Source organism: Nocardioides sp. Soil796 (genome assembly GCF_001429525.1).
Taxonomy (GTDB): domain Bacteria; phylum Actinomycetota; class Actinomycetes; order Propionibacteriales; family Nocardioidaceae; genus Nocardioides.
Genome location: NZ_LMSQ01000001.1, coordinates 1 through 57,446, shown reverse-complemented (window position 1 = coordinate 57,446; position 57,446 = coordinate 1). Strand labels below are relative to the sequence as shown.

The 57,446-nt window shown below is 69.7% G+C and carries 42 protein-coding genes and 1 riboswitch; of the genes, 21 read left to right on the top strand and 21 right to left on the bottom strand.

Going from position 1 to position 57,446, the window contains the following annotated elements; genetic code table 11:
• Positions 1–195 precede the first annotated feature (195 nt).
• From ASH02_RS00205 to lipB, 3 genes are all read right to left on the bottom strand, one after another.
• Positions 196–1,173, bottom strand: coding sequence for an ABC transporter permease (locus ASH02_RS00205; RefSeq protein WP_057294095.1), 978 nt, complete (start codon positions 1,171–1,173; stop codon positions 196–198).
• Entirely contained in the window at positions 1,170–2,147 is a 978-nt protein-coding gene (locus ASH02_RS00200) for an ABC transporter ATP-binding protein (protein ID WP_082563592.1), read from the bottom strand. The genes ASH02_RS00205 and ASH02_RS00200 overlap by 4 nt, the downstream gene beginning before the upstream one ends.
• Before the next feature lie 138 nt (positions 2,148–2,285).
• Positions 2,286–3,002, bottom strand: a complete 717-nt coding sequence (gene lipB / locus ASH02_RS00195) for a lipoyl(octanoyl) transferase LipB (RefSeq protein ID WP_082563591.1) — start codon at positions 3,000–3,002, stop codon at positions 2,286–2,288.
• A gap of 106 nt (positions 3,003–3,108) precedes the next feature.
• Here lipB and ASH02_RS00190 point away from each other — a divergent pair, with 106 nt between their 5' ends.
• Positions 3,109–3,648, top strand: a complete 540-nt coding sequence (locus ASH02_RS00190; RefSeq protein ID WP_156393522.1) for a hypothetical protein — start codon at positions 3,109–3,111, stop codon at positions 3,646–3,648.
• Positions 3,649–3,679: 31 nt separating this feature from the next.
• Here the strand turns inward: ASH02_RS00190 and ASH02_RS00185 are convergent, their stop codons facing one another.
• From ASH02_RS00185 to lpdA, 3 genes are all read right to left on the bottom strand, one after another.
• The gene (locus ASH02_RS00185) at positions 3,680–4,582 is read right to left on the bottom strand and encodes a TIGR01777 family oxidoreductase (protein WP_056678496.1); all 903 of its coding nucleotides are present in this window, start codon (positions 4,580–4,582) and stop codon (positions 3,680–3,682) included.
• A gap of 134 nt (positions 4,583–4,716) precedes the next feature.
• Positions 4,717–6,549 (bottom strand): 2-oxoglutarate dehydrogenase, E2 component, dihydrolipoamide succinyltransferase, encoded by a 1,833-nt coding sequence (gene sucB / locus ASH02_RS00180; protein ID WP_056678491.1) that lies wholly within the window; start codon positions 6,547–6,549, stop codon positions 4,717–4,719.
• Between the two features lie 50 nt (positions 6,550–6,599).
• A complete protein-coding gene (lpdA, locus tag ASH02_RS00175; protein WP_082563590.1) occupies positions 6,600–8,030 on the bottom strand; it encodes a dihydrolipoyl dehydrogenase in 1,431 nt (476 codons plus the stop codon).
• Positions 8,031–8,106: 76 nt separating this feature from the next.
• Between lpdA and ASH02_RS00170 the strand changes: the two genes are divergently transcribed.
• The gene (locus ASH02_RS00170; RefSeq protein WP_056678488.1) at positions 8,107–8,457 is read left to right on the top strand and encodes a hypothetical protein; all 351 of its coding nucleotides are present in this window, start codon (positions 8,107–8,109) and stop codon (positions 8,455–8,457) included.
• Positions 8,454–9,260: an NYN domain-containing protein gene (locus tag ASH02_RS00165; protein WP_056678486.1), complete on the top strand. Its 807-nt coding sequence runs from the start codon at positions 8,454–8,456 to the stop codon at positions 9,258–9,260. The genes ASH02_RS00170 and ASH02_RS00165 overlap by 4 nt, the downstream gene beginning before the upstream one ends.
• Positions 9,261–9,315: 55 nt before the next feature.
• Here the strand turns inward: ASH02_RS00165 and ASH02_RS00160 are convergent, their stop codons facing one another.
• On the bottom strand, positions 9,316–10,857 hold the full coding sequence (locus tag ASH02_RS00160; protein ID WP_056679432.1) for a leucyl aminopeptidase: 1,542 nt from the start codon (positions 10,855–10,857) through the stop codon (positions 9,316–9,318).
• Positions 10,858–10,889: 32 nt separating this feature from the next.
• Between ASH02_RS00160 and gcvT the strand changes: the two genes are divergently transcribed.
• Entirely contained in the window at positions 10,890–12,017 is a 1,128-nt protein-coding gene (gene gcvT / locus ASH02_RS00155; protein WP_056678483.1) for a glycine cleavage system aminomethyltransferase GcvT, read from the top strand.
• Positions 12,018–12,155: 138 nt separating this feature from the next.
• Here gcvT and ASH02_RS00150 read toward each other — a convergent pair whose 3' ends face one another.
• Genes ASH02_RS00150 through ASH02_RS00125 form a run of 6 tightly spaced genes read right to left on the bottom strand, consistent with a single transcriptional unit; the run spans position 12,156 to position 18,593 of the window.
• On the bottom strand, positions 12,156–12,971 hold the full coding sequence (locus tag ASH02_RS00150) for an adenosylcobinamide-GDP ribazoletransferase (RefSeq protein ID WP_056891197.1): 816 nt from the start codon (positions 12,969–12,971) through the stop codon (positions 12,156–12,158).
• The gene (locus ASH02_RS26795) at positions 12,968–14,368 is read right to left on the bottom strand and encodes a bifunctional adenosylcobinamide kinase/adenosylcobinamide-phosphate guanylyltransferase (protein ID WP_056891196.1); all 1,401 of its coding nucleotides are present in this window, start codon (positions 14,366–14,368) and stop codon (positions 12,968–12,970) included. Before ASH02_RS26795 ends, ASH02_RS00150 begins: the two co-directional genes overlap by 4 nt.
• A complete protein-coding gene (locus ASH02_RS00140) occupies positions 14,365–15,165 on the bottom strand; it encodes an ECF transporter S component (protein ID WP_056678481.1) in 801 nt (266 codons plus the stop codon). Before ASH02_RS00140 ends, ASH02_RS26795 begins: the two co-directional genes overlap by 4 nt.
• Entirely contained in the window at positions 15,162–16,730 is a 1,569-nt protein-coding gene (locus tag ASH02_RS00135) for an ABC transporter ATP-binding protein (protein ID WP_056891195.1), read from the bottom strand. The genes ASH02_RS00140 and ASH02_RS00135 overlap by 4 nt, the downstream gene beginning before the upstream one ends.
• Complete coding sequence (locus tag ASH02_RS00130) at positions 16,727–17,851, bottom strand: energy-coupling factor transporter transmembrane component T (RefSeq protein ID WP_056891194.1); 1,125 nt, start codon at positions 17,849–17,851, stop codon at positions 16,727–16,729. The genes ASH02_RS00135 and ASH02_RS00130 overlap by 4 nt, the downstream gene beginning before the upstream one ends.
• Before the next feature lie 10 nt (positions 17,852–17,861).
• Positions 17,862–18,593 (bottom strand): SCO2322 family protein, encoded by a 732-nt coding sequence (locus ASH02_RS00125; protein ID WP_056678474.1) that lies wholly within the window; start codon positions 18,591–18,593, stop codon positions 17,862–17,864.
• A 105-nt stretch (positions 18,594–18,698) separates the two neighbouring features.
• Positions 18,699–18,750, bottom strand: a riboswitch (cobalamin riboswitch).
• A 101-nt stretch (positions 18,751–18,851) separates the two neighbouring features.
• On the opposite strand from ASH02_RS00125, the gene ASH02_RS00120 reads away from it, so the two are divergent.
• Positions 18,852–19,112, top strand: a complete 261-nt coding sequence (locus ASH02_RS00120) for a hypothetical protein (RefSeq protein ID WP_056891193.1) — start codon at positions 18,852–18,854, stop codon at positions 19,110–19,112.
• 472 nt (positions 19,113–19,584) lie between these two features.
• Here ASH02_RS00120 and ASH02_RS00115 read toward each other — a convergent pair whose 3' ends face one another.
• Positions 19,585–20,352 carry an acyl-CoA thioester hydrolase/BAAT C-terminal domain-containing protein gene (locus tag ASH02_RS00115; RefSeq protein WP_056891192.1) on the bottom strand — a complete coding sequence of 256 codons (768 nt, stop codon included), beginning with the start codon at positions 20,350–20,352 and terminating at the stop codon, positions 19,585–19,587.
• A gap of 34 nt (positions 20,353–20,386) precedes the next feature.
• Between ASH02_RS00115 and ASH02_RS00110 the strand changes: the two genes are divergently transcribed.
• From ASH02_RS00110 to ASH02_RS00090, 5 genes are all read left to right on the top strand, one after another.
• A complete protein-coding gene (locus ASH02_RS00110) occupies positions 20,387–21,196 on the top strand; it encodes a thymidylate synthase (protein ID WP_056678465.1) in 810 nt (269 codons plus the stop codon).
• Between the two features lie 82 nt (positions 21,197–21,278).
• The gene (locus tag ASH02_RS26790; RefSeq protein WP_235530083.1) at positions 21,279–22,175 is read left to right on the top strand and encodes a dihydrofolate reductase; all 897 of its coding nucleotides are present in this window, start codon (positions 21,279–21,281) and stop codon (positions 22,173–22,175) included.
• A gap of 41 nt (positions 22,176–22,216) precedes the next feature.
• Positions 22,217–23,140 (top strand): LLM class F420-dependent oxidoreductase, encoded by a 924-nt coding sequence (locus ASH02_RS00100; protein WP_056891191.1) that lies wholly within the window; start codon positions 22,217–22,219, stop codon positions 23,138–23,140.
• Between the two features lie 79 nt (positions 23,141–23,219).
• The gene (gene dapA, locus ASH02_RS00095) at positions 23,220–24,119 is read left to right on the top strand and encodes a 4-hydroxy-tetrahydrodipicolinate synthase (protein ID WP_057294094.1); all 900 of its coding nucleotides are present in this window, start codon (positions 23,220–23,222) and stop codon (positions 24,117–24,119) included.
• 11 nt (positions 24,120–24,130) lie between these two features.
• Positions 24,131–25,819, top strand: a complete 1,689-nt coding sequence (locus tag ASH02_RS00090) for a ribonuclease J (protein WP_056678455.1) — start codon at positions 24,131–24,133, stop codon at positions 25,817–25,819.
• 88 nt (positions 25,820–25,907) lie between these two features.
• Here ASH02_RS00090 and ASH02_RS00085 read toward each other — a convergent pair whose 3' ends face one another.
• The 5 genes from ASH02_RS00085 to ASH02_RS00065 form a co-directional block, all read right to left on the bottom strand.
• On the bottom strand, positions 25,908–26,345 hold the full coding sequence (locus tag ASH02_RS00085) for a GNAT family N-acetyltransferase (RefSeq protein ID WP_057294093.1): 438 nt from the start codon (positions 26,343–26,345) through the stop codon (positions 25,908–25,910).
• Entirely contained in the window at positions 26,342–27,145 is an 804-nt protein-coding gene (locus tag ASH02_RS00080; RefSeq protein ID WP_057294092.1) for a class I SAM-dependent methyltransferase, read from the bottom strand. Before ASH02_RS00080 ends, ASH02_RS00085 begins: the two co-directional genes overlap by 4 nt.
• A gap of 80 nt (positions 27,146–27,225) precedes the next feature.
• Positions 27,226–30,678: a thiol reductant ABC exporter subunit CydD gene (cydD, locus tag ASH02_RS00075; protein ID WP_057294091.1), complete on the bottom strand. Its 3,453-nt coding sequence runs from the start codon at positions 30,676–30,678 to the stop codon at positions 27,226–27,228.
• Entirely contained in the window at positions 30,675–31,694 is a 1,020-nt protein-coding gene (gene cydB, locus ASH02_RS00070; protein ID WP_057294090.1) for a cytochrome d ubiquinol oxidase subunit II, read from the bottom strand. Before cydB ends, cydD begins: the two co-directional genes overlap by 4 nt.
• 9 nt (positions 31,695–31,703) lie before the next feature.
• Positions 31,704–33,173 (bottom strand): cytochrome ubiquinol oxidase subunit I, encoded by a 1,470-nt coding sequence (locus tag ASH02_RS00065; protein WP_057294089.1) that lies wholly within the window; start codon positions 33,171–33,173, stop codon positions 31,704–31,706.
• Between the two features lie 83 nt (positions 33,174–33,256).
• Here ASH02_RS00065 and ASH02_RS00060 point away from each other — a divergent pair, with 83 nt between their 5' ends.
• Together ASH02_RS00060 and ASH02_RS00055 are read left to right on the top strand one after the other, a co-directional pair.
• Complete coding sequence (locus ASH02_RS00060) at positions 33,257–33,721, top strand: BlaI/MecI/CopY family transcriptional regulator (protein WP_082620761.1); 465 nt, start codon at positions 33,257–33,259, stop codon at positions 33,719–33,721.
• Between the two features lies 1 nt (position 33,722).
• Entirely contained in the window at positions 33,723–34,619 is an 897-nt protein-coding gene (locus tag ASH02_RS00055) for a M56 family metallopeptidase (RefSeq protein ID WP_057294088.1), read from the top strand.
• A gap of 67 nt (positions 34,620–34,686) precedes the next feature.
• Here the strand turns inward: ASH02_RS00055 and ASH02_RS00050 are convergent, their stop codons facing one another.
• Together ASH02_RS00050 and ASH02_RS27340 are read right to left on the bottom strand one after the other, a co-directional pair.
• On the bottom strand, positions 34,687–38,067 hold the full coding sequence (locus ASH02_RS00050; protein ID WP_156409674.1) for a M4 family metallopeptidase: 3,381 nt from the start codon (positions 38,065–38,067) through the stop codon (positions 34,687–34,689).
• Positions 38,068–38,294: 227 nt separating this feature from the next.
• Complete coding sequence (locus ASH02_RS27340; protein WP_057294086.1) at positions 38,295–41,147, bottom strand: M4 family metallopeptidase; 2,853 nt, start codon at positions 41,145–41,147, stop codon at positions 38,295–38,297.
• A gap of 168 nt (positions 41,148–41,315) precedes the next feature.
• On the opposite strand from ASH02_RS27340, the gene ASH02_RS00040 reads away from it, so the two are divergent.
• The 9 genes from ASH02_RS00040 to ASH02_RS00005 all read left to right on the top strand — a co-directional run bounded on the left by ASH02_RS00040 (position 41,316) and on the right by ASH02_RS00005 (position 57,284).
• Complete coding sequence (locus ASH02_RS00040) at positions 41,316–43,892, top strand: DNA translocase FtsK (protein WP_082620760.1); 2,577 nt, start codon at positions 41,316–41,318, stop codon at positions 43,890–43,892.
• A 26-nt stretch (positions 43,893–43,918) separates the two neighbouring features.
• Positions 43,919–45,754, top strand: a complete 1,836-nt coding sequence (locus tag ASH02_RS00035) for a helix-turn-helix domain-containing protein (RefSeq protein WP_156409673.1) — start codon at positions 43,919–43,921, stop codon at positions 45,752–45,754.
• Between the two features lie 76 nt (positions 45,755–45,830).
• On the top strand, positions 45,831–47,468 hold the full coding sequence (locus ASH02_RS00030; protein ID WP_057294083.1) for an AMP-binding protein: 1,638 nt from the start codon (positions 45,831–45,833) through the stop codon (positions 47,466–47,468).
• A gap of 244 nt (positions 47,469–47,712) precedes the next feature.
• Complete coding sequence (locus tag ASH02_RS00025; RefSeq protein ID WP_162262564.1) at positions 47,713–48,402, top strand: OmpA family protein; 690 nt, start codon at positions 47,713–47,715, stop codon at positions 48,400–48,402.
• A gap of 10 nt (positions 48,403–48,412) precedes the next feature.
• On the top strand, positions 48,413–48,562 hold the full coding sequence (locus ASH02_RS25845; RefSeq protein ID WP_156409672.1) for a hypothetical protein: 150 nt from the start codon (positions 48,413–48,415) through the stop codon (positions 48,560–48,562).
• Positions 48,562–49,584, top strand: a complete 1,023-nt coding sequence (locus ASH02_RS27335) for a sunset domain-containing protein (protein WP_057294081.1) — start codon at positions 48,562–48,564, stop codon at positions 49,582–49,584. The genes ASH02_RS25845 and ASH02_RS27335 overlap by 1 nt, the downstream gene beginning before the upstream one ends.
• Before the next feature lie 150 nt (positions 49,585–49,734).
• On the top strand, positions 49,735–51,234 hold the full coding sequence (gene rimO / locus ASH02_RS00015) for a 30S ribosomal protein S12 methylthiotransferase RimO (protein WP_057294080.1): 1,500 nt from the start codon (positions 49,735–49,737) through the stop codon (positions 51,232–51,234).
• Positions 51,234–51,836 carry a CDP-diacylglycerol--glycerol-3-phosphate 3-phosphatidyltransferase gene (pgsA, locus tag ASH02_RS00010; protein ID WP_056678404.1) on the top strand — a complete coding sequence of 201 codons (603 nt, stop codon included), beginning with the start codon at positions 51,234–51,236 and terminating at the stop codon, positions 51,834–51,836. The genes rimO and pgsA overlap by 1 nt, the downstream gene beginning before the upstream one ends.
• Positions 51,837–52,094: 258 nt before the next feature.
• Positions 52,095–57,284, top strand: coding sequence for an ExeM/NucH family extracellular endonuclease (locus tag ASH02_RS00005; RefSeq protein ID WP_057294079.1), 5,190 nt, complete (start codon positions 52,095–52,097; stop codon positions 57,282–57,284).
• The last annotated feature ends 162 nt before the right edge of the window (positions 57,285–57,446 follow it).

Here is a 57,446-nt window from a genome sequence, read left to right as displayed (position 1 = left end):
GGGCTTGCGCTCGATCGGGGTCTCCGCGTTGCGCACTTCGAGTCGGAGCAGCTTGCGGCCGTTGGGAGCTGTGGGTGAGGTCGGGGCGGCGGGAGCTTGCGTCACAGCCGCAACCTTACGCCCGTGAGGAAGGCCACCCCAATCCGCCGTGAACCCGTCAGTACGCCGACCGACGGGCATCCGTGCACCGCGGAATCAGGGCACGTCGCGACTGCGGAACGAGAACACCGACACGGCCGTGAGGACTGCCAGGACGACCGCGAAGTAGACCACGCCGTGGGTGAGTGAGAGGTGCAGCATGATGTCGCTGCAGTCGTCCATGCAGGAGTAGCCGCCTGAGGGCCAGTACTCGTACCCGTTCTGCAGGATGGCCGCGGCGTTGGAGTGGAACATCCACCGCTCGGGGTCGTCGACGGGGAGCACCGCCATCAGCATCGACCCGCCGACCGCCCCCGCGAGCAGGAGGCCGAGGCTGGCGACCGTGCTGCGGAACAGCATCGTGACCCCGAAGCCACCCAGTGCGGCGGCCCCGGCGAAGAGGGTGCCGCGCAGCACCTGGGCGCCGATGTCGTCGGCGTACCCGGCCAGCTCCACGTCACGGAAGCCCGCGAGCCCGGCGTACGACGCCCAGAACACCACCAGCCCCACCACGGCGAGAAGGGCTCCGCCGATCACCGCTGCGGCGGCCTTCGCCAGCCAGAGGCGGGGACGGCGCGACTCGAAGAGCAGCTGGTTGCTCATCGACCCCGACGCCCAGTCGGCACCGGCGAACGTCGTACCGAGGATGAGGGCGAGCAGCACCATGAAGGTGGCCGCGGACAGGCCCGGACCGTCGAGGGCGTAGGGCGTGCTCAGCTGGTCGCGGTAGAGGTAGTTGGAGATGTCGTCAGGCGGGACCATGCTCTGGCTGCAGAGGGACTCGAGGTCCGGCTCATCGGCATCGAAGCCGTACTGCTGTGGATGTGCCACGCAGTTCGCGATGTCTTCCTCGGCGTACTGCTGCTGCATCTGCATCTGGGACTCGGCGTCGGCGACGTCGGCGTCGCTGAACGGTCGGGTGTTCCAGGCGGTGGCCGCGATGAAGATGATCGGCAGCACCACGGCGGCCAGGAGGATCAGGAGCGCGGCGCGTCGCCAGCGCAGGCGGGTCAGCTCGACCTTGAGGAGGTTCATGCGCGGGCCTCGCCCTCGTCGTACGCCGTGTCGGCGGCCGTGTCGGGGTGGCTCGCGGTGTCGTCGAGGCTGGTGCCCTCGGTCAGCTGGAGGAAGACCGACTCGAGGTCGGCGCGTTCGGCGACCAGCTCGGTCAGGTAGATGCCGGCGGCGGCCAGGGTGCGGGTGATCGCCTGCGGGTCGTCGGTGTCGACCATGATCTCGCCGGCGGCCATCCGCCCGGTGAGGCCGCCCTCGGCGAGGACGCGGAGTGCCTCGGCCCGATCGGGTACGCCGACCCGCCACGAGGTGCCCGTACCGATCAGGTCGTCGACCTTGCCGGTGGCCAGCATGCGGCCCTGTCCGATGATCGTGGCGGAGTCGCAGACCTGTTGCACCTCCGCCAGGATGTGCGAGCTCAGCAGCACGGTCACGCCACGGGCCCCGAGGTCGCGGATCGTCTCCCGGATCTCCCGGATCCCGGACGGGTCCAGTCCGTTGGTGGGCTCGTCGAGGATCAGCAGGTCAGGATCCTTGAGCAGCGTGGCGGCGATGGCCAGGCGTTGCTTCATGCCGAGCGAGTAGGCCCGGAACGGGTCGCCGTCCCGCCCGGTGAGGGACACCGTCTCGATCACCTCGTCGACCCGGGTCGTCGGCACGCCGATGGTTCCGGCCAGCAGCTGGAGGTTCTGGCGGCCGGAGAACATGGGGGAGAACTTGGGCGACTCGACCACCGCGCCGATGCGCGGCAGCACCTCGGCGAGGTGGTGCGGCACGTCGCGACCGAACAGGCGCATGGTGCCCGAGGTGGCCGACGCCAGCCCGAGCAGCATCCGGATCGTCGTGGTCTTGCCCGAGCCGTTGGGGCCCAGGAAGCCGTGCACGCCACCGGCCGGCACCTGCAGGTCGAGGTCGCGCACCGCGATGCGCCGACCTCCGCGCCTGGTGTGGAACACCTTCTGGAGACCTTGGGTCTCGATCACCATCTCGGCCATGTGCCTGTCCCCGTCCCGCTGTTCGTCCCACCTCGTGCGGGTCGCGGGGATCAGGCTCCCACTCTCGGCCGTCGTACGGCGTGAGCCTCGCCGGGTGCTTTCGAGACGCTCGTCCCTCGCTCCTCGACCACCGAGGCGTCAGGTGCCGGGGCGGATCAGGTTGAGTCGCGGTGGCTCGGGCCGGGGCTCGTAGTCGGGGGTCGGCGTGTAGTCGTTCCAGGCGAGCAGGTCGGCCACGTGCTTCTCGACGCTGGGGATCACCTCGGAGACCTCGACGTCGCGGCCGAGCTCACGGCTCAGGGAGGTGACCCCGGCGTCGGCGATGCCACACGGCACGAACCGGTCGTACCACGCCAGGTCGACGTTGCAGTTGAGCGAGAACCCGTGCATCGTGACCCGCCGCGAGACGCGCAGCCCGAGCGCCGCGATCTTGCGCTCCGGGCCCTTCTCGTCGGCCGCCAGCCAGACACCGCTGCGTCCGGGGATGCGTGCGGTGGTGACGCCGAAGTCGGCGCAGACCGCGATCAGGGCCTCCTCGACGCGACGCACGTAGTCGACGACCTTCACCCGCTCGGGCAGCTTCACGATCGGGTAGCCGACCAGTTGGCCGGGCCCGTGGAAGGTGATCTTGCCGCCGCGGTTCACGTCGATGACCGGCGCGCCGCCGGGATCGGCGGGACGTTCGTGGGGGTCGGTGCGGGTGCCGGCGGTGAACACCGGCGGGTGCTCCAGGAGGAGTACGACGTCGTCGGCGCCGTCGGCGACTGCGGCATGGACCTCGCCCTGCATCTCCCACGCCTCGCGGTAGTCGACGGCGTCGGCGCCCAGGCCTGCTTCACGGAACTCGATTGGCACGGATTCGACCTTACTCCCGGGGCGGTACGACACCGGATGTGCCCAGCCGTCGAGCGCCTGTGGACGACCGGATGCGCGATCGTCCGCGCTGGGTCAGGGTGGTGGGGTGAACCTCCGGGGAGTGGTGCTCGGCGCCGTGGCCGCCTTGTTCGTGGCGGCCGCGGTCGGTGGTGTGCTCGTGCTCGCCCGGGCCAGCTCTTCGACGCATCGTGTCGAGGACACGGCGGGGGTGGCGGAGCCGGTCACGTCGGCGGCCCGGGCGACCGTCTCGGCCGGCTCGTGGGAGGTCGAGGCCCGGCGCATCCTTTCGGCCTGGGACGCACGGCGCGCCGCGGCGTACTCCGCGGGTGATGCGCTGGCGCTCGGTCGCCTGTACGCCGAGGGTGCCGGCGTCGACGACGTACGCCTGCTGCGCGCCTATGCCGCCCGCGGCCTGCACGTCGAAGGTCTGCGCCAGCAGGTGCTCGCGTTCCGCCTGGTGCACCGTGAGCCCAGGCGCCTCGTCGTGCAGGTCACCGATCGGCTGGTCGGGGCCGTGGCGGTCGGTCGCGGTCAACGGCTGGCCCTGCCTGCCGACAGTGCCGATCGTCGCATTGTGACGCTGGTGAGACGCCGGGGTGCCTGGCTGGTCGGCCAGGTCCGCTGACCGGGGCCGGTTCGACGAGAGACCGACGACCTCAGTGCCTGAGGCCGGTTGCGAGAACGTCGCGGACGTCGTTGTCGGCGAACTCGAAGCCCTCGGCGAGCAGGGCGGCCGGCTCGGCGCGGACGGAGCCGAGGATCTCCGGTGCCATGCGCCCCGCGGCCTTGTCCAGCACGATCGACGGCACGGCGACGAAGGCGCGGCTGCCCAACGCCTTGGCGAGGGCCTGGGTGAAGTCGGCATTGGTCGGGGTCACCGGGCAGCACAGGTTGTGCGGTCCCGAGGCCGAGTCGCTCTCGGCCAGGTGCACGACGGCGGAGAGCCAGTCGCGCAGGGAGATCATCGGGAAGTACTGCTGCCCGTTGCCGATCCGGGCACCGAGCCCGATCCTGAACGGGATGCGCATCTGCTTCAGGGGAGAGCTGCGACGGTCCATCACCGGTGCGGTGCGCAGGACGCACACCCGCGCGCCGGCGTCGACGGCGGGGGAGGCGGCTTCCTCCCAGAGCTTGGTCACGCCGGTCAGGAAGGCCTCGCCCTCGGGTTCGGTCTCCTCGGTGATCACGCACTCGCCGTGGTCGCCGTAGAACGAGATGCCGTTGCCGGCCAGGAACGCGGTGGGCTGACCGGCGGCCTGGCTGCGGGCGACCGCGTCGGCAAGCACGCGCGTGGTCGCGACTCGGCTGCGGACCAGGTCGTCGGCCCACTTCGTCGAGTGCGGGTTGCCGAGCAGGGGAGACCCGGCGAGGTTGATCACGACGTCGGCTCCGTCGATGACCGACTGGTCGACCTGGTCGGCGTAGGGGTCCCACTGCGACTCGTCATCGGCCTGAACCGGGTGTCGCACCAGCCGGGTCACCGTGTGGTCGCGGGTGCGCAGGCTCTGGGTCAGATGGGTGCCCAGGAATCCGGATGCTCCGGCAATGACGACGTCCATGGCCCAAGCCTGTCACGGTCCCCGTCACGCGCCAACGAGGCCATCCCGCGGATCGAGCCACGCAGTGGAAATGGCGACGGCGCGCGTCCCCGGTCTCCGGGTGACGCGCGCCGTCTGCGCTTCGTGCTGGGGTCTCAGACCTCGAACGAACCTGCCTCGAGGCGCTGCTTGACGTCCTGGAGGAAGCGGGCCGCGTCGGCGCCGTCGACGATGCGGTGGTCGTAGGTCAGCGACAGGTAGACCATCTGGCGGACCGCGATGGTCTCGCCCAGGTTCGGGTCGTCGATGACCACGGGCCGCTTGACGACCGTGCCGGTGCCGAGGATCGCGACCTGCGGCTGGTTGATGATCGGGGTGTCGAAGAGGGCGCCCACGCTGCCGGTGTTGGTCAGCGTGAACGTGCCACCCGAGAGCTCGTCCGGCTTCACCTTGTTGTTGCGGGTGCGGTCGGCGAGGTCGGCGATCTTGCGGGCCAGGCCGGCCACGTTGAGGTCGCCGGCGTTGTGGATCACCGGGCTGAGCAGGCCGCGCTCGGTGTCGACCGCGATGGCGAGGTGCTCGGCGTCGAAGTAGGTGACCTCGCCCTTCTCGACGTCGACCTGCGAGTTCAGGGCCGGGTGGGCCTTGAGCGCGTCGATGGTCGCCTTGGCGAAGAACGGGAAGTACGAGAGCTTGACGCCCTCGCGGGCCACGAAGTCGGCCTTGATCGAGTCGCGGAGGCGACCGATGTTGGTGACGTCGACCTCGACCACCTGGGTGAGCTGGGCCGACACCTGGAGCGACTCGACCATGCGCTTGGCGATCACCTTGCGCAGGCGGCTCAGCGGCTCGGTCTTGCCGCGGAGCGGGGACGGCGTGGGTGCGGCTGACGCAGCAGGAGCGGAGGCACCAGGTGCAGCAGCGGCCGCGGCGGGAGCTGCCGGTGCCGGCGCCTCCTTGGCCTTGGCGGCGTCGAGCACGTCCTGCTTGCGGATCCGGCCACCGACGCCGGTACCGGTGACGCTGGCCAGGTCGACACCGTGCTGGTTGGCGAGCTTGCGCACCAGCGGGGTCACGTAGCCGGCGTCCTCTTTGCCGGAGCTGGCGGCCGGAGCGGCCGAGGCGGCGGGCGCTGCCGGGGCAGGAGCCTCTGCCGCCGGAGCGGCCGGTGCTTCGGCGGCGGGGGCCGCGGGTGCTTCGGCGGCGGGGGCCGCGGGCGCTTCAGCAGCGGGGGCCGCGGGTGCCTCAGCAGCGGGGGCCGCGGGAGCTTCAGCGGCGGCGGGGGCGGCCGGTGCTGCGGCTGCTGCCGGGGCGGCACCCTTGTCACCGATCATCGCCAACACGGCGCCGACCTCGACGGTCTCGTCCTCGGCGACCTTCTGCTCGAGGAGCGTGCCGCCGACCGGCGAGGGGATCTCGGTGTCGACCTTGTCGGTGGAGACCTCGAGCAGCGGCTCGTCGACGGCCACGTCGTCACCGACGTTCTTCAGCCAGCGGGTGACGGTTCCCTCGGTGACCGACTCGCCCAGTTCGGGGAGCTTGACCTCGGTGCCCGCACCCGAGCCGCCGGACGCGGCGGGAGCAGCGGGCTCGGCGGGGGCTTCGGCGGGGGCAGCGGGCTCAGCCGGTGCCTCAGCGGCCGGAGCCTCGGCCGCGGGCGCTTCCGCGGCCGGAGTCTCGGCAGCGGGTGCCTCAGCAGGTGCCTCTTCGGCGGGGGCCTCCTCAGCAGGAGCTGCGCCACCACCTTCACCCTCAGCGCCGATCACGGCCAGGAGCCCGCCCACCTCGATGGTGTCGTCCTCGTTGGCCTTGATCTCGAGCAGGGTGCCGGCTACCGGCGAGGGGATCTCGGTGTCGACCTTGTCGGTCGAGACCTCGAGCAGGGGCTCGTCCATGGCCACCGAGTCGCCAACCTGCTTCAACCAGCGGGTGACGGTGCCTTCGGTGACGGATTCGCCCAGCTCCGGGAGGGTGACTTCGGTGGCCATGTGTTTCCTTCGCTCGAATCTTCTGTGGGTCTGTACAGATCTTGGGGTGGTCAGGCGTGCGCGTGCAACGGTTTGCCGGCCAGGGCCAAGTGGGCCTCGCCGAGCGCTTCGTTCTGGGTCGGGTGGGCGTGCACCAGGGGAGCGACGTCCTCGGCGTATCCCTCCCAGTTGTAGATGAGCTGGGCTTCACCGATCAGCTCGCCGACGCGGGCGCCGACCATGTGCACGCCGACGACCGGGCCGTCCTTGCGGCGGACCAGCTTCACGAAGCCCTGGGTCTTGAGGATCTGGCTCTTGCCGTTGCCGCCCAGGTCGTAGGTCAGCGACTCGACCTCGCCGTACTTCTCCTGGGCCTGCTCCTCGGTGAGGCCGACGGAGGCGAGCTCGGGGTCGGAGTAGGTGACCCGGGGGATGCCGGACTCGTCGATCACCTGGGGCGAGAGTCCCGCGAGCTCCTCGGCGACGAAGATGCCCTGCTGGAAGCCGCGGTGGGCGAGCTGCAGGCCCGGGACGATGTCGCCGACGGCGTACACGCCGGGCACGTTGGTGCGCAGCCGCTCGTTGGTGGTGACGAAGCCGCGGTCCATGGCGACGCCGACCTCGTCGTACCCGAGGCCGTCGGTGGTCGGCCCGCGGCCGACCGCGACGAGGAGGATCTCGGCCTCGATCGTCTTGCCGCCCTCGACGGTCACCACGACGCCGGAGTCGGTGGTCTTGACCGACTCGAAACGGGTGCCGGTGAGGAAGTTGATCTTGCGCTTGCGGAACGCGCGCTCGAGCACCTTGGAGGAGGCGGCGTCCTCGGCGGCGACGAGCCGGGGGAGTGCCTCGACGATGGTGACGTCGGCGCCGAAGGACTTCCAGACACTGGCGAACTCGCAGCCGATGACGCCGCCGCCGAGCACGATCGCGGAGGCCGGCACCCGGTCGAGACGCAGGGCGTGCTCGGAGGACATCACCCGCTCGCCGTCGATCTCGAGGCCGGGCAGGGAACGCGAGTAGGAGCCGGAGGCCAGCACCACGTTCTTGCCGGTGTACGTCGTTCCGGCGACCTCGACCGTCGTCGGGGAGGTCAGCTTTCCCTCGCCCTCGACCACGGTGATGCCGCGGGACTTGATCAGGCCGGTCAGCCCCTTGAAGAGACGGGAGACGACACCGTCCTTGTAGGCGTTGACCCCGGCCATGTCGATGCCCTCGAGCGTGGCCCGTACGCCGAACTGGCTGGCCTCTCGAGCGCTTTCGGCGACCTCTGCTGCATGCAGCAGGGCCTTGGTCGGGATGCACCCGACGTGGAGGCAGGTGCCTCCGAGATTGCCCTTCTCGACCAGGGCCACCGTGAGGCCCAGTTGAGCCGCGCGCAGGGCGCAGGCGTAGCCGCCCGAACCGGCTCCGAGAATGACCACGTCAAAGGTGTTGCCGGCTTGCGGTGTTGCCGCGTCTGCCACGTTGTCCTCCACTCCTGATGAAACGACGCCGCCCATCCTTGCACTAACTCCAACCGGGCCGACACCACCCTTCTTGCGGACGAGATGTCGACCCGTGCGTCACACTGTCCGCATGGGTTTGTTCGACCGATTCCGACGCGGCTCGCGCAGCAGCCGCCCCACCGGCGGTGCACGCACCGGCTCGACGAGCGTGCGCGCGGCCAGCGCCGCCGACGAGCAGCACCTGCGCGACTTCGTCACCTCGCGTCGGGGGGTCGAGGGTTTCGTGGAACCACGCACCGCGGTCAGTGACGTCACGTTGCTCCTTGTCGCCCACGACGGTGAGTGGACCCGCCGCCGGGTGGCGTCGGTGCAGTGGGCGCACAGCTTCGCCAACAAGCACCAGGTGCCGTCGTACGACGCCGCGGTGGTCGGCATCCCGCAGCGCATGCGCGACTACAACCGCCGGATGAAGAACCAGTGAGCGACACCGGCGAACGGCGCCGCATCGTGCTCCTGATCGATGCCGACAACGCCCAGGCCAGCAAGGTCGACGTGGTGCTCGACGACCTCGCCAACGAAGGCGAGGCGCGCACCCGACGCGCGTACGGCGACTGGGACGACTCGCACCTCAACCACTGGAAGGCCGTCCTCCACGAACGGGCCATCCGACCGGTCCAGCAGTACGCCCTCACCAAGGGCAAGAACGCCAGCGACATCGCGCTCGTGGTCGACGCGATGGACCTGCTGCATCGTGACCAGCCCGACGCCTTCGGCCTGATGTCCAGCGACGCCGACTTCACCCCGTTGGTGATGCACCTGCGTGAGCGGGGCGCCGACGTCTTCGGGTACGGCGACTCCAAGTCACCGGCCCCGTTCGTGAACGCCTGCACGAAGTTCCTCCACCTCGACAAGATCGTCTCCTCCGACGACGTCGACGAGCCGTCTGATGCCGCGACGTCAGCGCCGCCGACTCGGGTGCCGACCCCCAAGCTGCGCGGCGACGCGGCTCTCGTGAAGCTCCTCCGTGAGGCGGTGTCGGGCACCGCCGACGAGTCGGGTTGGGCGCGGGCCTCGGCGGTCGGGCAACGGATCCGCAACCAGTCGTCGATGGATCCCCGCAACTACGGCTACCAGCGGGTCACGGACCTGCTGCGGGCCACCGAGCTCTTCGAGAGCCGTGACGACTCCACCTCGGCGGTGTCGTTCCGCGATCGGCGCCACCAGGGCGTCCAGGGCACGGCGAAGAAGACCCAGCCCAAGAAGGCCCAGGCGAAGAAGGCCTGAAAAATCAACGGGCCCACGCCGCAGCGGCGTGGACCCGTTCGTGTCGTCGGTGTGCTCAGGCGTCGCCGGACGCTGCCTCGGCGGATGCGGCCTCGGCGCGGGCGGCGACGTACTCCACGAGTGTGGCGACACCGAAGCCCGTCCCGCCGGGCGGCGTGTGGCCGTGGGCGCCGCCGGTGTTGTAGCCGGGACCGGCGATGTCGAGGTGCGCCCACGGGATGCCGTCGGTGAACTCTCGCAGGAACGCGGCCGCGAAGAGCCCGCCGCCCCAGCGCACCCAGTCGTGCTGCGCGATGTCGGCGACCTTGCTGCTCTTGATGCGCTCGGCCATCTCGTCGGGGATCGGCATGTGCCAGAACGCCTCGCCGGTGGACTGGGCGGCCGCCTCGACGTCGGCGACGACGTCGTCCGAACCCATCAGGCCTGCGACCTTCTCACCGAGCGCGACGACCATGGCGCCGGTCAGGGTGGCAATGTCGATGATGGTGTCGGGCTTCTCCTCGGCGGCCATCACGAGTGCGTCGGCCAGGATGAGCCGGCCCTCTGCGTCGGTGTTCGTGACCTCGACCGTCGTGCCGCCCCGGATCGTCAGGACGTCGCCGGGGCGCATCGCCGCACCGGAGATCATGTTCTCCGCCATCGGCGCCCACGCAGTCACCTTGACCGGCAGGCCGAGCCTCGCGATCAGGAACAGCGCCTGGATGACGCTGGCCGCACCGGCCATGTCCTCCTTCATGGTCACCATCGAGTTGGCCGGCTTGATCGTGTAGCCGCCCGAGTCGTAGGTGATGCCCTTGCCGACCAGCGCCACGTGGCCGGTCGCACCCTCGGGCGACCAGGTCAGCCTGACCATGCGCGGGGGAGTCTCCGACCCGCCGCCGACGCCGAGGATGCCGCCGCAGCCGTCGGCCGCGAGGTCCTTCTCGTCCCACACCTTGAGGTCGATCTTCGGCGCACCCCGACCCTTGGTCAGGGCGGCGTGCTGGGCCACGACCTCGTCGGCGAACGACGGCGGGTTGAGGTCGTTGGCCGGACGGTTGACCCACTGGCGGGTGAGGTTCTGGGCCTCGACGAACAGCTGCGCGCGGTCGAACGCGGCGACGGCCTCCTGCTGGCGGGCGATGCTGCTGAGCACGACGATCTCGCCGGCCGCGGTGCTCTCGGGCAACGAGTCGCGCTTGAAGTCGGTGAACGTGTAGCCGCCCAGGAGGTAGCCCTCGGTCACGGCGCGCACCAGCTCCGGCGATTCGGCCGGCAGGGCCAGGGCGACGGACGCCGCGTTGGTCACCGCACGTGACGCGGCGCCGGTTGCCCGGCGTACGACGGCGGGGGTCAGCTTCTGCTGGTCACCGAGCCCGACGAGCAGCAGCAGCGGGGCGTTGATCGTGCCGCTGGTGGGGATCTTGGCGGTCTCGCCGACCTTCCCGGTGAATCCGAGGCTGGCCAGCAGGGGGCGGAACTTGCGCCCGTAGGCGGTGGCCACGTCCTCTCCGCCCGTGGCGATGGTCGGGCCCTTGCCGTTCCTGGCAACGCCGACGATCACCACGTCGGCTCGGGTCTTGGCGGGGCTGGCGCTGCGGAGTGTGTACGTCGTCACATCGAGCACTGTAGTTGGGATAGGTTCGGCCCATGTCCGACGCATCCTCGTTGCTCACCTCACCCCTCCACGACAGGCACGTTGCCCTTGGCGCGAAGTTCGCAGAATTCGGCGGCTGGTCGATGCCGCTGGAGTACTCCTCCGGCGTGGTCAAGGAGCACACCGCCGTCCGTGAGGCGGTCGGCATCTTCGACGTCAGCCACCTCGGCAAGGCCATGGTCACCGGCCCCGGCGCCGCGGCCTACGTCAATGCCACGCTCTCCAACGACCTCGGCCGGATCGCCCCCGGCAAGGCGCAGTACACGCTCTGCTGCGACGACGCCACCGGCGGCATCGTCGACGACCTGATCGCCTACTACCAGGACGACGAGCACATCCTGCTGGTCCCGAACGCCGCCAACACCGCCGAGGTCGTACGCCGCCTGCAGGCCGGCGCACCCGAGGGGGTGCACGTCACGAACCACCACAAGGAGTACGCCGTCCTCGCCGTCCAGGGCACCCGGTCCGACGAGGTGCTCGAGAAGGTCGGCCTGCCGACCGGTCACGACTACATGTCGTTCGTCGAGGCGAAGCTGGCCGGCGACGAGTTCCAGGGCCTCGGTGTCGTGGTCTGCCGCACCGGCTACACGGGCGAGCGCGGCTACGAGCTGATCGCGAGGAACGAGATCGCCGGCGCCCTCTGGGACGCCCTCGTCGCGGCCGGCGAGGAGTTCGGCCTGCTGGCCTGCGGGCTCGGTGCCCGCGACACCCTGCGCACCGAGATGGGCTACCCGCTCCACGGCCAGGACATCTCCCTCGACGTCACCCCCAGCCAGGGACGCGTCGGGTGGGCGGTCGGCTGGAAGAAGGACGCGTTCTGGGGCCGCGACGTGCTCCTCGCCGAGCGCGAGAAGGGTGTCGACCGCTTGCTGCGCGGTCTCGTCGCCGTCGGCCGTGGCATCCCGCGCCCCGGCATGTCCGTCCGGCTGACCGCCGACGTCCCGCTGTGCGAGGTCACCTCCGGCACGTTCTCCCCGACGTTGAAGAAGGGCATCGGCCTGGCGCTGGTCCCGAAGTTCGTCGAAGACGGCTCCGAGGTCGCGGTCGACGTCCGCGGTCGGCGCGAGGTCTTCACCGTGGTCAAGCCCCCGTTCGTCGACACCTCCGTCCGCGAGTCCTGACCAACCGTGCACTCTTGATGCGCGAACCGTGGATTCTTGACGTCCGAGCCGTGGATCCTTGCGGTCCCGCACCAAGAATCCACGGCTCGAAGCGCAACAACCCACGGTTCGCGCATCAATGAGGCACGGTTCGCGCGGTCAGGAGAGGGCGAGGAGGGTGAGGAGCAGGCTGGCGGTGAAGGTCATCTCGACGCCGGCACCGTAGACGTCACCGGTCACGCCGCCGAACCTGTTGCGGGCCCGCAGCGCGAGGAGTACGCCGGGCAGCAGCGATGCGGCACTCGCCACCGCGAGTCGAACTCCGAGCCCGGGATCGAGCCCGAGACCGATCCCGTCGCCCCAGCCCGGGGCGAGGTCTGACAGGGCGACCAGGGCCGAGGCGGCTGCGCCGACCAGGACCAGTCCGAGAACGGCACCCCCGAGACCGACACTGGTCGCGACCGTGGCACCCAGCCCGTCGGGACGGGCCGCGGGGAACCAGCGGGTGCACAGCAACGGCAGCACGCCGCGGCTGACGACGAGGGCGACGGCAAGCGCCGGGGGACCCCAACCCAGCCAGATCGCCTGCTGCAGTGCAGCTGCCTGCAGCATCAGGGCCACGACGAGCGTGACCACGCCGAACGGGCCGATGTCGGACTGCTTCATCACGGCCAGGGCGCCCTCGCCGCGGCGCCCGGAACCGAGCCCGTCGGCCACGTCGGCCAGCCCGTCGAGGTGCATGCCGCGGGTCAGCCACGCCAACGCCCCGAGCACCATGACGGCCAGCACCCAGGCGCCGAGGCCGACGTCGCGGTCGACGGCGAACCACAGTGGCCCGGCGGTCAACAGGGCCAGCAGGCCACCGCCGAGCGGAGCCAGCACCATGGCGCGGCCGGCTACCTGCCGGTCCACCCGCGACGGCGGTGGCACCCGCAGCGAGGTGAGGGTGCCGAGCATCAACCAGACCGCGTTCACAGCTCCACCACGCGTCCGGCGACGCACCAGCGCACGTCCTCGGTCTCGGCGGCCAGGCGGCTGTTCAGTCGCCCCATCTCGTCGCGGAACCGCCGCAGCGACGCACGGTCCGGCACCAGCCCCTGACCGACCTCGTTGGTGACGGCGACGACCCGGCGGTTCGTCGTACGCCAGGCCGCGACGAGGTCTGTGACCTCGCCCGTCACCAGGTCGGCCGCGCCCGCGGCCCAGATGGCGTCGTCCCAGGCGTCGTGCCGATCCATGATCCGGGTCAGCCAGAGCGTCAGGCAGTCCACGAGCAGGGGCCCGCCGTCGGCCGAGAGCAGTGCGACGAGGTCGAGGGTCTCGACAGTGCTCCAGTGCTGGGGTCGCCGCTGCTGGTGGACTCGCACCCGCTCGACCCACTCCGGGTCGTCCGAGCGGGGGTAGGAGGTGGCCACGTAGGTCACGTCGTCGTCGGCCAACAGGCGCTCGGCCTCGGTCGACTTGCCACTGCGGGCCCCGCCGATCACCAAGGTTCGGCCGGGTCCGGTGCCCGATCGCCCGGAAGGATGCGATCTGCTGTCACCGGGTGACTGCGATCCGGATCCTTGTTCCGTGTCGCCCCTCTTGTTGGTGCCCAACTCGGTCCCGTCGGCGACCACGCGGGCGCCGTGCGCCGAAAGTCGCCGCGACAGCTCGGGCGTGGGCGGATTGTGGTGGGAGAGATGTACCGCGACCAGATCGGTGTCCGACGTGATGGCACCGGCCGCACGCAGGAGCCGCACCTGTTCGGCGAACGACGGCAGGTCGAGGTGGGCGGTGCCGTGGGTGAGGAAGTCGCCGAACGTCTCCTCGAGCAGCACCACGTCGTACGCCGCATCGGCGACGGCCGTGACGGTCGAGGACGGCAGCGGCCCGGTGTCGGTGGCATACAGCACCCGGCCGCTGGGCGCAGTGACGTCGTAGAGCACGGCGTCGCTGGTGTGGTTCGCGCCGAGCACGCGGACCACCCCGCCGTCGAGCGTGAGGACGTCGCCGGGTGCCACCGCGTGGAAGCGCACGTGGGTGTCGGGTGCCAGCCACTGCCGCGCCGAGTCGATCACCGACGCCGGCCCGACCACGTCGAGCGGTTCGTCCGGCGAGGTGACCCACGAGCGGTAGAGCAGGAACGCCGGAGCCGTGTGGTCGGGGTGGTCGTGGGTGAGCAGCACGTGGCGTACGCCGGACAGCGGCACGCCCAGGCGTTCGGCAGTGCGCAATGTCTCGGGGCCGCAGTCGAGCAGGAACGTGTCGACCAGGGCCGAGGTCTGGGCCCGCACCTCGCCCGCCGTACGGGCTGAAGTGCAGGAGGCGCAGGTGCAGAACGGGTTGGGCCAACCGTCGGCCGAGCCCGTGCCCAGTATCCGGATGCTCATCGCTCGAACCTCACGTCGGGATTGAAGGCGGCCAGCCGGGAGACGCGTCTCAGTGCGCGCAGCAGGGGAGTGCCGACGAGCAGGACCAGGAGGAAGGTGAAGATGCCGCGGGCCAGGTCCCAGACCACCGACGTGGTCACGTAGTAGCGCGCGTAGGCGGCCAGGTTCGTCGCGGTCGAGGCTCCCTCGGTGAAGCTCAGCCCGTCGCCGTACTGCCCGAACGGCCAGAACCAGAGGTTCATCAAGGCGCCGTAGAGCAGGCCGAGACCGAAGCCGAGCACGGCCAGGGTGACCACCTCGAAGCGGCCCTGCCGGCGCGGCAGGCATCCGGACAGGAAGCCGACCCAGCCCGCGGCCATCATCTGGAACGGCAGCCAGGGGCCGACCCCTCCGGTGATCAGGGCGCCGATGAACAGGGACAGGCAGCCCTGCACGAAACCGAACCCGCGGCCGAAGACCCGGCCGCCGAGCATGATCAGCGCGAAGCTCGGCTCGAGTCCGGCGACGCCGGGGGAGAGCGCACGCAGTGCGCCACCGACCGCGGAGAGCATGCCCAGCAGGGCGATCGCCTTCGAGTCGATGCCGCCGGCGTTGAGCTCGGCCAGCACGATGGCGGCCAGCAGCGGCAGGATCAAGGCGAAGATCCACGGCGCGTCGTTGCCGTGCGAGGACGCCTCGACCCCGCCGCCCGGCTGGAAGATGAACGGCCAGCCGAACGCGCCGAGCGTGACGATGCTGGCCAGCATCAGCGCGACGGCTGCGGAGGCGTGCACCCGGACCGCGGTGACGTCACTCATGCCTGCCCCAGCGCGGTGGCCACGTCGTGCACGGTCAGCCAGGGCTGCGGGGCCATCACCTTCGCCACCTGGGGGGCGAACGCGGGGGAGGAGACCACCACGTCGGGGGCGGCGCCGTCGGCCACGATCTCGCCGTCGGCGAGTACGACGACCCGCGAGGCGACCTCGGCGACCAGCTCGACGTCATGGGTGGCGAACACGACACCGTGTCCGGCGTCGGCCAGCTGGTGCAGCATCTCGACCAGCTGGTGCTTGGCGACGTAGTCCAGCCCGCGGGTCGGTTCGTCGAGCAGGAGGAGGCGCGGCTCCGAGGCGAGCACGATCGCCAGGGCCACGCTGAGCTTCTGGCCCTCGGAGAGGTCGCGCGGATGCTGGTCGTCGGGGATGCCCGGGGCAAGCCGGTCGAGCAGCTTGCGCGTGGTGCCGCCGTCCACTCCGGCATCACGGTCGGCCATCGCACACTCGTCGGCGACCGTCGCCGCATAGAGCAGGTCGGCCGGCACCTGGGGCACCAGGCCGACGTCATCGGCGAAGACGCGACCCGATGTCGGCTTGTGCAGGCCGACGACCGTGCGCAGGAGCGTCGACTTGCCGGATCCGTTGCGGCCCATCAGCGCGACGATCTCGCCGGCCTTCACCGTGGCCGTGATGCCGCGGAGGACCGGTCGCCTCGGATAGCCGGCGACCAGGTCGCGCACCACGGCCACGTCGTCCCCGAGGGTCGAGGCGCGGTGCGCCGGCGGTTGTACGTCGGCCAGCTGCTCGCGCAACGTGACCGAGCGGCGGCGCGCATCACGCACGGTCAGCGGCAGTGGACTCCAGCCGGCCACCCGCCCCAGCTGGACGACCGGCGGCGCGATCGGCGTACGGGCCAGGATGTCGGCGGGCAGGCCTGACTCGACCGGTGAGCCGTTTCCGGGAACGTGGATGATGCGGTCGACGTACTGCACCACCCGTTCGAGCCGGTGCTCGGCCAGCAGCACGGTGATGCCGAGGTCGTGGACGAGTCGTTGCAGGGTGGCGAGGACGTCCTCGGCGCCGAGCGGGTCGAGGGCCGAGGTGGGCTCGTCGAGCACGAGGACGCGCGGGTGAGTGGTGAGCACGGCCCCGATCGCGACCCGTTGCTGCTGCCCGCCGGACAGGTGGGTCAGCGGACGGCCGCGCAGGTCGGCCAGGCCCAGGAGGTCGAGGGTCTCCTCGACGCGCTTGCGCATGGTCGCCGGAGAGATGCCGAGCGACTCCATGCCGTAGGCGAGCTCGTCCTCGACGTTGTCGGTGACGAAGCCGGCGAGCGGATCCTGGCCCACGAAGCCGACCACGTCGGCCAGGTCCCGGGGGCGGTGCGTCGCGGTGTCGCGGCCGTCGACCACGACGCGTCCGCGCAGGGTGCCACCGCTGAAGTGCGGCACCAGCCCGTTGACCGCGCGCAGCAAGGTCGACTTGCCGCTGCCGGTGCGCCCCATCACCAGTGCCATCTCACCTTCGGGGATGTGCAGGTCGACGTCGGTCAGCGTGGGCGTGGGGGCGCTCGCATAGGTGATCGTGACGTGGTCGAAGACGATCATGCGGCCACCTCGAGATCGCGCTCTCGACGGGAGGGCGGTGGCAACGGCAGCGGTGGCGCGACGAACGCCGGCAGCAGGCCGACCAGGATTCCGGCGCAGGCCAGCATCGGCACCGGCGGCACGTCCGACACCGATGCAAGCACGAGCGTCGTCGGATCGACGCGCACCTGCCAGAACGTCAGCACGGCGGCCGTCAGCCCACTGGCCACGACCAGCAGCTCGGGCAACGCCCACGGGTCGGGGCGGTAGCGGGTGCGGCCGGTGCGCTTCCCGCCGACGACCAGTCCGGCCACTCCGAGGAGGCACCCGACGGCCAGTGCGGGCAGGCCCATCCAGCTGGACGCGGTGCCGTTGAGGATGCCGTAGATGCCCAGGCAGACCCCGACCATGCCGGTGACGACAAGGGCCGAGGTGAGGCGTCGTTGGCGCGGGTCGGAGACCGTCGTGCGTCCGTAGCCACGCGAGTCCATCGCCGCGGCCAGGGCGACCGACCGCTCCAGGGCACCCTCGAGCATCGGCATCGCGAGACGGCCGAAGCGGCGGATCCGCCCTCTGCTGCCGCCGCGCAGTCGCGCCGCGTCGCGCACCCGGCGGGCGTCGGTGGCCAGCTGCGGGGCGAAGGTCAACGCGATGATGCAGGCCACGCCGATCTCATAGAGGGCGGCCGGCACGTAGCGGAGCAGCTGCCGGGCGCTGCCGAGGGCGTTGGCGGCACCGATGCAGCAGAAGATGGCGGCCAGCTGCAGGGCGACGTACAACGCGGTGAGCAGGCCCTCGAGGGTGACTGGCCCACCGAGCTGGATGCCGGTCGAGTCCGGCAGCGGGATCTCCGGCAGCGTGAACATCACGGTCGTGCCCTGGGTGTTGCCCGAGAGCAGGGTCTGGAAGACCAGGTGGATCACGATGACCAGCATCGCGAGCCGGAAGAACAGGGCGTACGACGACGCCCACGGGGTGTCGCCACGTCGGGCCGAGACGACGAACCAGGTGACCGCCATGATCAACAGCAGCGGCACCGGGTTCGTCGTACGACTCGCGGCGGCGGCCAGCCCGATTGCCCACAACCACCACGCGCCCGGGTGCAGGGCACGCGGGTAGGTGATCAGGTGGTGGGGGCGCACGGGGTGTCGATCAGGCGGCTGAGCGGTTGCGACGGCTCAGGTAGAAGCCGCCGGCGAGGAGCACCACGATGAGGCCGCCGACGCCGAGCAGGACGCCGGTGTTGCTGTCGTCCTTGTCGTCATTGGCCTTGGACGAGTCGGAGGCGCCCTTGTCGTCGGAGGACGCGGTGGCGAACTCGACGTTGCCCTCGTCGGCAGGCGTTCCGGCGTCGGCCTTCTCGTCGGCGCAACCCGTGGCGGGGTAGCCGCTGATGCCGCACAGCAGCGGGCCGAACGACGACTTCTTGGTGCGCAGGTCGGGCGCTACTGCTTGGAGGGTCTGCAGGCCGTTGGCCTTCTCGGGCACGACGGCACACAGCGCCTCGGGCTGGGGGACCTCGGCGCCGTTGGCGTCGGCCTCGACGCCGTAGTCGATCAGCACGGCCACGCGCTTCTCGCCGGCAGCGGCCTCCTTGTCGCCGCAGACCGAGTCGAAGTTGACCGTCGCGAGGTCGGCGCGCGGGAGGTTGGGCTTCTTGAAGTCCGCCGGGGCTGCGTAGCGGTAGCCCTCGACGGAACCGTCGGCCGGCGTCGCACCGGCCGGTCCGGTCTCCTGGGTGACGAAGGCACCGTCGGTCACCGTGTAGTAGGCCCAGTAGCGGTAGACGTCGGCGGCGTGGGCGCTGCCGGGCGTGGCAGCGATGACCAGTCCGGCAAGGAACAGCGAGATCGCGGTGGCGATCGAGGAGCGGAGCGAACGCATGGGCGGGAGCCCTTCTTGATGAGTGGGGCACACGGAGCTGAACCGGACCCGGAGCGTCCGGCTCCCGATCCGCAGACCTCGACGGGTGGAGCCACCATCCCGTCCGGTGTTCCGGCTTTACGGCTGCGGGTCAGCGCCGGACTCTCACCGGCTTCCCCAGAGCGGGACGTGCAGTACGACGCGTTGCCGCGGGGTACCACGCCGAAATCTGCCACCGCCGCCCCCGTTCGTCAAAGATGGTCCGGCTAGTCTCACCCCATGGCAAACGTTCCCGAAGAGCCGCCGACCTTCAAGCCGAGCCCCCAGCCGCCCACTCCGTGGGTCTGGCGACTCGAGGACGCCACGGGCGCCGTGGTGGAGATCACCGGCGACCTGGCCGGCCAGACGTTCTCCAGCCAGGCGGACGCGGAGTCGTGGGTGGGGGAGTTCTACGCCGAGCTGGCCGCCGAGGGTGTCGACGCGGTGACCCTGTTCGAGGCCGAGCGTGAGGTCTACGGCCCGATGTCACTGCACGCCTGACCCTGCACGCCTGACGCGGTGCTGGTGCCCTGACTGTTCGGCGACACGCCGTACGGCGTTGGCCTGCGCGGGGTACAGGGAAGTTAAAGTGCAGAAATAGGTGAAGGGCCCTCGCAAGTATGAGTTGCAAGGGCCCTTCGTTTGACCGGTACCGGTGACGCAAACCGATCGACAGTCCTTTGTGTCCGGCCCCAGTGACTTCGTCACCCAGTCACTGCGTCGAGTTGCCCCGACGTGTGAACCTTGCTTCCGGACTGTCCCGCTCTTCCCGGAGGAAGTGCGTAGGCACAGTTCTATGTCGTGTGACCCGCGCCACGCAAGGGTTTCCGGGAACATTCCCTTGGTTCTACAGGTAATGCGCGTGTCGTCCACAGAGCCGGTGTGGGTTGTCCACAGAATCCCGACGTCCCTCCACAGGCAGCAGGTCGGCTGCGGTCGAACTGGCGACGGGTTGGCACGAACCGGCGACTGGTCAGCGGGCCAGGGCCAGCAGTGCGTCCAGGACCTGCTCGCCGTGCTCGCGCTCGGCGTCGGTGGTGCCACCGGGCGGCAGGTCGGCCCGCGGGACGGGTGCGACCTCCCCGGGGAGTACGACGCGGTGGCCGGCCTTCGGGTGGAAGACGTACGTCGTGTCCTGGCCGTGCCGGGACCGGCGCGAGACGATCTCCTCGCAGAACCGGCCCGCCGGCCAGACCCGGTCGTCCCCTCCGGCAGCGACGAGCACGTCGGCGTCGATCTTCTCGACCGGGATGGTGACCTCGTCACGCTGCCCGTTCAGCTCGGCCAGGCTGGCCTCGTGCAGGGCACACGTGTCGGCGAGGTCGCGTCCGGCCTGCTCGACGTACGGCACCCCGGGCAGGGGTTCGCCGTGCCAGGTCCACTTGGCATCGTGCACCGGCCGGTCATCGACCATGTCCGAGGTCTCCCACACGACGGAGGTGGGGGAGAGCGCCACGACAGCGGAGATGCGGATGTCGCGGATCGCCAGCAGCAGTGCGGCCTCCGCGCCGAACGACGTACCCAGGACGCCGATGCGACGGGCCTGCCCGGCGAGCCGGTCGAGCGGCTCCCGGAAGGTCTCCAGGGGGATGCGGCGGGGTGTGGCGGGCTGGCCGGGGCCGCCGAACCACTGGACCGGTTCGGCGGCGATGCCGTGGGAGCGGAGCACCTCGCACCGCTGCGTCTCGAGACGTCCGGAGGATCCGGAAAGGACCAGTAGTCCGAGTTCGGTGTGGGTCACCCATCCATGGAAGCACGCGTCGTAGGCTGCAGGGGTGCAGGCATACCTCGATCTGGTCCAACGTGTCCTCGACGACGGCGTCGAGAAGGACGACCGCACCGGCACCGGCACTCGCAGCGTCTTCGGGCACCAGATGCGCTTCGACCTCTCCGCCGGCTTCCCGATGGTGACCACGAAGAAGATCCACACCCGTTCGGTGTTCGCCGAGCTGCTGTGGTTCCTGCGTGGCGACACCAACGTGAAGTGGCTCCAGGACCGCGGCGTCACGATCTGGGACGAGTGGGCCGACGACAACGGTGACCTCGGTCCGGTCTACGGCTACCAGTGGCGCTCCTGGCCCACGCCCGACGGCCACCACGTCGACCAGATCAAGCAGGTCATCGACCAGATCCGCACCAACCCTGACTCCCGCCGCCACATCGTCTCTGCGTGGAACGTCGCCGACATCCCCGAGATGGCGCTGGCGCCGTGCCACACGATGTTCCAGTTCTACGTCGCCCCTCAGGACGACGGGCCGGGCCGTCTGAGCTGCCAGCTCTACCAGCGCAGTGCCGACGTCTTCCTGGGCGTGCCGTTCAACATCGCCTCCTACGCCCTCCTCACCCACATGGTGGCCCAGGTGGCCGGGCTCGAGGTCGGCGACTTCGTGCACACCCTCGGCGACGCGCATCTCTACTCCAACCACCTCGACCAGGCCCGCCTGCAGCTGACCCGCGAGCCGCGCGCGCTGCCGACGCTGCACCTCGACCGCTCGGTGACCGAGATCGACGGGTTCGACCTCGACCACATCTCGATCGAGGGCTACGACCCGCACCCGGGCATCAAGGCCCCCATCGCCGTATGACGCGACGTCACCCTCGCCGAGCAGCTCACACACGAGCCGTGGATTCTTGATGCGCGAACCGGCAGTTCTTGATGCGCCAATCGTGGATCCTTGCGGTGCCGACCGGCGCGTGGTCATGGTGGCGGCGTACGCCGGCAACCGGGTGATCGGCAACAAGGGCGAGATCCCGTGGCGCATCCCCGAGGACTTCGCGCACTTCAAGCGGGTCACCCTCGGTCACACCCTGGTGATGGGGCGGGCGACGTACGACTCGATCGGCCGGCCACTGCCCGGGCGTACGACGATCGTGGTCACCCGCGATCGTGACTGGACCGCCGGCGAGTACGCCGACCAGGTGCTGGTCGCGCACTCGCTCGAGGAGGCCTTGGCCCTGGCCACCGGCCAACCCGGCGACACCGTGATCGCAGGCGGCACCCAGATCTACGAGCAGGCGATGCCGCTGGCCACCCATCAGGTGCTCACCGAGATCGACCTCGAGCCCGAGGGCGACGCGCACTTCCCCGACTTCGACCCGGCCGAATGGGCCGAGAAGGAGCGGGTCCCCGGCCCCGGGCTCGACTGGGTCTGGTGGGAACGCATCGCGCCGCCGCCCACGATCGAGGTGGCGGCGGTCGCCTTCGTCCGCGACCGGCAGGTGCTCACCGTCCGCAAGCGAGGCACCGACAGGTTCATGCTGGTGGGCGGCAAGTTCGAGCCGGGGGAGGCGCCGATTGATGCCGCCCGTCGTGAGGCGGAGGAGGAGGTCGGACTCCGGCCCGGCGAGCTGCTTCCGCTCGGCAGCTTTCTCGCGCTGGCCGCCAACGAGCCCGGTCACCTCGTGCAGTCCGACGCGTTCCTGACCACGCCTGACGCCGAACCGGTGATCGCCTCCGAGATCGAGGAGATGCGCTGGATGGGCCTCGACGACGCGTACGACGACCTCGCGCCGCTGCTGGAGCACCACGTGCTGCCGTTGCTGCGCGAGCGCTTCCCGGCCTGAGCGCGCCACGTCCGTTGGGGCACGCATGACAGGGTGAACGCATGGAACTCCGTGTCTTCACCGAACCCCAGCAGGGCGCGACGTACGACGACCTCCTGAAGGTCGCCCTGGCCGCAGAGCGACTCGGCTTCGGAGCGTTCTTCCGCTCGGACCACTACCTCGGCATGGGCACCGAGGGCCTGCCCGGCTCCACCGACGCGTGGACCACGCTGGCCGGCCTGGCCCGCGAGACCACGACCATCAGGCTCGGCACCCTGATGACGTCGGCGACGTTCCGGCACCCCGGCCCGTTGGCGGTCCAGGTGGCGCAGGTCGACCAGATGAGCCGAGGGCGGGTCGAGCTCGGCATCGGGGCGGGCTGGTTCGAGGCCGAGCACTCGGCGTACGGCATTCCCTTCCCGTCGACGAAGGAGCGGTTCGACCGCTTCGAGGAACAGCTCGCGATCATCACCGGCCTGTGGGCGACGCCCGTGGGGGAGCGGTTCTCGTACGACGGCGCCACCTGGCCGATCACCGACTCCCCGGCGCTGCCCAAGCCCGCGCAGGCGAAGCCGCCGGTGCTGATCGGCGGCCTCGGCAAGCGTCGTACGCCGGAGCTGGCCGCGCGCTACGCCGACGAGTTCAACCTGCCGTTCGTCGACGAGGAGACCACCGCGACCCAGTTCGGCCGCGTCCGCGCAGTGTGCGAGGCGATCGACCGCGACCCCGCTTCGCTGCACTGGTCCAACGCGCTGGTGCTCTGCGTGGGCCGCGACGAGGCCGAGATCAAGCGGCGGGCCGAGGCGATCGGTCGCGAGCCCGACGAGCTCCGTGAGAACGGCCTGGCCGGCACGCCTGACGAGGCGATCGCCAAGATCAAGCGCTTCGAGGCGCTCGGCGCGGAGCGGATCTACCTGCAGGTGCTGGACCTGGCCGACCTCGACCACCTGGAGGTCGTGGCCGCCGAGGTCATGCCGCACGTCTGAGGTCTCGGAGACCAGCCTCACGTCCCATGGCGGTCGGGTCGTGCGTGGAGTCCGGGCCGGGGAGCGATAGCCTGTCCCCATGACCTCCGCTGCCCCCGACGCGCCCTTCGGTCGCGTGCTCACCGCGATGGCCACTGCGTTCCACGACGACGACTCCGTCGACTTCGAGGGCACCCAGAAGATCGCCAAGCACCTGGTCGACAACGGCCACGACGGCATCGTGGTCTCCGGCACCACCGGCGAGTCGCCGACGACCACGGTCGAGGAGGACGGCCAGATCCTGGCGGCGGTCCGTGACGCGGTCGGAGCCGACATCAAGCTGGTGGCGGGCGTTGGCACCAACACCACCGTGCACTCGATCGAGCTGGCCAAGCAGGCCGAGAAGAACGGCGCCGACGGCCTGTTGCTGGTCACCCCCTACTACAACAAGCCGTCCCAGAAGGGCGTGCTCCACCACTTCACGCAGGTGGCCACGGCCACCGACGTGCCGGTGATGCTGTACGACGTCCCGGGTCGCACTGCCACCCAGATTGCCCTCGAAACCTATGCTGAGGCGATCAAGATCAAGTCGGTCATCGCGGTGAAGGACGCGGTCGGTGACTTCGCACGCGGCGTACGCCTGCGCGAGCTCGGCTACGCGGTCTACTCCGGCGACGACATCGCCAACCTCGGCTGGCTGGCCCACGGCGCGGCCGGCGTGGTCTCGGTCGTCGGCCACGTGGCCGGCAACCAGATCAAGGCGATGACCGACGCCTTCCATGCCGGCGACCACGCCGAGGCCCTCACCATCTTCACGCGGATGCTCCCCGCGATCGACGCCGTCATGGGCGTCCCCAACTACGGAGCGACCACCGCCAAGGCAGCACTTCAGCTGCTCGGCGTCATCGACAACCGGCATGTCCGCAGCCCCCTCGTCGAACTCGACGACGACGAAGTCGCAGCGCTTCGTGTGGGGCTCGAGGCATCCGGACTCATCTGAAGGAGCACCCTTTGAGCCATCCGCACCCCGAGCTCTCCGCACCGCACGACCTGCCGGAGGGTGGACTGCGGATCACCCCGCTGGGCGGCCTCGGCGAGGTCGGCCGCAACATGACGGTCTTCGAGTACGACGGCCGGCTGTTGATCGTCGACTGTGGCGTCCTGTTCCCCGAGGACCACCACCCCGGCGTCGACCTGATCCTGCCCGACTTCGAGTCCATCCGTGACCGCCTCGACCAGGTCGAGGCGCTCGTGCTGACCCATGGCCACGAGGACCACATCGGTGCCACGCCGTACCTCCTCCGCGAACGCGGCGACATCCCGCTGGTCGGCTCCGAGCTGACCCTGGCGCTGCTCGGCTCGAAGCTGCGCGAGCACCGCCTCCGCGAGACGGTGCACCACGTGGTCAAGGAGGGCGACACGATCACCTTCGGGCCGTTCGACCTCGAGTTCGTCGCGGTCAACCACTCCATCCCCGACGCGCTCGCCGTGGCGATCCGCACCGGCGCCGGTCTCGTGCTGCACACCGGCGACTTCAAGATGGACCAGCTGCCGCTCGACGGCCGGATCACCGACCTCAACGCGTTCGCCCGGCTCGGAGACGAGGGCGTCGACCTCTTCATGACCGACTCGACCAACGCCGAGGTGCCCGGCTTCACGACGACCGAGAAGAGCATCGGGCCGGTGCTCGACAGCGTCTTCCACAAGTCGCGCGACCAGCGCATCATCGTGGCCTGCTTCGCCTCCCACATCCACCGCGTGCAGCAGGTGCTCGACGCCGCGGTGGCCCACGGCCGCAAGGTCGCGTACGTCGGCCGCTCGATGGTGCGCAACATGGCGATCGCCAAGGAGCTCGGCTACCTCAAGGTGCCGCCGGGCGTGATCGTCGACGCCAAGGAGCTGGCCGACCTCGCGCCGCACAAGCAGGTGTTGATCTCGACCGGCTCCCAGGGTGAGCCGCTGAGTGCCCTGTCGCGGATCGCCCAGCGCAACCACAACTTCGTGCACATCGAGGAGGGCGACACCGTCGTCCTGGCCTCGTCGCTGATCCCCGGCAACGAGAACGCTGTCTACCGGGTGATCAACGGACTCGCCCGGTGGGGCGCCAACGTCGTGCACAAGGGCAACGCCCTCGTCCACGTCAGCGGCCACGCCAGCGCCGGTGAGCTGCTCTACTGCTACAACATCGTGAAGCCGAAGAACGTGCTGCCGATCCACGGCGAGATCCGGCACATGCGCGCCAACGCCGCCCTGGCCCGTGAGACCGGCGTCGAGAACGTCGTCATCGCCGAGGACGGCGTCGTGGTCGACCTGATCGACGGCAAGGCCGAGATCGCCGGCAAGGTGCCGTGCGGCTACGTCTTCGTCGACGGCACGTCGGTGGGCGACATCACCGAGTCGTCGCTCAAGGACCGCCGCATCCTCGGCGAGGAGGGCTTCATCTCTGTGATCGTGGTCGTCGACTCGCAGTCCGGCAAGGTGGTCAGCGGCCCCGAGATCCACGCGCGTGGCTTCGCCGAGGACGACTCGACGTTCGACGCGATCAAGAAGCCGATCATCGACGCGCTCGACAAGGCGATGGCCGAGGGCGTCAACGACAGCCACCAGTTGCAGCAGTCGATCCGCCGGGTCATCGGGCGTTGGGTGAGCAACAAGCACCGCCGCCGTCCGATGATCGTCCCGGTCGTCATCGAGGCCTGACCCGCGTCGTCAGGACGTCCTGCGTCGTGGTTGCCCCGGCAGCCGGAACGCAGGACGTCCCGAGTTTCGCCCTGGGTTTCGCCCTGGGTCAGAGCGCGCGCTGGTAGCGGATGAACCCGCGGTTCTCGGCCACCTTGTCGTAGAGCAGCCGCGCCGTCGCGTTGGTCTCGTGTGTGTGCCAGTAGAGCTTGGCGCAGCCGTGCGCGGAGGCCCACGCGGCGACCGCCTCGATCAGCGCCCGCGCCACACCCTTGCCGCGTACGTCGGAGGCGCTGAAGAGGTCCTCGAGGTAGCAGACGTCGTCACCCCAGGTGTCGGCGTGGGTGAGGAAATGCGTGATGCCGACCAGCCGTCCGTCGATCCGCGCACCGAGGGCATGCAAGGTGTCGTCCGCGGCGAACGCCTCCCAGTTGCGGTCGTAGACCTGCTGGGGCAACGCCGACTCGTAGAACTCGAGGTAGCCGGTGAACAGGGACCCCCACTGGACGCGGTCTCCCGCCTCCAGGGGTCCGACGGTGACGCTCATGCCTTCTCTCCTTCGGCCAGCAGTGCGGTTGCGGGAAACACCAGGTCGTCGCCGTCGAGCAGGTCGCGGCTGAGGTCGTCGTACGACGCGCGCAGGCGGGCACGCGCCTCGTCAGGTTGTGACTGCACGGTCCTGCCGATGACGCCGATGCCGGCCTCGATCCCGCGCCAGAAGTCGTCGGGGTGGATCCGCCAGCGGATCGCGACCTCGGTGACGGAGGCATCGGTCAGGCCGGCGTCGTCGCAGAGCGCGGCGACGCCTTCAGGGGAGCGCTCGAAGTCGAGGTGCGGCGGCAACATGTCGGAGGGCGGGGGAGTCACCCCTGCCTCCGCCAGCACGCGGGCGAACAGCTCGGCCTGGACCGTGGGGCCTGAGGGCCACACGGTGAAGAGCACCCGGCCGCCGGGTCGCGCGACGCGCGCCAGCTCCGCCACTCCGGCGCGCGGATCGCCCACGTGGTTGATCACGAAGTTGGCGATCACGACGTCGAACCGCCCGGCCCGGAACGGCAACCCCGGCAGCCCGGCACGAATCAGGTCGGTGCCGTCGGGCAGGGCGTCCCGTGCGATCACCAGCATGTCCGCGTCCGGCTCCGTGGCGGTCAGCCGGACGCCGGTCTCGACGAGCCGGGCCGACAACAGGCCGGTGCCTGCTCCCACCTCGAGTACGTCGCAGGCACCTGGGACGACCGCCCGCTCGAGAACGGCCGGGATGGTGCCGGCGCAGTAGTGCGCGAACGTGTCGGCGTAGGCGCCGGCCAGGCCGGACCAGTGGCGGGATCCGCGGGTGTCGGTGGTCATCGGCGCCACCCTAGTGCCCTCCAGCGATGGCCCTGCGTCGTTCAACGGACCTGTCACGACGCCGGGCCACCGCGGACCGCTCAGCCGGCCACCCCGACGGGCGCCTCGGCCGGATCGCCCAACCGCACGACGTGGTCCATCGCGTCGAGGCCCACGGTGTCGTGGGTGATCCAGACCAGGCTGCGGCCGGTGTTGGCGGCCAGCAGGTCGGCGGCCACGGCCCGTGCGGTCGCGGTGTCGAGGTGAGCCGTCGGCTCGTCGAGCACCAGCACGTCGCGGCGGGCGAGGACCGCGCGGGCCAGGCCGATCCGGGCGCGCTCGCCACCGGAGACCTCGACCCCGCTGTCACCGATGCGGGTGTGCAGGCCGTCGGGGAGGGTGTCGATCCAGTCGCCCAGGTGGGCCGCGCGCAGGGCCAGCTCGACCTCCAGGTCAGTGGCTGCCGGCTCGGCCAGGCGCACGTTCTCGACGACCGTGGACCCGAACAGGTACGGATCGTCGTCCAGCAGGCCGACCACCCGGCGTACGTCGTCCCCGGCGAGGTCGGCGACTCGGACCCCGTCGATCGTGTGCGTGCCGGCGGTGACAGGCAGCAGCTTCATCAGCGCGAGGGCCAGGGTCGACTTGCCGGAGCCCGAGGGACCGGTGACGCCGACCAGTGCACCGGGTGGGAGGTCGAGGGACAGGTGTCGTACGGCGTCCACTCCGTCCTGCCAGGAGATCGAGGCGTCGGCAAGGGTGACGGTGTGCGGCGACTGCGGAAGTGGCGCGACGACCTCGGGGTCGACGACGGCCGGCGGCGTGGCGGTGAGTGCTGCGAGGCGCTGCTCGGCGGCCCGGGTGCGCACCCAGAGCGCCCCGGCGTCGGCCAGCGGCGACGTCACCTCGGCGAGCGCCAGGGGGAGGAGCATGAGCAGCGCCAGCATCGGGCTGCTCAGCCGGCCCTCGGCCATCGCCGGGGAACCCACGACGGCCACGGCCACCGTGCCTAGACCGGCGCTGAGCAGGGCGATCGAGCGGCCGGATGCCACGCCAGTGGCGCTGGCCCGGGAGTGCCGGTCGAGGTGTGTCGCGGCGCGGTCCACGCGGTCGAGGGTCGTCGTGCCTGCACCCCAGAGCACGAGCTGCCGAGCCGAGCCGACCACGTCGGACGCGCGACGGCCTACGTCGGCGCGCGCCTCGACGAAGCCTGGCTCGTGCCGTCTGGCACCGGCCCAGCCGATGACGAGTGCGCCGGTGCCACCGATGAGTGCCACGGCCAGCACCGGCGCCACGGCGCGTGGCAGCACGACCCAGGTGAGCATCCCGGACAACGCCGAGACACCCAGCCAGGTGGCCAACGGCAGACGGACCCGGAGCAGGTGGTCGAGGCGCGCGTCGACGTCGTCGACGACCCCGGTGAGCACGTCGCCGTGTCGGCCGAGTCGGCCGGGGACGAGCGGGATGAGCTGCTCGAAGATGCGACTCCTGCGGCTGGCCAGGGTGCGTAGGGCGAGGTCGTGGCCCAGCAGGCGCTCGACGTAGCGCAGGGCCGGACGGGCCAGGCCGAACGTGCGGACTCCGACGATCGCGACGGTCAGCATCAGGACCGGCGGCTGCTCGGCGCTGCGGGCGATCAGCCAGCCGGCCGTGGCGGTCAACGCGACACCGGACGCCGCGGCCAGCGTGGCCAAGACGACCACGAGCGCCCACCTGAGCGCAGTGGGCACGGGGATGCGTGTGGACCAGCCGGCAGCCTCGGCCGGAGCAACGGGCTCGGCGGGCGCGGCGGGCGCGGCGGGTTCGACCCCCGACGAGACGCGTCGACCTGTCGCCAGTTCGCCTCGACCCGTCGCCAGTTCGCGCCGACCTGTCACCAGTTCGCCCGCCCTCACTCGACCGAGCGGCCCGAGGTCGATGACCTGGTCGGCAATGTCGACCACCGCATCCTTGTGCGCGACGACGATCACCGTGCTGGTCTCGGCCAGCAGGCGGATCACGTCGAGCATCGTGCGCTCGGTGTGCGCGTCAAGATGCGCGGTCGGTTCGTCGAGCACGACGTACGGCCGCGCAGCGAGGACCACCCGGGCCAGCCCGAGCCGCGCGCGCTGTCCGGCAGAGAGCCCGAGGCCCTCCTCGCCGAGCCGTGTCCCGAGTCCGTCGGGCAGGTCCGCGACGAACTCTGCGAGGTCGACGGCGGCGAGTGCGGCGTACAGATCCGCGTCGCTGGCCTCGGGCCGGCCGATGCGCAGGTTGGCCGCGATCGTGTCGGCGAACAGCCACGGGCGCTGTGGCAGGTGGGCGACGCGACCGCGCCACGCCGTACGGTCGACCGCCGACAGGTCGTCGGCGCCGACCCGCACCATGCCACCGGAGAGTGGCAGTTCGCCGAGCAGCGCCTGCACCAGCGTGCTCTTGCCGCAGCCCGAGGGCCCGACGATCGCGGTGATCGTTCCCGGCAGCAGGCGGGCGGTCAGGCCGCGCACGATCGGGTCGTGGTCGGGCCAGGCCAGCGCGACCTCGTCGAGTCGGATGGTCCGGGGCGAGCCATAAAGAAATGCCGGTTCGGGCATCAAGAATCCACGGTTCGCGACACAAGAATTGCCGGTTCGTGTGAGGGAGGAGATGGCGTCGAAGGTGGCGGTGCCCTCGGCGGCGGCGTGGTACTCGGCGCCGACGCGACGCAGCGGCCAGTAGGCCTCCGGCGCCAGGAGGAGTACGACGAGCGCGGTCCGGAGGTCCATCGACCCACCGGCGAGACGCAGCCCGACGCTGACGGCGACCAGCGCCACCGAGATGGTCGCGATCAGCTCGAGGGCGGCCGACGAGGCGAAGGCCAGCTTGAGAGTGTCGGCCGAGGTGCGCCGGTAGCGCTCGGTCACGGCGCGGATCTGCGGCACCTGTGCGGAGGCCCGGCGGTGCGCGACCAGCGTGGGCAGTCCGCGCACCACGTCGAGGAAGTGACCGGCAAGGGTGCCCAGCGCCTGCCACTGCCGGTCGGCCCTGTCGCGGGTGGTGAGACCGATCAGGATCGCGAAGACCGGGAGCAGCGGCAGGGTGAGCAGCACGATCAGCGCGCTGAGAAGGTCCTGCGTGGCGATGGCGGCAAGGGTCAGCACCGGCAGCACGGCGGCCAGCACCAAGGCCGGCAGGTAGCGGGTGAGGTAGGGCTCGACGGCGCTCACGCCGCGGGTGGCCAGGGTGGCGAGCTCGCCGCGACGTCGCCGGCCGAGATCACGCGGCGACAGGCGCAGGGTCGCCTCGAGGACCAGGCGCCGCAACCGGTTGCCCACCCGACCGGCGGCCCGGCTCGCCGCCGTGTCGACCAGCAGGCCGACGACGGCTCGGGCGGTCGTGATGCCCGCGAACCACCAGGCAGCCCGGTGCCAACCCTCACCCGACGGGGAGGCGAGGACCCCGGCGACCAGGGCGGCACCCGCGAACGCCTGCGCCACGACGAGGGCGCCGCCGAGCGCACTGGCACCCACGACCACCGCCAGCGGCAGCCGGGCCGGACGCAGGTGGGGCAGGACCCGCGGATCGAGTGGCCTCACGACGCGGCCGCCTCGGGAGCCGGTGTCGGGATGTGGTGCACCGCGATCCGCTTGCGGAACACCCAGTAGCTCCACGCCTGGTAGCCGATCACCAGCGGCGTGAACATCACCGCGACCCACGTCATCACCTTCAGGGTGTACGCCGTGGCCGCCGCGTTCGTCGACGTGAGGGAGAACGCGGCGTCGGTGCTCGAGGGCATCACGTCGGGGAAGAGCGCCAGGAACAATCCGGTCACCGCGAGGCCGATGGTGACGAAGGTGCCCGTGAACGCCCAGCCCTCGCGGCCGCGAGCCGCCGCCACCAGTGCCGCCAGCAACGTGAGGGCCGCGACGGCGAAGGCGACCGCGCTGCCCGTCGTACCGCTCAACGACTGGGCCCAGAGCATGAACACGACGGCGACGACGGCTGCGCCCGCACCGAGGCGGCAGGCGAGCGCCCGCGCCCGGTGCCGGATCTCGCCGTCGGTCTTGAGCGCCACGAACATCGCGCCGTGGGTCAGGAAGAGCAGGGTGGTGGTCAACCCGCCGAGAAGGCCGAACGGGTTGAGCAGGGTCAGCACGGATCCGGTGAACTCGTGGTCGGCGTCCAGCGGCACACCGCGCAGGATGTTCGCGAACGCGACACCCCACACGAATGCCGGCACCAGCGAGCCGTAGATGATCGCCCGGTCCCAGTTGGCCTTCCACTGTGCCTCCGGCCGCTTGTGGCGGTACTCGAAGGCCAGGCCGCGCACGATCAGCGCCACGAGAATCACCAGCAGGGGCAGGTAGAACCCGCTGAACATCGTGGCGTACCACTCCGGGAACGCGGCAAACGTGGCGCCGCCGGCGACCAGCACCCACACCTCGTTGCCGTCCCAGACCGGGCCGATCGTGTTGATCATGACCCGGCGCTCGGTGTCGTCGCGGGCCAGCACCGGCAGCAGCATGCCGACGCCGAAGTCGAAGCCCTCGAGGGTGAAGTAGCCGATCCACAGAACGGCGATCAGGATGAACCAGACGGTGGTGAGTTCCATGGTCGTCTCCTAGTAGGCGAACGTCAGGGGTGCGTCGTCGTCGGAGCCGTCGGAACCGCTCGACGGTCCGCGCAGGCTCGGGTCCGGTGGCTCGACGAACGGCTCGGCGCCGGCCTTGGCGTACTTGACCAGCAACCCGAACTCGATCACCGCCAGCACTGCGTAGAGCGAGGTCAGCACGATCACCGAGGTCAGCGCCTCGCCGACCGAGACACCGGGGGAGACCGCGTTGTCGACGGTCATCAACCCGTAGACCACCCAGGGCTGGCGGCCCATCTCGGTGAAGATCCAGCCGAAGGAGTTGCCGAAGACGGCCAGGAACGGCAGCGACAGCGCAAGCACGCCCCACCACTTCGAACGCGGACGTCGTCCGCCACGCATGACCCAGAGCAGCAGGGCGGCGCCGGCGGCAGCCGACATGCCGAGCCCGATCATGAAGCGGAACGACCAGTAGGTCACCGGGATCACCGGCACGTAGTCCTCCGGGTGGTAGTACGTCGCACCGGGGTCGGTGCCGTACTGCTCGGCGTACTTCTCGCGCAGCGGGTTGATCCCCTCGACCTTGCCGTCGAACGTGCCGGTGCCGAGGAACGAGAGCAGGCAGGGCACGGTGACCGCGAACTTCTCGTGGCGGCCGTCCGGCGTACCGACGGTGAAGACCGAGAACGGCGCGCACGACTCGGAGGTCTCGTAGAGCCCCTCGGCGGCGGCCATCTTCATCGGCTGCACCTCGGTCATCACCTTGCCCTGCAGGTCGCCGGTGATCGCCACGCCGACCCCGGCGACGAGGACGATCCACGCACTGATGCGGGCGCCGGTGAGGTAGACCGGCCGGTCCCCGTCCGGCGTACGGCGGCGCAGGTAGAGCCACGCGGAGATGCCCAGCACGAACGCGCCACCGGTCAGGTAGCAGGCGGTGATCACGTGCGGGAACGCGACCAGCTGGACCTTGTTGAACATCACCGCCCAGAAGTCGGTGAGCTCCGCGCGACCCGTTTCGGGGTTGTAGGTGTGGCCGACCGGGTGCTGCATCCACGAGTTGGCGGCCAGGATGAAGTACGACGACAGCAGGGTGCCGATGTGCACGATCCACATGCAGGCGGCGTGCATCCAGCGGGGGAGCTTGTCCCAGCCGAAGATCCACAGGCCGAGGAACGTCGACTCCAGGAAGAAGGCGAGCAGTCCCTCGATGGCCAGGAACGAGCCGAACACGTCACCGACGAAGCGCGAGTAGTCCGACCAGTTCATCCCGAACTGGAACTCCTGGACGATGCCGGTCACGACGCCGATCGCGAAGTTGATCAGGAAGAGCTTGCCGAAGAACTTCGTCAGCCGCAGGTACGTCGGGTTGTTCGTGCGGATCCACATCGTCTCGAAGATCGCGATCATCGCGGAGAGACCGATCGTGATCGGCACGAACAGGAAGTGGTAGACGGTGATGATTCCGAACTGCCAGCGTGCGATGTCGACGACGTCCATGCGGGTGACTCCCTGTTCTACGACAACGAGTAGTAGGTACTACCGAGCGTAGTACGACTGGAGCCGTAGGTACAATCGTTTCCATGCCCGCAGCGAAACGACGCGCCGTCGCCCGCCCCACGTCCGGCGAACCCTCACGCCAGCGCCAGGCCGCCCGGCCGCCTTCACGGTTGGGTGACCTCGAGCGTGCGGTGATGGAGGTGCTGTGGTCGCGACCCGAGCAGGAGTCGTGCACCGTGCGCGAGGTGCACGCCGAGCTCGCCGGCACTCGCGACATCGCCTACACGACCGTGATGACCGTGCTCGACCGGCTGGCCAAGAAGGACGTCGTGCACCAGGAGCGTGACGGTCGGGCGTACCGTTACCGCGCTGCCGCGTCCCGGGGCAGCATGACCGCCGAGCTGATGCGCGAGACGCTCACCGACTTCGGCCGTGACAGCCGCCAGTCCGCGCTCGTCGCCTTCGTCGAGGAGGCCAGCGCCGACGACATCGCGGCCCTCAAGCAGGCCCTTGCCGAGCTCTCGCGGGTCGACCCGGCCGACTCCTGACATGACCACCCTGGTCCTGGGTGCCCTGGCCGTGCTCCTCGCCGGCCCGGTGCCCTCGCTGATGGCTCGGTGGCACGTGCTGCGTCGCACGCCGCGGGCCGCGATGCTGCTGTGGCAGAGCGTCGCGCTCGGCGCGGTGCTCGCGGCGGTCGGTGCCGGGCTCTCCCTGGTCACCGACCACGCGTGGCGCCAGGAGCCGAGCGTGTTCGGCTTCGTCGTCGCCGGAGTCGCGCTGACCCTCACGGTCATCGTCGTCGGTCGACTGCTGCTCAGCGGACACCAGGTCGGCACGACGCTGCGCGCCCTGCGCCGGCGGCACCGCAGGCAGCTCGACCTGCTGTCGTACGACGGCCCGGGGGCACGTGTCCTCGAGCACGACGTGCCGGTGGCCTACTGCGTGCCGGGCATGAACGGCGCCCGGGTCGTGGTCTCGGCCGGTGCGCTCGATCGCCTCGAGACCGGCGAGGTGGAGGCGGTGCTGGCCCACGAGCGCGCCCACCTCCGGGCCCGGCACGACCTCGTGCTCGAGGCGTTCAGCGTGCTGCATCGCGCCTTCCCGCGCTGGGTCTCGAGCGAGGCGGCGCTGGCCGAGGTGCAGCTGCTGGCCGAGGTGCTCGCCGACCGTGCGGCGGCCCGGGTCTCCGGTGCCATGCCGTTGGCCCGTGCGTTGGTCGCCCTCGCCGAGGGGCGTGCCCCTGCGGCGGCTCTCGGTGCGTCGGGAGTGGCAGTCGGCGGGAGCTCCGCGGCGAGCGGTTCGAGCCTGGTCACCAGGGTCACGTTGCTGCGCGACGTGGGAGAGCACCGCTTCCAGGCCACGTTGCTCGTGGTGGCCGCGTCCGGCGTACTCGCCCTGCCGACCGCGTTCGTCGTCGTCCCCTGGTTCCACTCGCTCGCCTGAAATGCCACGTGGCCCCGCCGGACGAACCCGGCGGGGCCACGCGTCAATGCATCAGGCCGTCATGGGGTCAACGAGTGACCGTGATGACGAAGGCCTTCGCGCCGGCCGCCACGGTCGCCGAACCGGCGTACTTGGCGGTCAGCTTGTTCTTGCCGATCACGAGCTTGGAGCCCGCGACCCGGATCGTCGCCCTGCCGGAGCTCAGCGTGGCCGAGCCGAGCACCTTGGCTCCCTTGACGATCGTGACCTTGCCCGTCGGCGAGACGCCGGCAGCCTTGACCGTCACCGTGACGGTGCTGGTCTGGGCCCTCCGGATGGTCGACGGCTTGGCCGTCGCGCTGACCACGCCCGTGGCCTTGGCCACCGTCACGTCCAGGGTTGCCGTCGACTCGCTGAAGTTGTCGTCACCGGAGTAGGTGACGGTCAGCGTGTGCTTGCCGACCGACAGCGTCTTGGGCAGGGCGATCGATGCGGCGGCGATGCCGTTCAGCGTGGCAGTGCCGAGCTCGGTGTCGCCCTCGGTGACGGTGACGTCACCGGTGGGGATGTCGTCGCCGATCGAGGTGACGTTGACCTTCACCGAAGCCGCCGTGCCGTACTTCGGCCTGGCCGGTGAGACGGTCGCGGTGATGTCCGCGGCGATCTCGCAGGTGAGGACCTCGATGTTGTCGACGTACCAGCCGTCGACTCCGCCGCAGCCGTCACGACCGATCGCGAACTGGAGCTCGACCGAGTCGCCGGCCGAGACACCGGCCGCGGCCAGGTCGATCTGCGACTCGCCCCAGCTGCCGAACGGCGTACCGGGGTCGGTGCCGGTGAAGCCCGGCTCGCCGGCCAGCGGGTTCGTGTTCTGCTCTGCCTCCGTGGAGATCTGCAGGGGACCGTTGAAGGTGAACGCGTCGGCCGGAACCGGCACGAACTCCCCGTCGTTGACACTGATCCGCACGTTGCCGCCGTCGTAGCCGGTCTCCGTGGCGATGTAGTGCTCGAAGGTCATCCGGGGCGCCGAGGCGTCGTCCGGAATCGCGATCGCGTCACTGGTCATGTAGTTCGCACTGGAGATGTCGTTGCCGGCGCAGTCGCCCTGGTCGGGGGTGTTGCCCTTGGCCACCGAGCTGGTGTGGTCACCGCGGTACTCCGAGGTGGTCGCCCAGTCAGCGGGCTCCGGGTACGACCCGTTGACGGTCTCGCCCGAGAGGGTCCAGCCGTCCATGCCCGACTCGAAGTCCTCGGAGAAGATCTCCTGGGTCTCGAAGCCCTCGCCACACACGGCGGGGGCGTTCGGGGCGAGCAGCGGCTGCCAGCCGCACTCCTCGGTCGGGTCGAGGCGGAACTCGACCGCCTTGGTCATCGCCGCGACCTGTGCGCAGTCGTCGGCGGTGATCTTGTCGTAGTTGACCTTCGAGTCGTTCTCCCGCGTCGAGAGCTTCTTGATCGCCTTGTTGGTCAGGTCGGCGCAGGAGGCCTCGAGTGAGTTCGCGTGGTCGGTGAAGTTGCTCACCGGCGTCTGGTAGACGGTCATCGCCTGGTAGTAGATGGCCGCTGCCTTGTCGAGGCCGATGCCCCTCACCGCGGTGGCGTTGTAGGTGCCACCGTCGACCAGCAGGGCGTAGCCGTGGTTGACGACGCCCGAGTTGCCGTGGACGCCGCCGTTGTCGTCGGTCGAGCACTTGTACTCAGCGTCCGAGACCTTGCCGGGGTCGCCGTAACAGGTGGGGTTCCACATGTCGCGGATCGCGCCGCCGAACGCTTCGCTCTTCTCACCGATCAACCAGCGGTAGGAGTCCTCACGGGTGCCGCTGGCGTCGGACAGCGTGACGCTGACCGGGGTGCCGCTGGCGATGGTGCTGCGGATCGACTCACGGTCGGTCAGACCGATGGAGGCGGTCGGCGGCAGGGTGGTGTCGGGGCTGCTGAAGCCGATCGGGCTGTCGTCACGGTTGCCGATGATCAGTGCTGCAGCACCGGCGTCGCGGGCGATCTCGGCCTTCGCGACGAACGTGCACAGGCCACGGTCGACCATGACGATCTTGCCGGCCACGTCGGCCGCGTTGGTGTACGGCGAGCAGCCGTCGGTGGCCGTGCCGCCGTCGGGCTCGACCGCGTCGGCGGCGATGACGACGTCGCTGGTGATCGGCGCGTCGATGACCGGGCCCATGTAGCCACCGGTCAGGCAGTCCTTGGCGATGGTTGCCGGGGAGTTGATGGTGACCAGCGGGTTGGCAGCGGAGTGCGAGGAGCACATGCCTACTGTGCGCTTCTTGGTCAGGTCGCCCTCGCCCTCGTCGAGGCGGCCGTTGATCAGGTCGACGGTCTCACCCCAGACGTCGGAGTAGCCCTCGTTGAGCGCGCCGGACTGCCACTGGTAGATCAGGCCGTGGGTGTACTCGGTGTAGGCGTGGCCCCACTCGTGTGCCACGACGTCGTCGGAGGAGACGCCGTCGCAGTAGTTGGTGGTCACGCCGTTCCAGTTGGCGTTGGGACACTGGATGGCGGGGTCGTTGTTGATCGTGCGCATCTTCGCGCCGTTGGCGTCGTAGGAGTCGCGGCCGAAGCTGTTCTTGAAGAACCAGAACGCGTCGCCGGTGGAACGGACCATGCTCTCCTGGTCCTCGTTGAGCGTGCCGGGGAGGGCGTCGCCCTCCTTCCAGACCAGGGTGAGGTTGCGGTTGGCGTCAGCCTCGTAGAGCTCCCGGTCGAGGGCATTGTCGATCGTGGAGTAGCGGTTGACCACCTTGCCGGTGTCGGCGTTGAGGAAGACCATGTCGCGCACGTTCTTCTCGTTGGTGACCTCGACCTGGTAGACCAGTTGGCTCTTGCCCTTGACGCCCTGCACCAGGCCGCTGCGGTAGACGGTCAGCGTGGTGGTCTTCGCCTTCACCCCGGAGGTGTCAGACTTGCCGTCGGTGGTCGGCGGTTGCGCCTTGACCAGGGTGACCGCGCGCTTGCCTGCCTCCGCCTCGGTGATCTTGGGGGTCACCGAGAGGTTGAGGTCGGGCACTGCCTCGCCGTTCACGCTGGTGAGGTCGCCACCCTTGTCGACGAACGCCCGGATCAGCGTGCCGAACACCGGAACGCCCTTGTACTCCTGCACGTAGGCGACGCTCGTGCCGAGGTCGTTCTTGGCGATGCTGTCGCGGACCAGCTGGCCACGCGGCGCACCGAACGCCTCGGCGTACTTGTCGAGGTAGGCGTCGGCCTTCGCAGCCGGTGTGCCGTTCTGGCTCGGCATGAGGTCGCCGCCGCGGGCCGCCCGGACGAAGCCGACCTTGCCGGTGGCGCCTTCAGCGCTGATCTTGGTGGAACCGTCAGCGGTGCTGCGCATCTGCTGGACCAGGGACTTGTCGTCCTGGGCCGGTACGGGTGAGGCGGTGGCGCTGAGCCCTGGGACCGCGGCCAGGCCAGCCCCGACGACGGCTAGGGCGATGCCCTGCCTGAGGAACTTCACGATGGTGCCCTCCAATAGTCTTTCCGAGGTCAGGGCGGGGGTGTGCCCATGACCTGCGTCACACTAGAAGTTGTGGCTACCAAGGTCTAGAGCGCACAGAAGATTCCGTATAACGGGTTGGTCACCGTTGAATCTCCCGGATGCCGGAAGCTCCCTTTCTCGGCTCGACACAGCGGGCCCCCGACCGAAGAGGTCCGGCGGGGGCCCGCTGTGCTGCAGAGGGTGTGTCAGTCGGTCCTCCCGGTGGCCGGCTTGATGCCCTTGCCGACGAGGCACAGGGTCACCCGGACGTCGTCGACGTACCAACCGTCGATCCCGCCACAACCGTCGCGGCCGATGTCGAAGCGGATCTGGAACGACCCACCCTTGATCTTCAGCGCCGCCAAGTTGATCTGGGACTGGCCCCAGGACCCGTTCACCACGCCACCGTCGGTGCCGGTGAAACCGTCTTCACCGGCCAGCGGGTTGGTGTTCCCGGCCTCGGCGGTCGCCAGCGTGCTCGGTGCGTTGAACACGTACGCCGACGCGGGGACGACCTTCCAGGCCTTCTTGCCGACCCGGTACTTCACGTTGCCACCGTCGAAGCCGGTCTCCGTGGCCACGTAGTGGTCGAAGGACAGCTTCTGCCCCGCGAGCTTGCCCTTCGGCAGCGTGATCACCGGGCTGATGATCGAGTCGCGCGTCGAGAAGTCCTGCGCCGACCCGTCGCACTGGCCGCGGTCGTCGGCCACGCCGTACGCCGCGGTGCCGGTGTGGTCAGGCGCCTCGTTGGTGGCCACCCAGGGAGCTCCCGTGGCACCCGGGTAGACCACCTCGGAGTCGGTGTCCCATCCGGCCAGTCCGTCCTCGAAGTCCTCCGACCAGACCGTCACCGTCTCCGCGTCCGCGCCGCACAGCGACGGGGCGTTCGGGTCGAGCAGCGGCTGGAAGTTGCACTGGACCGGCTCCTCACGGAGTTCGACCGCGGAGGCGACCTGGTCGAACGTGGCGCAGTCGGTCGCGGAGATCACCTGGTCGGACACCGCAGTGCTGTCCGGGTCCGTGCTGAGCTCGTTGATCGGCTGGCCGACCAGGTCGGTGCAGGCCTGGGCCAACGAGTCGGCGTGGTCGGTGAAGTCGGTGGCGGGTGTCTGGTACTCGGCCATGGCGCGGAAGTACACCGCGGCGGCCTTGGTGAGGCCGATTCCGGTCACGCTCACTCCGTTGTACTCGCCACCGTCGACGGTCAGTGCGTAGGCGTGGTTCGGCACACCCGAGTTGCTGTGCACCCCGCCGCCGTCGTCGGTCGCGCAGTAGTACTGCGCGTCAGAGACCTTGCCGGGGTCCCCGTAACAGGTGGGGGACCACATGTCGCGGATCGCACCGCCGAAGGCCGGGCTGTCCTCGCCCATGAGCCAGCGGAAGGAGTCCGAGCGCTCGTCCTGGGCGAGGGACATCGTCACGTTGACCGGGCCGTTGGCCAGGCCGCCCTTGATGATGTTGCCGTCGCTGAGCCGGATGCGCACCGACGGGATCGTGATGGTGTCGTCGACACCGGACATGCCCGACGGTGCTGCCTCCACGTTGTCGGCCACCAGGACCCCGGTGGCACCGGCGACCTGGGCGTTCTTGACCTTGATGGTGAACGCGCAACCGCCTCGGTCGACGAGCGCGATCTTGCCGGCGACGGCGGAGCCGTTGCTCAACGGGGAGCAGGCGTCGGTCGTCGACGGGCCGGGAGCTGCAGTGTCGTCCAGTCCGACCACGACGTCACCGGTGATGCCGGCCTCGGTCAGCTCGGGACCGAATGCCGCCGGCCCGGCCTCACAGACCTTTGCGATCTCCGCAGGGGAGTTGATCGTCACGACGGTCGGCAGGGGAGAGTGGGTGGAGCACATGTTGTCGGGACGCTTGGTGTCGATGTCGCCCTCGTCCTCGTCCATGCGGTTGTTGATCAGGTCGACGGTCTCGCCCCAGATGTCGGAGTAGGACTCGTTGAGGGCGCCGGGCTGCCATTGGTAGATGAGGCCGTGGGTGTACTCGGTGTAGGCGTGGCCCCACTCGTGGGCGACCACGTCGTCGGAGGTCACCCCGTTGCAGTAGTTGGTGGTGGTGCCGTTCCAGTTGGCGTTCGGGCACGAGATGCGGGGGTCGTTGTTGACGATCTCCATCTTGTGCCCCGCCGCGTCGTAGGAGTCGCGGTTGAAGCCGTTCCGGAAGAACCAGTAGGCCTCACCGGTCGCGTCGACGATGTTCTTCTGGTCCTCGTTGAGGGAGCCCGGGTAGGGGTCCCCCTCCTGCCACACCTGCGAGGCGGGCGCGTAGCTCTGCTCGTAGACGTGGCGCTCGAGTCCGTCGTGCACCATCGAGTAGCGGTTGACGAGCTTGTCGGTGTTCGCGTCGACGAAGACCATGTCGCGGATGTTCGCCCCGTTGGAGACGTCCACGACGTAGGCGAGGACGTTGCTGCCGGCGGCGCCGCGTGTCGAGCCGGTGCGGTAGACGACCAGATCGGTGCTGACTGCCTTGAGGCCCGCCGTGTCGGCCTTCTCTCCGCCATGGGCGGGCGGGTCGGCCTTGACTGCGGCCACGGCGCGTTGACCTGCCTTGCCGGCACTCAGGCGCGGAGTCACGGACAGGTCGAGGCCGGGGGCGGCGAAGCCGTTGACCGAGGTGAGGTCGCCCTGCTTGTCGAGGTGGGCGCGCACCATGGATCCGAAGACGTCGAGCCCCTTGTAGCGCTGGGCGTAGGAGACGGTGGTGCCGTAGCGGTTGCGCACCACCTGCGTCTGCACCAGCTGGTCGCTGGTGGCACCGAACGCGGGTGCGTACTTGTCGAGGTACGCACGCGACTTGTCGGTTGCCTTCACATCGGCGGAGGGCAGCAGGTCACCCGTGCGGGCCACCCTGACGAAGCCGACCCTCCCGGTTGACGTCTCCTTGGTGAAGCTGACTCGCCCGTCGGCTTCATCCTTCATCTTCTGGACCATCGAGCGGTCGTCGACTGTCGGCGCGGGGGATGCGCTCGCGCTCAGCCCGGGTAGCGCGGCGAGGCCGGCTCCCGCGACGGCCAGGGCGAGGCCCTGCCTGAGGAACTTCACTGTGGTGCCCTCCAGTTCGAGGTCGGGGTCACGACTGGGGGTGTGTCGTGACCCACGTCACACTAAGAGGTTGGAGCCTCTCGGTCCAGAGATGGGCGGGAGTCGAATCGTGCGACACGCATCCTGTTATCCATGTGACTGGAGTGGCGATCGCCTAGAGTCCTGAGCATGGCGACCCGTACGTCTTCCCCGCCGGGTTCGCGGAGCAAGAGCACGTCTGCAAGGACTGGCTCGAGCGCCCGGACCCGGAGTACCGGCAGCCAGGCCAAACGAAAGCCGACCCCGAAGCGCAAGCCCTCCACGGCGAAGCGCCCGGCACCTCGAGCAGTTCGCAACGGACCTGGCCCCATCTCGCGCGCCTTCGTGGCGATCGGCGGTGCCGTCGCGGCCGTGTGGCTGGGCATCGCCCACGCCCTCGGTGCGACCGCGCGCTCGATCGGCCGCAGTGCCCGCGACCTTGAACCGGAGCAGCGCCGCGACGGCGCCGGCCTGTTCCTCTTCGGGCTCGCCGTGGTCGTCGCGGCCGGGGTCTGGTGGCAGCTCCCGGGTGGCGTCATGGACGGCGTGCGTACGGCGGTCGCCGGATCGGTCGGCAAGCTCGCCTGGTTCGTGCCGCTGCTGCTGGTCTACGTCGGCTGGCGCAACATGCGCGACCCTGAGCAGAACGGGCCCGTCGGTCGCCAGCTGATCGGCTGGGCCGCCCTGTCCTTCGGCGTGCTCGGCATCGTGCACATCGCCAACGGCAGCCCGCGTCCCGTCATGGGCGACACCGAGCGCCTCCAGCAGGCCGGCGGGGCCATCGGTTTCGTGATCTCCAGCCTCCTGCTGGACCTGCTGCGTTCACCGTTCGTCGTCGTACCCCTTCTTGTGCTGCTGGCGCTCTTCGGTGTGCTGGTCATCGCGGCGACGCCGGTCTACCAGATCCCCGCCAGGCTGGCCGAGGCGCGCGACCGCATGCTGGGTCGCAACCGCCCGGAGCCCGACTCCGACGGAGAGCCGGCCACCGAGCCGATCCGCAAGCGTCGCGGCAAGTCCGCAAGCGACGAGATCGACCCCGAGATGGGCGACCCTGCCTACGACTCCCCGGTCCTGGAGGACCGCGAGGTCAAGAAGCGTCGGCGCAAGCTCGACGCTCTCGACGTGGCCCAGCAGGACGACGAGCCCACCCCGATCCCGTTCGAAGAGTCGACCGAGGAGCCTGCCCCCAAGGGCGACCTCGAGCCCCCGCCGCACGCCCAGCTGCCGGCGCGGGTCGAGCAGCTGGCCCTCTCCGGCGACGTGACCTACTCGCTGCCCAGCAGCGACGACCTCAAGCCGGGCTCCGTGCACAAGGCGAAGTCGAAGGCCTCCGACGCGGTGGTCGACCGGCTCACCCAGGTGCTCGACGAGTTCGGCATCGACGCACAGGTGACCGGCTACATGCGTGGCCCGACCGTGACGCGCTACGAGGTCGAGCTCGGCCCGGGCATCAAGGTCGAGAAGGTCACCGCACTGTCGAAGAACATCGCCTACGCCGTGGCGTCGGCCGACGTCCGGATCCTCAGCCCGATCCCCGGCAAGTCCGCGATCGGTGTCGAGATCCCCAACGTGGACAAGGAGATCGTCTCCCTCGGTGACGTGCTCCGCTCCAACACGGCGCGCAGCGACCACCACCCGATGGTGGTCGGGCTCGGCAAGGACGTCGAGGGCGGTTTCGTCGTCGCCAACCTCGCGAAGATGCCGCACCTCCTGGTCGCCGGTGCCACCGGTTCGGGAAAGTCGTCGTTCATCAACTCGATGATCACCTCACTGATGATGCGGGCCACGCCCGACGAGGTGCGCATGATCATGGTCGACCCGAAGCGGGTCGAGCTGAACGCCTACGAAGGCATTCCGCACCTGATCACGCCGATCATCACGAACCCCAAGAAGGCCGCCGAGGCACTCCAGTGGGTCGTGCGCGAGATGGACATGCGCTACGACGACCTGGCCAACTTCGGCTTCCGTCACGTCGACGACTTCAACAAGGCGGTCCGTGCCGGCAAGGTCGAGGTGCCGCCGGGCAGCGAGCGCGTGCTGACGCCGTACCCCTACCTGTGCGTGATCGTCGACGAGCTCGCCGACCTGATGATGGTCGCCCCGCGTGACGTCGAGGACGCCATCGTCCGCATCACCCAGCTGGCCCGTGCGGCGGGCATCCACCTGATCCTCGCCACCCAGCGGCCCTCGGTCGACGTGGTCACCGGCCTGATCAAGGCGAACGTCCCGTCCCGTCTGGCGTTCGCGACCTCGTCGCTCTCTGACAGCCGGGTCATCCTCGACCAGCCGGGCGCCGAGAAGCTGGTCGGCCAGGGTGACGGGCTCTTCCTGCCGATGGGCGCCAGCAAGGCCGTGCGTGTCCAGGGCTCCTGGGTCACCGAGGCCGAGGTCGCCGCGGTCGTCTCACACGTGAAGCAGCAGCTGGAGCCGTCGTACCGCGAGGACGTCACGGCGCCGGCGCAGAGCAAGCGCGACCTGGACGACGACATCGGCGACGACCTCGATCTCGTCGTGCAGGCAGTGGAGCTGGTGGTCTCGACGCAGTTCGGGTCCACCTCGATGCTGCAACGCAAGCTGCGGGTCGGCTTCGCCAAGGCGGGTCGCCTGATGGACATCATGGAGAGTCGCGGCGTGGTCGGTCCCAGCGAGGGATCCAAGGCCCGTGACGTGCTGGTCAAGCCGGATGAGATCGACGGAGTCATCGCGACCCTGCAGGGGGAGATGTGAGCGCAGTGGAAAGGTTCGCCACCGACGTGGACGACACCACCGGCAGCGTGTTGGGGGCCGCCCCCGACGTGGTCGAGGTGCGGCGCAACGGCGGCCTGGCGGCACTGATCGGTGCGGTGGCCTCGGCCGTCGCGATCGCCTACCTCGGACGTGCCGTGCAGACCGGCGCGACCCTCGACTGGGTGATCTTCGCCGTGATGGCCCTGGTCGGCGGCGTGTGGCTGCACGCCTTCGTCGACGCCCGCACGCCCTTGATGGTCGCCGACAGCCAAGGCGTCCGACTCCGGCTGGGCAAAGCCTGGCGAGGGCTGCCCTGGGGCGCTCTTGCTGCCGTCGAGCACACGCCGCGCCGTGGACTGCTGCGCGACGGCAAGCTCGTGCTGGTGCCGCACAACCCCGACCGGGTGCGTGCCGAGCTCGACGGTCCCGGCCGCCGGCAGAGCCTGATCAGCGAGAAGCTGTACGGCGCACCCCTCGCCCTGCCCCTGGGGCTCACGACCCGGGTCCCCGGACTCACCGAAGACCTCACCACGGCGCTGCGCCAGCTCGCCGGGGGAGCGACCCGCGTGGTCGAGCCCGAGCCCGTCGTCGAGGACGAGCTCGACGGCTCCGACGAGTCTGCGGTCGAGGCAGCAGACGAACAGACCGAAGACCACGCCCACCCCTCGTCGTACGACGAGACACCGCAGGTCGCACTCGAGGACGAGGCCGACCAAGACGACGACACCGACCGGGAGCCGCTCGGTTCCCGCATGGCCACGGCGTTCGGCGCCTTCAAGGCAGGACTGGCCGACCGGGTCGCGGGGCGTCGTGAGGCGCGTGCCGACGAGGACGCAGCGTTCGACGACGAGGAGCTGACCCAGCCCCTGGTCGCCAGTGCCACCCCGTCCCCGCTACGTGACCCGGCCCCCGTGGCCCGCGTCGAGATCCGTAGCAACCCCGGGCTCCGGGTCGAGGGTGCCACCGCGCGTGACACCGCCGACGACGAGACGAGCGGCGAGCTGCCCGAGGGTCGCGAGCTCCGACGCCAGGGCAGTGTGCCGCTGGTCGAGGAGAACAGTGTCTGGGGTGACCGGGTGCGCCCGATCGCCACGATGAAGCACAACATCGAGCCACTGGTGATCGACGACTTCACCGTCGAGCCGGCGGTGGAGCCGGTCATCGGCCCCGAGATCACCGCGGCCCGCACCCGCATCGGCCTGACTGTCGACGCACTGGCCGAACGCACCCGCATCCGGCCACACGTCATCGAGTCCATCGAGGTGGACGACTTCGTGCCGTGTGGTGGCGACTTCTACGCGCGGGGCCACCTCCGCACCCTGTCCCGTGTCCTGGGGCTCGAGGTGGCGCCGCTGCTCACCGCCTACGACGAGCGCTACGCCAACGCCCCGATCAACCCCCGCAAGGTGTTCGAGGCGGACCTCGCGACCGGCTCGAGCGGTGGCATCCGGTCCACCAGGGGCGGGCCGAACTGGTCGATCCTGATCGCGGCGATCATGACGCTCGTGCTGGCCTGGTCGATCGCCCGGCTGATCATGGATACCCCGGTCGAGCTGCAGAGCCCGGCCCCGATCCTGAACGGCTCCGACGGCCCCAACCAGACCGCTCCGACCGTCGAGAACGTGACGCTCAAGGTGACCGCCGACGGTTCGGCCCACCTGAAGGTGCGCAACGGCAAGGGCAAGCTCATCTTCGACCAGGACGTGGTCTACGGCGACGTGCACCGCATCGACGTGCTCGCGCCGGTGCGGGTCGAGGCCTCCGACGGCGGAGCGATCGACGTCGAGATCGACGGCAAGGAACGCGGGGCCCTGGGCCCGGACGGCAAGGCCACCAACAAGACCTATCGCGTCCAGAACTGATCAACTTCTGGACATATTGCCTCGACGGCGCGGCAGTTGCTGTTGCGCCGTCGAGGGTCTGGGGCAGGATGAAGTCGTGAGTCAGGAAACTTCATCTCCCGTGCCCAGCCACACCGTCGGTTCGACCTCGGTGCCACTCCTCGAGCAGACGATCGGCGACAACTTCGACGCCTCCGCCTCGACGCACGCCGAGCGCGATGCCCTGGTCGACGTGGTCAGCGGCCGTCGGTGGACCTACGCCGAGTTCTCCTCGGCCGTCCTCGAGCTCGCACGTGGTCTCCTCGCCGCCGGCGTGCAGACCGGTGACCGGGTCGGCATCTGGGCTCCGAACTGTCCCGAGTGGACGTTGGTGCAGTACGCCACCGCGAAGATCGGTGCCGTGCTGGTCAACGTGAACCCGGCCTACCGCACCCACGAGGTCGCCTACGTGATCAACCAGGCCGGCATCTCCACGATGGTGGTGGCCGAGTCGTTCAAGACCAGCGACTACCCGGCGATGGTCGATGAGGTGCGCGGTGACTGCGCCAGCCTCGAGCGGGTCGTGGTGATCGGCCAGTCCTCGTGGGACGACCTGGTCGCCGGGGCCACCGAGGTCGAGCCGGACCGGGTTGCGGAGGTGCAGGCGACCCTGTCGCCCACCGATCCGATCAACATCCAGTACACCTCGGGTACGACGGGTTTCCCCAAGGGGGCGACGCTCAGCCACCGCAACATCCTCAACAACGGGTACTTCGTCGGCCGCGGCTGTGCCTACACGGAGCAGGACCGCATCTGCATTCCCGTGCCCTTCTACCACTGCTTCGGCATGGTGATGGGCAACCTCGCGGCCACCACGCATGGCGCCTGCATGGTGATCCCGGCCCCCGGATTCGACCCGGAGCTCACCCTGCACGCCGTCGACTCCGAGCGGTGTACGTCGTTGTACGGCGTACCGACGATGTTCATCGCGATGTGGTCACTGCCGGACTTCTCGACGTACGACATCTCGTCGTTGCGCACGGGCATCATGGCCGGTTCGCCGTGTCCTGCCGAGATGATGCGCAAGGTGCTCGACGCCGGGGTGCGCGACATGACGATCTGCTACGGCATGACCGAGACGTCCCCGGTCTCGACGCAGACCACCCCCGACGACCCGTTCGACGTCAAGGTCGGCACCGTGGGCAGTGTCGGCGCACACCTCGAGGTCAAGGTGATCGACCCGGTCACCGGCGAGACGCTGCCCCGTGGCGAGACCGGTGAGTTCGCCACCAAGGGCTACTCGGTGATGCTGGGCTACTGGAACGACCAGGAGAAGACCGACGAGGTCTTGATCGACGGCTGGATGCACACCGGCGACCTGGCGGTCATGGACGAGGACGGCAACCTCGCCATCACCGGCCGGATCAAGGACATGGTGATCCGTGGCGGCGAGAACATCTACCCGCGTGAGATCGAGGAGTTCCTCTACACCCACCCCGACATCCTCGACGCCCAGGTGATCGGGGTACCCGACGAGAAGTACGGCGAGGAGCTGATGGCCTGGCTGCGGATGCGGGAAGGTGCCGAGCCGCTCGATGCCGAGTCCCTGCGGGCGTTCTGCAAGGGGAAACTGGCGCACTACAAGGTGCCCCGCTACGTCAGTGTGGTCGACGAGTTCCCGATGACCGTGACCGGCAAGGTGCGCAAGGTCGAGATGCGCGAGCACGCGATCCAGCAGCTCGGTCTCGGCAGCTAGCCGGACCTGCGCCAGCGCCTTTGAACGACGTCCTCCGGCGACACGCCGGAGGACGACTTGCTCGACAGGTCTGGTCAAACTGTCAGAAAACGGACTAGGTTCCTGAGTTGGAAAGGTCTTGTATCCAACTAACTCGGGAGACCTCATGGTGAATTCAAGACAGTCGGGACGCGTTGATCGCGATACTCGGTGGGGACACAGAAATTTGGGCGGGCCTTGGTGGCTCGCCCTTTTGCTTGTCCCCTTGTTGTTGGCGGCACTCGCGTTCGCCATCGGCCGTGGTGACACGGAGTCGGACCTCAAGGAGCGCACGCAAGCAGCACTTGAGGACAAGGGCATCACCGGTGCCCAGGTCGACTTCGAGGGCCGCGACGGCACGGTCGACCTCGCCAAGGCGAGCGGCACCGGATCGACCGACGTGGAGGGCCTCGTCAAGGACGTCGACGGCGTCCGTGTCGCGGACGTGGAAGGCGTGACGGCCGTCGGTGACACCACCGGTGACACCACGGGCGACACCACGGGCGACGCCTCCGAGGAGCCGTCCGAGGAACCCTCCGGGGGCAGCGGAGCCGGTGCGGCTCCCGACTGTGCCGCCCTCCAGGGCCAGGTCGACAAGGCACTCGGCCCGAACATGGTCGCCTTCGGTGAGAAGGCAGCCGACCTGGCCGGCAAAGAGGCCGCACAGGTCGACAAGGTGGCTACGCTGCTCGGTGAGTGCGGCGCCTCCGTCGCGGTCACGGGCCACACCGACGACCGGGCCCGCCCGACCAGCCCGCTCTCGCAGGGGCGTGCCGACGCGGTCGCCGCGGTCCTCGAGGCGGCAGGCGTCACGGTGACCACCGCCGAGGGCGTCGGTGCCGACGACCCGATCGGTGACAACTCCACCCAGGAGGGCCGGGATCTCAACCGGTTCGCCGACATCACGGTTCAGTGAGGAGAACGACATGATGTGGCTGCTTGGACAACTGTGGTTCCTGATCCTGATCGGCTTCCTGGTCGGGGCGCTGATCACCTACGTGATCGTCAAGGTCGCACTTCCGCACGTCGACGATCTGGAGGCCGGGACCGGCGCCAGGGCTGGAGGAGCACTCTGATGGGCTGGTTGCTGGGAGAGAACTGGCTCTGGGTGGTGCTCGCTGCACTGCTCGGCGCCCTGATCACGCTGTTCCTGACCTTGCGCAAGGTGGAGGTCAGCTCCGTCACGAGTCGCGGCGTCGCCGCCGGAGCAGGTGCGGGGGCAGTCGGCGGTTCCGGCGCGGCCACCCTGGTCGGTGACCGGTCCTCCGCGTCCGACTCCGCGCACTCCACCGACTCCGGCGAGGAGCCGGCTCTGGAGCCGACGTCGTACGCCGAGCAGGAGTCGACGTACGACTCCGGCACTTACGACTCGGGCACTGCGGCCGGTGCCGCGGGTGCGGGTGTTGTCGGGGGTGCCGGGGCAGCGACCCTGGCCGGAGCCCATGCCGGTGATCCGGACCCCGTCGAGGATTCCTACGACGCCGGGACCGGCGCTGACCATGCCTCCACCGATGCCGGGACTGGCGCTGACCACGCCTCCACTGACGTAGAGCCGGAGTCGACGTACGACTCCGGCACGTACGACTCGGGCACTGCGGCCGGTGCCGCCGGTGCGGGTGCGGTCGGGGGAGCCGGGGCAGCGACCCTGGCCGGAGCCCATGCCGGTGATCCGGACCCCGTCAAGGATTCCGACGACGCCGGAGCCGGCACCGGCTCCACCGACGCCCGAGCCAACTCCTGGTCGACTTCGGACACCGCCACGTCGGGTGATGCCGCCACGGGTGATGCCGCTGCCGCCGGCACTGCGGGCACTGCTGGCACTGCGGGCGCCGCAGGTGGTGCCGGAGCGGCGACTGTGGCCGGTGCGCACGCCGGCGACGCGGACGCGTCGATCCGGGAGAGTGCACATGGTCCGGGTTCCGCGGATCCGTTGGACGGTGGCGCGTCCCCGGGTGGTGCGTTCTCGATCAAGGGGAACGCGGACTCGATGAAGTTCCACACCGAGGAGTCGCCGTACTTCGGTCGCACGGTTGCCGAGGTGTGGTTCGACTCCGAGGACGCGGCGCGCGCCGCTGGCTTCGCCCGCTGGGACGACTGAGCACCTGGCAGTGCCAGCGACGGCCCCGGACACCAGTTCTGCATGGTGCTCCGGGGCCGTCGTCGTACGCTGCGTGACCGTCCTCACCGTGGTGGAGGGGGTCCGGAAAGGTGCCCGGACCGCTCCGGACCGGCATACTCGGACGCAACCATGACGACTTCACAGACCCGCCCCGGCGACGGACTCCTGTCCGTGGCGATGGTGACCCTCGGTTGTGCCCGCAACGAGGTCGACTCCGAGGAGTTGGCCGGACGACTTGAGGCCGACGGCTTCCGCCTCGTCGACGACCCCGAGGACGCCGACACCGTCGTGGTCAACACCTGCGGCTTCGTCGAGGCGGCGAAGAAGGACTCCGTCGACACCCTCCTCCAGGCCGCGGACCTCAAGGCGTCGGCCGGCAAGGGTGGCCGCACCCAGGCCGTCGTCGCCGTCGGCTGCCTCGCCGAGCGCTACGGCAAGGACCTCGCCGAGAGCCTGCCCGAGGCCGACGCGGTCCTGGGCTTCGACGACTACCCGGACATCGCGGCCCGACTCCGTTCGATCGTGGCGGGGGAGTCGCACGCGGCACACACCCCGTCCGACCGTCGCCTGTTGCTGCCGATCAGCCCGGTGGAGCGCGACGCCACGGGCGTCAGCGTCCCCGGGCACGGTGCGGCCCCCACGATCGACGCGCCCGACCTGACCGCCGACCAGGCGCCCGCCTCCGGCCCCCGTGCCGTACGCCGACGCCTCGACGGTGGACCGATGGCACCACTGAAGCTGGCCAGCGGCTGCGACCGTCGGTGCTCGTTCTGCGCGATCCCCAGCTTCCGTGGCTCGTTCGTCAGCCGCCGCCCGAGCGACGTGCTGCAGGAGGCCCAGTGGCTGGGCGGCCAGGGCGTCAAGGAGCTCTTCCTGGTCAGCGAGAACTCCACGTCCTACGGCAAGGACCTCGGCGACCTCCGCCTGCTCGAGACACTGCTGCCCGAGCTCGCCGCGGTCGACGGTGTCGAGCGGGTGCGGGTCTCCTACCTGCAGCCGGCCGAGACGCGACCCGGACTGATCCAGACGATCGCCGGCACCCGGGGCGTCGTGCCCTACTTCGACCTCTCCTTCCAGCACGCGTCGGCGACTGTCCTCCGGCGGATGCGTCGCTTCGGTGACCCCGAGAGCTTCCTCGGACTGCTCGAGCAGATCCGCGAGATCTCACCCGAGGCCGGCGTCCGGTCCAACGTCATCGTCGGCTTCCCCGGTGAGACCGAGGACGACCTCCAGACCCTGTGCGACTTCCTCGAGGCCGCGCGCATGGACGTGACCGGCGTCTTCGGCTACTCCGACGAGGACGGCACCGAGGCCGAGTCCTTCGACGGCAAGCTCGACCCCGACGAGGTCCGTGAGCGCACCGAGCACGTGACCGCTCTGGTCGAGGAGCTGAACGGCCAACGGGCCGAGGAGCGCATCGGCAGCTCCGTCGACGTACTCGTGGAGACCCTGGTCGACGGCGGCGCCGAAGGCCGGGCAGCGCACCAGGGGCCCGAGGTCGACGGAACCACCCTCATCGAGCAGGCGCCCGCCGGTGTGGCAGTGGGTGACATCATCACAGCGACGGTCACCGGCACAGACGGCGTGGACCTGATTGCGACGACGAGCGGCACGAAGGATGGGGCCTGATGACCGACGCCACCGCCAGCAACTGGAACGTGCCCAACGCGTTGACCACCCTGCGGATCCTCATGGTTCCGTTCTTCGGCTGGGCACTGCTCCACGACGGCGGCGACTCGATCACCTGGCGTCTGGTCGCCTTCGCGCTGTTCGTGGCCGCCATGATCACCGACAAGGTCGACGGTGACATCGCGCGGGCCCGCAACCTGGTCACGGACTTCGGCAAGATCGCCGACCCGATCGCCGACAAGGCGATCACCGGCATGGCCTTCATCGGGCTCTCGGTCGTCGGCGACATCTGGTGGATCGTGACCATCGTGGTGCTGGTCCGGGAGTGGAGCGTCACGCTGCTCCGGCTCTCGATCATGAAGAACGTGGTCATCGCTGCCGCCCAGAGCGGCAAGATCAAGACCGTGCTGCAGGCCCTCGCGCTCTCCGGGCTCTGCCTGCCCCTGCGCCAGGTCGACGGTGCGCTCGACGTGCCCGGCGACGTGCTGTTCTACATCAGCCAGGTGCTGCTGGCGGGTGCGGTCGCGATGACGCTCTGGTCGGGCTACGAGTTCTTCCGTGACGCCTGGCGCCAACGGCACCAGATGCGCACCTCCGCCTGAGCTCGCAGGGCCCTGTCAAGGGCAGACCTTGCCGCAATTGTCGTGCTTCTCCCGGTGATGAACACAGGCCGGTCCCGGAAGATTGATCGTGCATCAGGGTGTTACCGAAAGTTTGCCGGTAACGCTGGTCACGTTGCGGATGATGGGGCAACATGACCAATCCCGGTCATATGCCAGTTCGGGCTGGCACTTCCCCTGACCGTTCTGTCCGAGACGTTCCTGGGAGTCCCATTGTCTGGCCTGACCCGGCGGCCGCGCATGTCTGCGCTGGCTGCCATTTCCGCGTTCGCACTGGTGGGTACGACGCTTGCCATTGCCCCGTCCGCATCCGCCGCCCCCGACGGCAGCGGCCTCGTCATCAGCGAGGCGTACGGCGGAGGCGGCAACTCTGGCGCCGCCTACAACGTCGACTTCATCGAGATCCACAACCCGACCGCCGAACCGATCGTGCTGACCGGCAAGAGCCTTCAGTACCGTTCCGCCACCAGCACGACGGCTTCGGGCAATGTCTTCCCCTTCCCCGCGGGAGCGAACGTCCCCGCGGGCGGGTACTACGTGGTTCAAGGAGGCGGTGGCGCCAACGGCGTCGCCCTGCCCAACACTCCCGATGCCACGTCGACGCTGAACCTCTCCGGCACCGGCGGGCAGGTCTTCCTCGCTGACGGAACCACGGGCATCGATCCCGGTACCGGCAACGTCACGAACCCGGCGGTCGTCGACTTCCTCGGCTGGGGGAGCACGACCACCAGCTTCGAGACCGCGAAGGCGCCGGCCACGGCAAACGGCACGTCCGCCACCCGCGACGCTGAGAACGCCGACACCAACGACAACTCGGCTGACTTCATCGCTTCGGTCCCGACGCCGGGCACGGTCTACGTCGAGCCCGAGCCGCCGGCCGAGGTCGACGCCAGCATCGCCGAGGTCCAGGGCACGACGGCCACCTCGCCGCACGTCGACGACATCGTCACCACCCAGGGTGTCGTCACCGCGACGTACCCCGCGGGCGGCCTGAACGGCTTCTACATCCAGACCGCCGGCACGGGAGGCGCCACCGACGCCACCCCGGGCGCCTCCGACGCGGTCTTCGTCTACGGGCCCAACGTCGACGAGTCCACGCTCGCCGTGGGCGACCTGGTCGAGGTCAAGGGCCTGGTCTCCGAGTTCAACGGCACGACCGAGATCACCCCGGCGGCTGCGGCCGACGTGACGGTGCTGCCCGACGCACACGACCCGGTCACCCCGCTCGCCGCGGCGTACCCGACCACCGAGGCCGACCGCGAGGCACACGAGGGCGAGCTGCTCGCTCCCACCGACACGTTCACGGTCTCCAACACCTACTCCTCCAACCAGTACGGCGAGCTCGGCCTGGCCACCGGCACCAAGCCGCTGATCCAGTGGACCGACGTCGCCCGCCCGGGCACCCCGGAGGCCGACGCCGTCAAGGCCGACAACCTCGCCCGGGGTGTCGTGCTCGACGACGGAGCGAGCCTGAACTTCTTCAGCGCGGAGAACCAGGGGACCGCCCTGCCGTGGATCTCTAAGGCGAACCCGGTACGGGTCGGCGCGACCGCGACCCTGACCGGCCCGGTGATCCTCGAGTACCGCAACAACGTGTGGAAGTTCCAGCCGACCGCACAGGTCACCGACAACGGTGCCTCCACGGCGACCTTCACCAACACGCGTACGCCGGCCCCCGAGGCCGTCGACGGCGACCTGCACATCGCCACCTTCAACGTGCTGAACTACTTCAACACGCTCGGTGTCGACTGGGCTCCCGGCTGCACCTACTACAACGACCGCGCCGGTGACCCCGTCACCGACAACACCTGCGCCAACAACGGTCCGCGTGGTGCCGCCGAGGCCGAGGACCTCGAGCGCCAGCAGACGAAGATCGTCGCCGCCATCAACGCCCTCGGCGCCGACGTCGTGTCACTGGAGGAGATCGAGAACTCGGTCGCCCTCGGCGAGGCCGACCGTGACGACGCCCTCTCCACCCTGGTCGACGCGCTGAACGCCGCCGCCGGTTCCGACGTCTGGGCCTTCGCCCCGTCGCCCGCGGCGGCCGACCTGCCGCCGACCGCCGAGCAGGACGTGATCCGCACGGCGTTCATCTACAAGCCCGCGAGCGTCGACCTGGTCGGTGCCTCCGAGGTGCTGGTCGGCAACGCCGACTTCGCCAACGCCCGTGAGCCCATGGGCCAGGCCTTCAAGCCCGCCGGCGCTGCCGAATCCGCCGCGTTCGCGGTGATCGTCAACCACTTCAAGTCCAAGGGCAGCCCCGGCACTGGCGACAACGCCGACTCCGGTGACGGCCAGGGCGGCTGGAACGGCGACCGCACCCGTCAGGCCGCGTCGCTGTTGACGTTCGCCGACGAGTTCGCGGCCGCCCGCGGCACGGAGAAGGTCTTCCTCACCGGAGACTTCAACTCCTACACCGAAGAAGACCCGATGCACGTTCTGTACGACGGCGGGTTCACCAACGTCGAGTCGAACACCCCCGGTGAGTCGACGTACAGCTTCAGCGGGCTCTCCGGCTCGTTGGACCACGTGCTCGCCAACGACGCCGCTCTCGCGACCGTCCAGGGCGCCGACGTCTGGAACATCAACTCCGGCGAGTCGGTGGCCTTCGAGTACAGCCGTCACAACTACAACGTGACGGACTTCTACGAGCCCAACGTCTACCGCAGCTCCGACCACGACCCCGAGATCGTCGGCATCTCCGCCGACGACACCCCGGTCGCGGGCGAGGTCACGCTCAACCTGCTGGGGGTCAACGACTTCCACGGCCGCATCAACGCCAACACGGTGAAGTGGGCCGGCACGGTCGAGCAGCTGACCGAGCAGGGCGGTGCCGACAGCACGCTGATGGTGGGTGCCGGTGACCTCATCGGTGCCTCCGAGTTCGCGTCGGCGGTGGACGGCGACCAGCCGACCATCGACGTGATGAACGCGCTCGGCCTCGACGCGTCCGCGGTCGGCAACCACGAGTTCGACAAGGGCTGGCCCGACCTGCGCGACCGCGTGATCGGTCCGGACAACGCCCGCAACGCCAACTGGGACTACCTCGGCGCCAACGTCTACGCCAAGGGCACGACCGACCCGGTGCTCCCGGAGTACGCCACCTTCGAGGTCGACGGTGTCACCGTCGCCGTGGTCGGTGCCGTGACCGAGGAGACCTCTTCGCTGGTCAGCCCCGCCGGCATCGTCGACATCGACTTCGGCGACCCCGTCGAGGCGGTCAACCGGGTCGCCGGTGAGCTCAGCGACGGCGACGACGCCAACGGGGAGGCCGACGTGATCATCGCCAGCTTCCACGCGGGCGCCACGCAGGGTGTCGGTTCCAGCTACGAGGACGAGATCGCCAAGGGCGGCGAGTTCGCCGAGATGGCCAACCTCGACGCGTCCGTCGACGTGATCTTCAACGGCCACACGCACCAGACCTACGCCTGGGACGCTCCGGTCCCCGGCCAGGCCGGTGTCACCCGCCCGATCATCCAGACCGGGCAGTACGCCGACAACGTGGGCCAGGTCTCGCTCACGGTGGACTCCGCGACCGGCGACGTCGTCTCCTACCAGTCGCGCAACGTGGCCCGCACGACCGTGCCGGACGCCGATCTGGTCGCGGCGTACCCGCGAGTGGCCCAGGTCAAGACGATCGTCGACGCCGCCATCGCGCACGCCGCCGAGATCGGCAACCAGCCGGTCGGTGAGGTGACCGCCGACATCACCCGGGCCAAGACCCCGGCGGGGGCCGAGGACCGTGCCGCCGAGTCGACGCTCGGTGACCTGGTCGGCAACGCCCTGCGCGACGGCCTGCCCTCCGACTTCGAGGCCGACCTCGGCATCGTCAACCCGGGTGGCCTGCGTGCCGACATGACGTACGCCGGCAACACGGCGGGCAACCCGGCCAACACCGATGGCGTGGTCACCTACGCCGAGGCCAACGCCGTGCTGCCGTTCGTCAACAACGTGTCGCTGGTCGACGTGACCGGTGCACAGCTGAAGGAGATCCTCGAGCAGCAGTGGCAGCCCGACGGCGCCTCGCGTCCGTTCCTGGCGCTGGGCCTCTCGGACAACGTCCGGGTCACGCAGGACGCCACCAAGCCGCGAGGCTCGCGCATCACGTCGGTGATCATCGACGGTGTGGCACTCGACCCCACGGCGACGTACACCGTGTCGACGTTCTCGTTCCTGGCAGCAGGTGGAGACAACTTCTTCGCCTTCACCGACGGTCAGGCCAGCGACACCGGCCTGGTCGACCGCGACCTGTGGATCAGCTACCTCCAGGGCCACAAGCCGGTCGCCCCGGACTTCGCGCGTCAGCAGGTCGTCGAGAGCGGCCTCCCCGCCAGCGTCTCGGCCGGTGACGAGGTCTCGTTCACGCTGTCGAACCTCGACCTGACGTCGGGTGGCAGCCCGGACAACACCGAGCTGCGCGTGTTCCTGCGCAACGACACCGACTCGGTGCCGATGGGCACGTTCCCGGTGACCGACGGTTCGGCCACGGTGGCGTTCACCGCTCCGGCCGACCTCCAGGGCACGTGGACGGTCGGCGCGGTGGCCGACCCGACGCTGACCCAGGTCGGTCTGCCGTTGGCTCCCACGCCGACCAGCATCACGGCAGAGGCCGACGACGTCGCCTACGGCAGCACGGGTGAGGTGGTCGCCGAACTGACCTCCGCCAACCCCACGACCGGCGAGGTCGAGGTGCTGTTCGACGACGAGGTCATCGGAACCGGCACGTTGACCGACGGCTCGGCCACGGTGCAGTTCGACACCCTGGGTCTCGACATGGGCAACAACACGCTCACCGTCCGCTTCGCGGGTGACGAGCAGAACCTGGCCTCCGAGACCACGATCCAGGTGAAGGTCACCAAGGCCGTTCCGTTGGTGACCAGCAAGCTGAGCACCACCAAGCCGGTGGTCAAGTCGGGTCGCATCATCATCGACACTACGGTCACGGCGCTCGGCTTCACGCCGACCGGCTACGTGGGTGTGTACGTCGACGGTGAGCTCACCACGGCGGCCGAACTGGTCAACGGCAAGGCGCGCCTGGCGGTCAACCCGTTCAACACGGTCGGCAAGCACACGATCCACGTGCTCTACATCGGCGACGACCACACCAAGTCGGCGTACACCCTGCACGAGGTCACCGTCGTGAAGGCCACGCCCAGGATGACCGTCACCGTCGGGCCTCGCGTGATCCACGCGAAGAGGACGGCGGCCAACGTCACCGTGACGCTGAAGGCGGCCGGGCAGGTCGTGGCCGGCAAGGTGACGGTCAAGGTCGGCGGCAGGACGTACGCCAGGTCGCTCTCCGGCGGCCGGGCCACGATCACGCTGGCGAAGTTCCCGACCACGGGTGCGAAGAAGGCGGTCGTGAAGTACGCCGGCAACGCACTCAACAACCCGGTGAGCAAGACGGTCACGATCCGGGTCGTGAAGTAGTCACGCAGATGGTCACGCTGTAGCACCACCCAGCCGGCGTCCGGGGGATCTCCTCTCCCGGGCGCCGGCTGTCTTCTGCGCGAACCGTGTGTTTTTGATGGCTCATCCCAATCGGGGGTGTAGAAGTTGGGGTCTGAAGCCGCCGGTCTCGAGCAGGCTTCG

Coding starts and splice junctions, on each gene's coding strand:
- ASH02_RS00205 (WP_057294095.1), bottom strand. CDS start 1,173: ATGAACCTCCTCAAGGTCGAGCTGACCCGCCTGCGCTGGCGACGCGCC.
- ASH02_RS00200 (WP_082563592.1), bottom strand. CDS start 2,147: ATGGCCGAGATGGTGATCGAGACCCAAGGTCTCCAGAAGGTGTTCCAC.
- ASH02_RS00185 (WP_056678496.1), bottom strand. CDS start 4,582: ATGGACGTCGTCATTGCCGGAGCATCCGGATTCCTGGGCACCCATCTG.
- sucB (WP_056678491.1), bottom strand. CDS start 6,549: ATGGCCACCGAAGTCACCCTCCCGGAGCTGGGCGAATCCGTCACCGAA.
- lpdA (WP_082563590.1), bottom strand. CDS start 8,030: ATGGGCGGCGTCGTTTCATCAGGAGTGGAGGACAACGTGGCAGACGCG.
- ASH02_RS00170 (WP_056678488.1), top strand. CDS start 8,107: ATGGGTTTGTTCGACCGATTCCGACGCGGCTCGCGCAGCAGCCGCCCC.
- gcvT (WP_056678483.1), top strand. CDS start 10,890: ATGTCCGACGCATCCTCGTTGCTCACCTCACCCCTCCACGACAGGCAC.
- ASH02_RS26795 (WP_056891196.1), bottom strand. CDS start 14,368: ATGAGCATCCGGATACTGGGCACGGGCTCGGCCGACGGTTGGCCCAAC.
- ASH02_RS00140 (WP_056678481.1), bottom strand. CDS start 15,165: ATGAGTGACGTCACCGCGGTCCGGGTGCACGCCTCCGCAGCCGTCGCG.
- ASH02_RS00135 (WP_056891195.1), bottom strand. CDS start 16,730: ATGATCGTCTTCGACCACGTCACGATCACCTATGCGAGCGCCCCCACG.
- ASH02_RS00125 (WP_056678474.1), bottom strand. CDS start 18,593: ATGCGTTCGCTCCGCTCCTCGATCGCCACCGCGATCTCGCTGTTCCTT.
- ASH02_RS00120 (WP_056891193.1), top strand. CDS start 18,852: ATGGCAAACGTTCCCGAAGAGCCGCCGACCTTCAAGCCGAGCCCCCAG.
- ASH02_RS00100 (WP_056891191.1), top strand. CDS start 22,217: ATGGAACTCCGTGTCTTCACCGAACCCCAGCAGGGCGCGACGTACGAC.
- dapA (WP_057294094.1), top strand. CDS start 23,220: ATGACCTCCGCTGCCCCCGACGCGCCCTTCGGTCGCGTGCTCACCGCG.
- ASH02_RS00085 (WP_057294093.1), bottom strand. CDS start 26,345: ATGAGCGTCACCGTCGGACCCCTGGAGGCGGGAGACCGCGTCCAGTGG.
- ASH02_RS00080 (WP_057294092.1), bottom strand. CDS start 27,145: ATGACCACCGACACCCGCGGATCCCGCCACTGGTCCGGCCTGGCCGGC.
- cydB (WP_057294090.1), bottom strand. CDS start 31,694: ATGGAACTCACCACCGTCTGGTTCATCCTGATCGCCGTTCTGTGGATC.
- ASH02_RS00065 (WP_057294089.1), bottom strand. CDS start 33,173: ATGGACGTCGTCGACATCGCACGCTGGCAGTTCGGAATCATCACCGTC.
- ASH02_RS00060 (WP_082620761.1), top strand. CDS start 33,257: ATGCCCGCAGCGAAACGACGCGCCGTCGCCCGCCCCACGTCCGGCGAA.
- ASH02_RS00055 (WP_057294088.1), top strand. CDS start 33,723: ATGACCACCCTGGTCCTGGGTGCCCTGGCCGTGCTCCTCGCCGGCCCG.
- ASH02_RS00040 (WP_082620760.1), top strand. CDS start 41,316: ATGGCGACCCGTACGTCTTCCCCGCCGGGTTCGCGGAGCAAGAGCACG.
- ASH02_RS25845 (WP_156409672.1), top strand. CDS start 48,413: ATGATGTGGCTGCTTGGACAACTGTGGTTCCTGATCCTGATCGGCTTC.
- ASH02_RS27335 (WP_057294081.1), top strand. CDS start 48,562: ATGGGCTGGTTGCTGGGAGAGAACTGGCTCTGGGTGGTGCTCGCTGCA.
- rimO (WP_057294080.1), top strand. CDS start 49,735: ATGACGACTTCACAGACCCGCCCCGGCGACGGACTCCTGTCCGTGGCG.
- pgsA (WP_056678404.1), top strand. CDS start 51,234: ATGACCGACGCCACCGCCAGCAACTGGAACGTGCCCAACGCGTTGACC.
- ASH02_RS00005 (WP_057294079.1), top strand. CDS start 52,095: ATGTCTGCGCTGGCTGCCATTTCCGCGTTCGCACTGGTGGGTACGACG.